52 protein-coding genes and 2 pseudogenes (2 of these 54 only partly in view) are annotated in these 56,257 nt (G+C 69.2%); 26 read left to right on the top strand and 28 right to left on the bottom strand.

All coding sequences use genetic code 11. From position 1 onward, the window contains the following. On the bottom strand, positions 1-386 hold the start of the coding sequence (locus tag ACFF45_RS08995) for an MFS transporter (RefSeq protein WP_381344318.1). It extends 931 nt beyond the left edge of the window; the window shows 386 of its 1,317 coding nt (coding positions 1-386); it begins with the start codon at positions 384-386; its stop codon lies beyond the left edge, outside the window. Between the two features lie 157 nt (positions 387-543). Between ACFF45_RS08995 and ACFF45_RS08990 the strand changes: the two genes are divergently transcribed. The 3 genes and pseudogenes from ACFF45_RS08990 to ACFF45_RS35635 form a co-directional block, all read left to right on the top strand. Continuing rightward, on the top strand, positions 544-1,248 hold the full coding sequence (locus tag ACFF45_RS08990) for a TetR/AcrR family transcriptional regulator (RefSeq protein ID WP_381344315.1): 705 nt from the start codon (positions 544-546) through the stop codon (positions 1,246-1,248). Positions 1,249-1,423: 175 nt separating this feature from the next. After that, on the top strand, positions 1,424-2,404 hold the full coding sequence (locus ACFF45_RS08985) for a LysE family translocator (RefSeq protein WP_381344313.1): 981 nt from the start codon (positions 1,424-1,426) through the stop codon (positions 2,402-2,404). Positions 2,405-2,605: 201 nt separating this feature from the next. Next, positions 2,606-2,875: pseudogene (locus tag ACFF45_RS35635) on the top strand (IS701 family transposase); the annotation flags it as partial. On the opposite strand, the gene ACFF45_RS08975 reads toward ACFF45_RS35635, so the two are convergent. Together ACFF45_RS08975 and ACFF45_RS08970 are read right to left on the bottom strand one after the other, a co-directional pair. After that, positions 2,871-3,887, bottom strand: coding sequence for a DMT family transporter (locus tag ACFF45_RS08975; RefSeq protein ID WP_446697130.1), 1,017 nt, complete (start codon positions 3,885-3,887; stop codon positions 2,871-2,873). The pseudogene ACFF45_RS35635 and the gene ACFF45_RS08975 overlap by 5 nt on opposite strands. A 41-nt stretch (positions 3,888-3,928) precedes the next feature. After that, positions 3,929-4,747 carry an SDR family NAD(P)-dependent oxidoreductase gene (locus tag ACFF45_RS08970; RefSeq protein ID WP_381344305.1) on the bottom strand — a complete coding sequence of 273 codons (819 nt, stop codon included), beginning with the start codon at positions 4,745-4,747 and terminating at the stop codon, positions 3,929-3,931. Between the two features lie 142 nt (positions 4,748-4,889). Between ACFF45_RS08970 and ACFF45_RS08965 the strand changes: the two genes are divergently transcribed. Further along, positions 4,890-5,465, top strand: coding sequence for a TetR/AcrR family transcriptional regulator (locus tag ACFF45_RS08965; protein WP_381344303.1), 576 nt, complete (start codon positions 4,890-4,892; stop codon positions 5,463-5,465). Positions 5,466-5,974: 509 nt separating this feature from the next. On the opposite strand, the gene ACFF45_RS08960 is transcribed toward ACFF45_RS08965, so the two are convergent. Continuing rightward, on the bottom strand, positions 5,975-6,736 hold the full coding sequence (locus tag ACFF45_RS08960; protein ID WP_381344300.1) for a 3-hydroxyacyl-CoA dehydrogenase: 762 nt from the start codon (positions 6,734-6,736) through the stop codon (positions 5,975-5,977). Positions 6,737-7,055: 319 nt separating this feature from the next. Between ACFF45_RS08960 and ACFF45_RS08955 the strand changes: the two genes are divergently transcribed. From ACFF45_RS08955 to ACFF45_RS08920, 8 genes are all read left to right on the top strand, one after another. Next, positions 7,056-8,246 carry a lipid-transfer protein gene (locus ACFF45_RS08955; protein WP_381344299.1) on the top strand — a complete coding sequence of 397 codons (1,191 nt, stop codon included), beginning with the start codon at positions 7,056-7,058 and terminating at the stop codon, positions 8,244-8,246. Beyond that, entirely contained in the window at positions 8,243-8,701 is a 459-nt protein-coding gene (locus tag ACFF45_RS08950) for a MaoC family dehydratase N-terminal domain-containing protein (RefSeq protein ID WP_381344296.1), read from the top strand. The genes ACFF45_RS08955 and ACFF45_RS08950 overlap by 4 nt, the downstream gene beginning before the upstream one ends. Further along, complete coding sequence (locus ACFF45_RS08945; RefSeq protein ID WP_381344293.1) at positions 8,698-9,171, top strand: MaoC/PaaZ C-terminal domain-containing protein; 474 nt, start codon at positions 8,698-8,700, stop codon at positions 9,169-9,171. The genes ACFF45_RS08950 and ACFF45_RS08945 overlap by 4 nt, the downstream gene beginning before the upstream one ends. A 1-nt stretch (position 9,172) precedes the next feature. Further along, complete coding sequence (locus tag ACFF45_RS08940) at positions 9,173-10,000, top strand: SDR family NAD(P)-dependent oxidoreductase (protein ID WP_381344291.1); 828 nt, start codon at positions 9,173-9,175, stop codon at positions 9,998-10,000. A gap of 7 nt (positions 10,001-10,007) precedes the next feature. Beyond that, positions 10,008-11,168, top strand: a complete 1,161-nt coding sequence (locus ACFF45_RS08935; protein ID WP_381344288.1) for an acyl-CoA dehydrogenase family protein — start codon at positions 10,008-10,010, stop codon at positions 11,166-11,168. Positions 11,169-11,226: 58 nt separating this feature from the next. Then, positions 11,227-12,771, top strand: coding sequence for a class I adenylate-forming enzyme family protein (locus tag ACFF45_RS08930; protein ID WP_381344286.1), 1,545 nt, complete (start codon positions 11,227-11,229; stop codon positions 12,769-12,771). After that, on the top strand, positions 12,768-13,856 hold the full coding sequence (locus tag ACFF45_RS08925) for a CaiB/BaiF CoA transferase family protein (protein ID WP_381344284.1): 1,089 nt from the start codon (positions 12,768-12,770) through the stop codon (positions 13,854-13,856). The genes ACFF45_RS08930 and ACFF45_RS08925 overlap by 4 nt, the downstream gene beginning before the upstream one ends. Before the next feature lie 299 nt (positions 13,857-14,155). Continuing rightward, positions 14,156-15,349 (top strand): TetR/AcrR family transcriptional regulator, encoded by a 1,194-nt coding sequence (locus ACFF45_RS08920; RefSeq protein WP_381344282.1) that lies wholly within the window; start codon positions 14,156-14,158, stop codon positions 15,347-15,349. A 60-nt stretch (positions 15,350-15,409) separates the two neighbouring features. Here the strand turns inward: ACFF45_RS08920 and ACFF45_RS08915 are convergent, their stop codons facing one another. The 11 genes from ACFF45_RS08915 to ACFF45_RS08865 form a co-directional block, all read right to left on the bottom strand. Then, positions 15,410-16,210 carry an alpha/beta fold hydrolase gene (locus tag ACFF45_RS08915; RefSeq protein WP_381344279.1) on the bottom strand — a complete coding sequence of 267 codons (801 nt, stop codon included), beginning with the start codon at positions 16,208-16,210 and terminating at the stop codon, positions 15,410-15,412. 92 nt (positions 16,211-16,302) lie between these two features. Next, positions 16,303-16,455: a hypothetical protein gene (locus ACFF45_RS08910; RefSeq protein ID WP_381344276.1), complete on the bottom strand. Its 153-nt coding sequence runs from the start codon at positions 16,453-16,455 to the stop codon at positions 16,303-16,305. A gap of 601 nt (positions 16,456-17,056) precedes the next feature. Next, positions 17,057-17,419 carry a helix-turn-helix domain-containing protein gene (locus tag ACFF45_RS08905; RefSeq protein WP_381344273.1) on the bottom strand — a complete coding sequence of 121 codons (363 nt, stop codon included), beginning with the start codon at positions 17,417-17,419 and terminating at the stop codon, positions 17,057-17,059. A gap of 23 nt (positions 17,420-17,442) precedes the next feature. Beyond that, positions 17,443-18,105 carry an enoyl-CoA hydratase/isomerase family protein gene (locus ACFF45_RS08900; protein ID WP_381344270.1) on the bottom strand — a complete coding sequence of 221 codons (663 nt, stop codon included), beginning with the start codon at positions 18,103-18,105 and terminating at the stop codon, positions 17,443-17,445. Positions 18,106-18,248: 143 nt separating this feature from the next. Further along, positions 18,249-19,496, bottom strand: a complete 1,248-nt coding sequence (locus ACFF45_RS08895) for a cytochrome P450 (RefSeq protein WP_381344267.1) — start codon at positions 19,494-19,496, stop codon at positions 18,249-18,251. A gap of 89 nt (positions 19,497-19,585) precedes the next feature. Beyond that, on the bottom strand, positions 19,586-20,962 hold the full coding sequence (locus ACFF45_RS08890; RefSeq protein ID WP_381344264.1) for a cytochrome P450 family protein: 1,377 nt from the start codon (positions 20,960-20,962) through the stop codon (positions 19,586-19,588). Positions 20,963-20,973: 11 nt separating this feature from the next. Beyond that, positions 20,974-21,534 (bottom strand): GTP-binding protein, encoded by a 561-nt coding sequence (locus ACFF45_RS08885; RefSeq protein ID WP_381344261.1) that lies wholly within the window; start codon positions 21,532-21,534, stop codon positions 20,974-20,976. 5 nt (positions 21,535-21,539) lie between these two features. Beyond that, a complete protein-coding gene (locus ACFF45_RS08880) occupies positions 21,540-21,926 on the bottom strand; it encodes a DUF742 domain-containing protein (RefSeq protein WP_381344258.1) in 387 nt (128 codons plus the stop codon). Beyond that, positions 21,919-22,740, bottom strand: coding sequence for a roadblock/LC7 domain-containing protein (locus tag ACFF45_RS08875; RefSeq protein ID WP_381344345.1), 822 nt, complete (start codon positions 22,738-22,740; stop codon positions 21,919-21,921). Before ACFF45_RS08875 ends, ACFF45_RS08880 begins: the two co-directional genes overlap by 8 nt. A gap of 20 nt (positions 22,741-22,760) precedes the next feature. After that, a complete protein-coding gene (locus ACFF45_RS08870; RefSeq protein WP_381344255.1) occupies positions 22,761-23,933 on the bottom strand; it encodes an ATP-binding protein in 1,173 nt (390 codons plus the stop codon). A gap of 651 nt (positions 23,934-24,584) precedes the next feature. Further along, the gene (locus ACFF45_RS08865) at positions 24,585-24,725 is read right to left on the bottom strand and encodes a hypothetical protein (protein WP_381344252.1); all 141 of its coding nucleotides are present in this window, start codon (positions 24,723-24,725) and stop codon (positions 24,585-24,587) included. Between the two features lie 53 nt (positions 24,726-24,778). Between ACFF45_RS08865 and ACFF45_RS08860 the strand changes: the two genes are divergently transcribed. The 3 genes from ACFF45_RS08860 to ACFF45_RS08850 all read left to right on the top strand — a co-directional run bounded on the left by ACFF45_RS08860 (position 24,779) and on the right by ACFF45_RS08850 (position 26,746). Beyond that, positions 24,779-24,973, top strand: a complete 195-nt coding sequence (locus ACFF45_RS08860; RefSeq protein WP_381344249.1) for a hypothetical protein — start codon at positions 24,779-24,781, stop codon at positions 24,971-24,973. 126 nt (positions 24,974-25,099) lie between these two features. Beyond that, positions 25,100-25,801: a 2-phosphosulfolactate phosphatase gene (locus tag ACFF45_RS08855; protein ID WP_381344246.1), complete on the top strand. Its 702-nt coding sequence runs from the start codon at positions 25,100-25,102 to the stop codon at positions 25,799-25,801. Positions 25,802-26,506: 705 nt separating this feature from the next. Beyond that, the gene (locus ACFF45_RS08850) at positions 26,507-26,746 is read left to right on the top strand and encodes a hypothetical protein (RefSeq protein ID WP_381344243.1); all 240 of its coding nucleotides are present in this window, start codon (positions 26,507-26,509) and stop codon (positions 26,744-26,746) included. 181 nt (positions 26,747-26,927) lie between these two features. On the opposite strand, the gene ACFF45_RS08845 is transcribed toward ACFF45_RS08850, so the two are convergent. Next, a complete protein-coding gene (locus ACFF45_RS08845) occupies positions 26,928-27,755 on the bottom strand; it encodes a glycoside hydrolase domain-containing protein (protein WP_381344240.1) in 828 nt (275 codons plus the stop codon). Positions 27,756-28,686: 931 nt separating this feature from the next. On the opposite strand from ACFF45_RS08845, the gene ACFF45_RS08840 reads away from it, so the two are divergent. Both ACFF45_RS08840 and ACFF45_RS08835 read left to right on the top strand, forming a co-directional pair. Further along, a complete protein-coding gene (locus tag ACFF45_RS08840) occupies positions 28,687-34,770 on the top strand; it encodes an RHS repeat-associated core domain-containing protein (RefSeq protein ID WP_381344237.1) in 6,084 nt (2,027 codons plus the stop codon). A 106-nt stretch (positions 34,771-34,876) separates the two neighbouring features. Continuing rightward, complete coding sequence (locus ACFF45_RS08835; RefSeq protein ID WP_381344234.1) at positions 34,877-35,929, top strand: hypothetical protein; 1,053 nt, start codon at positions 34,877-34,879, stop codon at positions 35,927-35,929. 228 nt (positions 35,930-36,157) lie between these two features. On the opposite strand, the gene ACFF45_RS08830 is transcribed toward ACFF45_RS08835, so the two are convergent. Continuing rightward, positions 36,158-36,754, bottom strand: a complete 597-nt coding sequence (locus ACFF45_RS08830) for a putative immunity protein (RefSeq protein ID WP_381344231.1) — start codon at positions 36,752-36,754, stop codon at positions 36,158-36,160. 849 nt (positions 36,755-37,603) lie between these two features. On the opposite strand from ACFF45_RS08830, the gene ACFF45_RS08825 reads away from it, so the two are divergent. Beyond that, complete coding sequence (locus tag ACFF45_RS08825) at positions 37,604-38,014, top strand: hypothetical protein (protein WP_381344344.1); 411 nt, start codon at positions 37,604-37,606, stop codon at positions 38,012-38,014. Positions 38,015-38,381: 367 nt separating this feature from the next. On the opposite strand, the gene ACFF45_RS08820 is transcribed toward ACFF45_RS08825, so the two are convergent. After that, positions 38,382-40,001, bottom strand: coding sequence for an FAD-dependent oxidoreductase (locus ACFF45_RS08820; protein ID WP_381344228.1), 1,620 nt, complete (start codon positions 39,999-40,001; stop codon positions 38,382-38,384). A gap of 60 nt (positions 40,002-40,061) precedes the next feature. Between ACFF45_RS08820 and ACFF45_RS08815 the strand changes: the two genes are divergently transcribed. Next, positions 40,062-40,607, top strand: coding sequence for a MarR family winged helix-turn-helix transcriptional regulator (locus ACFF45_RS08815; RefSeq protein ID WP_381344225.1), 546 nt, complete (start codon positions 40,062-40,064; stop codon positions 40,605-40,607). A gap of 175 nt (positions 40,608-40,782) precedes the next feature. Here ACFF45_RS08815 and ACFF45_RS08810 read toward each other — a convergent pair whose 3' ends face one another. Beyond that, positions 40,783-41,130, bottom strand: a complete 348-nt coding sequence (locus tag ACFF45_RS08810; RefSeq protein WP_381344350.1) for a hypothetical protein — start codon at positions 41,128-41,130, stop codon at positions 40,783-40,785. Here ACFF45_RS08810 and ACFF45_RS35630 point away from each other — a divergent pair. The 5 genes and pseudogenes from ACFF45_RS35630 to efeU form a co-directional block, all read left to right on the top strand. Then, positions 41,122-41,250 (top strand): annotated as a pseudogene (locus tag ACFF45_RS35630) (IS630 family transposase); the annotation flags it as partial. The gene ACFF45_RS08810 and the pseudogene ACFF45_RS35630 overlap by 9 nt on opposite strands. A gap of 125 nt (positions 41,251-41,375) precedes the next feature. Then, positions 41,376-41,825: a DNA-binding protein gene (locus tag ACFF45_RS08800; RefSeq protein WP_381344222.1), complete on the top strand. Its 450-nt coding sequence runs from the start codon at positions 41,376-41,378 to the stop codon at positions 41,823-41,825. Between the two features lie 1,408 nt (positions 41,826-43,233). Then, positions 43,234-44,379: an iron uptake system protein EfeO gene (gene efeO, locus ACFF45_RS08795; RefSeq protein WP_381344219.1), complete on the top strand. Its 1,146-nt coding sequence runs from the start codon at positions 43,234-43,236 to the stop codon at positions 44,377-44,379. 12 nt (positions 44,380-44,391) lie between these two features. Further along, complete coding sequence (gene efeB, locus ACFF45_RS08790) at positions 44,392-45,714, top strand: iron uptake transporter deferrochelatase/peroxidase subunit (RefSeq protein ID WP_381344216.1); 1,323 nt, start codon at positions 44,392-44,394, stop codon at positions 45,712-45,714. A gap of 18 nt (positions 45,715-45,732) precedes the next feature. Continuing rightward, positions 45,733-46,569, top strand: coding sequence for an iron uptake transporter permease EfeU (gene efeU, locus ACFF45_RS08785; RefSeq protein ID WP_381344213.1), 837 nt, complete (start codon positions 45,733-45,735; stop codon positions 46,567-46,569). 420 nt (positions 46,570-46,989) lie between these two features. On the opposite strand, the gene ACFF45_RS08780 is transcribed toward efeU, so the two are convergent. The 9 genes from ACFF45_RS08780 to ACFF45_RS08740 form a co-directional block, all read right to left on the bottom strand. Next, positions 46,990-47,622, bottom strand: coding sequence for a TetR/AcrR family transcriptional regulator (locus tag ACFF45_RS08780; protein WP_381344212.1), 633 nt, complete (start codon positions 47,620-47,622; stop codon positions 46,990-46,992). A gap of 27 nt (positions 47,623-47,649) precedes the next feature. Beyond that, positions 47,650-48,408, bottom strand: coding sequence for an SDR family NAD(P)-dependent oxidoreductase (locus ACFF45_RS08775; protein ID WP_381344209.1), 759 nt, complete (start codon positions 48,406-48,408; stop codon positions 47,650-47,652). A 26-nt stretch (positions 48,409-48,434) separates the two neighbouring features. Beyond that, on the bottom strand, positions 48,435-49,172 hold the full coding sequence (locus ACFF45_RS08770) for an SDR family oxidoreductase (protein ID WP_381344207.1): 738 nt from the start codon (positions 49,170-49,172) through the stop codon (positions 48,435-48,437). Positions 49,173-49,197: 25 nt separating this feature from the next. Next, the gene (locus ACFF45_RS08765; protein ID WP_381344205.1) at positions 49,198-50,343 is read right to left on the bottom strand and encodes an acyl-CoA dehydrogenase family protein; all 1,146 of its coding nucleotides are present in this window, start codon (positions 50,341-50,343) and stop codon (positions 49,198-49,200) included. A 303-nt stretch (positions 50,344-50,646) separates the two neighbouring features. Then, positions 50,647-50,955, bottom strand: a complete 309-nt coding sequence (locus tag ACFF45_RS08760) for a YciI family protein (protein WP_381344203.1) — start codon at positions 50,953-50,955, stop codon at positions 50,647-50,649. 30 nt (positions 50,956-50,985) lie between these two features. Beyond that, positions 50,986-52,197: a YhgE/Pip domain-containing protein gene (locus ACFF45_RS08755; protein WP_381344201.1), complete on the bottom strand. Its 1,212-nt coding sequence runs from the start codon at positions 52,195-52,197 to the stop codon at positions 50,986-50,988. A gap of 253 nt (positions 52,198-52,450) precedes the next feature. Continuing rightward, positions 52,451-52,945, bottom strand: a complete 495-nt coding sequence (locus ACFF45_RS08750) for a MarR family winged helix-turn-helix transcriptional regulator (protein ID WP_381344198.1) — start codon at positions 52,943-52,945, stop codon at positions 52,451-52,453. Positions 52,946-52,955: 10 nt separating this feature from the next. Then, positions 52,956-53,900: a TIGR03620 family F420-dependent LLM class oxidoreductase gene (locus tag ACFF45_RS08745; protein WP_381344196.1), complete on the bottom strand. Its 945-nt coding sequence runs from the start codon at positions 53,898-53,900 to the stop codon at positions 52,956-52,958. After that, positions 53,897-54,901 carry an Ldh family oxidoreductase gene (locus ACFF45_RS08740; RefSeq protein WP_381344194.1) on the bottom strand — a complete coding sequence of 335 codons (1,005 nt, stop codon included), beginning with the start codon at positions 54,899-54,901 and terminating at the stop codon, positions 53,897-53,899. The genes ACFF45_RS08745 and ACFF45_RS08740 overlap by 4 nt, the downstream gene beginning before the upstream one ends. 189 nt (positions 54,902-55,090) lie before the next feature. On the opposite strand from ACFF45_RS08740, the gene ACFF45_RS08735 reads away from it, so the two are divergent. Next, positions 55,091-55,600: a flavin reductase family protein gene (locus ACFF45_RS08735; RefSeq protein ID WP_381344190.1), complete on the top strand. Its 510-nt coding sequence runs from the start codon at positions 55,091-55,093 to the stop codon at positions 55,598-55,600. Between the two features lie 27 nt (positions 55,601-55,627). Continuing rightward, positions 55,628-56,257, top strand: partial view of an LLM class flavin-dependent oxidoreductase gene (locus ACFF45_RS08730; RefSeq protein ID WP_381344187.1) — the 5' portion only. The gene runs 396 nt beyond the window's last position; the window shows 630 of its 1,026 coding nt (coding positions 1-630); its start codon is at positions 55,628-55,630; its stop codon lies beyond the right edge, outside the window.

Genomic DNA, 56,257 nt, shown 5'->3' with positions numbered 1-56,257 from the left:
GCGAGACCGGTGATCAGCAGGCCGCCGAGACCGGCCGCCATGCCGCCGATCACCCAGGGCCGCCGACGGCCGAAACGGGACGTGGTGCGGTCGGACAGCGCTCCGAAGAGCGGGCCGCCGATCAGCGCGAGGAAACCGCCGACGGCCAGGACCGTGCTGAGCGAGGAGGACTTGCCGTCCGGATCGAGCTGTCCGACCCGAAGGGACAGCGAGACCGTGACCGGGGTGAACAGCGCGAGCGAGATGAGGAACTGCGCGGCGACGAGACGGACCGCGAAGCCCGTGCTGTAGCCGGGCAGCTCGGCAGTACCGGGCGCCGGGGGCTCGGTCGTGACCGCGCCCTCGGTCACGACCGGTGCCCGCCTGCCGGTGAGAAAGGTCTTCATCGTGTTCCTCCTGCCGCGACGGCGTCGTCGCTCGTCGTTCGGAGCACGTTAAAACTGAATGCATCACATAATTTAAAAAAGTGACGCAGATCTCATCGGCGAGCGGTCCGTCCGGGCGGGCCGGGAGGACGGGGCAACCCTCGGTAGGCTGAGGCGCATGACCCGAACGGCTGGATCCTCACCGTCGCGCCGCACGTCGGCGGGCAGACGGCGGGCCACCGGCACCTACGCCGCGGCCGACGCACGCCGCGAGGCGATCCTCGCCGCCGCGACCGCGGCCTTCGCGCAGGCGGGATACGGCAGCTCCTCACTGGCCCGCATCGCCGCCGACGCCGGAACCTCCGCGACGGTGGTCGTGCATCACTTCGGCTCCAAGGAACGGCTGCTGGTGGCCGTCCTCGAACGGCACGAAGCCCGCACCCGCGATCGCGTGCTCGCACTGGAGGCGGCCGGCCTGCTGAACGGCCTGGCGCCCCTGCGTGACGCCATGGTGGAGGCCACCGCCTACAACCTCGCCCACCCCGGCAGGCTCCAGCTCTTCGTCCAGCTCTCCGCCGAGGCGAGCGACCCGACCCACCCGGCGCACGAGCGCTTCCGGCAGCGCTACGCCGAGAGCCGGGCCCTGCACGAACGCTGCCTGCGCGCGGCGATCGCCACCGGCGAGCTACGCCCGGACGCCAACGTCCGCGCGGTGGCCCACGAGATCCCGGCCATCAGCGACGGCCTCCAGGTGCAGTGGGCGCTGGACCCCGAGTCGACCGACCTGCGGGCCGGGCTGATCAGCTACTTCGACCGCCTCGCCCAGGCCCTCACGACCGACGGCCGGACCCTGCCGCCGCCGGTCACGCTGCCGCCGGTCTGAGGGCGCCCGTCCCCAACAGCCCTCGTTCGCCGAGTCGTCGCTCCGCCGGCTGTCACCAGACGGCGACAGCCGCTCGCCGCCCACCCGGCCACGGTGTCGGTGACCCCGTCGACTCCACCGAATCCTCGCCGAACGAACCGGATGCGCCGCACGCCCCGCGCGCGACGGTCCGCCGGTGCGGGGTGCCGCACTCCTGCGGGCATTCCGCCTCGCCACCCTGGAGGAATTCGCGCAGACCAGTTCCGAGGAACCCGGCTTCGAGGAGATCGCGGCCCGCGCGGGCACCGAGAGAACGACCCTGCACAGGCGTCAGCTCGTGCGTCATCCCTCCACCTGGCTCATGAGCCCGTCGTCGTTCCCGCGGCCGAGGCGACCTCGGCCGGCTGGAACAGTTCGCGCGGTCGAATACGGCGAACAGGAACAGACTGTCAAGGGCCGGATAGTCCTGCACGATTCACTGTTTTCGACGGACGGCGGGGCACTGGTGCCGGGCGCGTATCCTGTGGCGGTGATCGGATTAGAGCGTCTGGCAGTCTTCCTGACCGTGGTGACCGTGCTGATCGCCGTGCCCAGGCCGAGCGTCCTGTTCGTGGTGAGCCGGGGGGTGACGCTGGGCCGGCGGGCTGCTGTTTCCACTGCGGTGGGCAACGAGGCGGGGCTGCTCGTCCAGGTCGTGCTGGTGGCCTTCGGGCTGGGGGAGTTGCTTGCCCGATCCCTCCTTGTGTTCTCGATTCTGACGTTCGCCGGCGCTCTCTACCTCGTCTACCTCGGTGTTCAGGCCTGGCGGCACCGTCATCTGCTGACCGTGCAGGAAGGGACCGCGTCATCGGCGGGACGTCCGGGGCGGGTCGTCCGGGAGGGCTTCGTTGTCGGGGTAAGCAATCCAAAGGGCCTGCTGATCTTTGGTGCGGTACTGCCGCAATTCGTGGACGCCTCAGCGGGAAATGCCCAGGTGCAGCTGTTGCTGCTGGGCTTGATCTGCGTCCTTGTTGCCTTGGTTTCCGACGCGACGTGGGGCCTTGTGGCCGGAACGGCCCGCAATTGGCTTGCCAGGTCACCGCGTCGGCTGTCCTGGATCGGTGGGGCGTCGGGTGTCGTGATGGTCGGCCTGGGAATTAGCTGGCGTTCAGCGGACGGGATTAGCCGACCGCTCTGACCTCTCGGTGAGGCATCAAGCGTCCAAGCTGGTGACGGGCGCGAGCCGCCTCGCCCGACACGTTGGACTGCATCACTCCCGCTGGTTCGCCGCGGGTGATGCCCAACTCGTAGGCGAACGCGACCGCGCCGGCCCGATTCCGCGAGCCGAGCTTGATCAGCGGAGTCTGTACATGTCTTGGGCCGCACGGGCCCGCACACCGTCCGCCGCTGCGTCGCCGCGGGCTCGCCGGCCGCCTGGGTCACCGCGGACGGGGCCCGCGGACAGGGCTGGAACGTCCGCCGCCTGCTCGAGCAGCTCGGATTCGGCTACGTCGTCACGGGACCCAAGTCGCGATCTCTTGCCGGCTTCTGACGCACCGACCAGCTCGTCGAAGAAGCTCCCGCCGACCCTTGGCAGCGACTGGCTTGGGGAGACGGCGCCGAAGGCCCGCGCGTCTACGACAGGGCAGCGGTGAAACTGCCCGTCAGTCAAGCGGAACGGCTGTGGCGGCGGCGGGCGTGGGCAGTTCGGATGACGGACGTCGCGGCGGCCCGGCAGGACCGGGACCTGTCGTTGTTCGTGAGGAGACTCGGGGCGGGACCGGGTCGGGGCGTCGCCGGAGAGCTGATCGGACCGGCTCGTGGAGACTCGCCCGAGGACGGCGTGCTCCCCGGCTGACGCGGCTGGGCCGACCGAAGCCCAGGTAGACGCCCGAGGCGACGAGCAGGGCGCCGGTGACGTCGGCGGGGCCCGCCTGGCCGAGGCCGAGTGCGACCGTGGTGACCAGGGCGCCCACGGGTACGAGACCGGCGAAGAGGCCCGCTCGGTCGGCACCGAGACGTCGCAGCGCGTCGTACCAGAGGAAGAATGCGGCCGCGGTGACGATCGCTCCGAGGTAGCCGAAAGCAGCTGCTTCGCCGGGTGTGGGCAGCCGCAGGACGGTCGTGCCCTCCAGAGCGAGGCTCGCCGCCAGCAGCATCGGTACGGACAGGGCGGCGGGGTACGCGGCGACCCTCAGGGGGCCGATCCTGGGCAGGAGCGGGAGGGCGAGCAAGGAGAAGGCCACCTCACAGGCGAGCGCGCCCAGGGACAGCAGAAGGCCCGGCAGGCTGCCCGAGCCGAGGCCGGCGGCGACGGCCGCGCCGAGTGCGACGACGAGCGCGGCGCCGACGGTGCGGGGAGTGGGGCGCCGGTGTTCCATCAGCGGCCCCGCGAGGGCGAGGACGAGGGGCACGGCTCCGATCACGGTGCCGATCATGGCGGGGCCGGCGTGCCGGGTGGCTTCGACGAGGAAGAGGTTGAAACCGGCCAGGCCGGTGGCGGCCAGCGCGAGCAGGAGGAGGTGGTCGCGTGGCGTGAGGCGGACGCGGGGCGGGCGCTGGTGGCGTACGACGGCCATCAGGATGGTTGCGGCGAGCCCGTAGCGCAGGGCCTGTCCGGCGAGGACCGGGTAGTCGGCGATGGTGGCGGAGACGGCCGCCGAGGTGCCGACGAGCAGCATCGCCGAGGCGGCGCCGGCAAAGGCAGAGGCGGTGGAGGGTTTCATGCGGCGTTCTCCCGGAGCGTCGAGGCGTCGGCGGACGGGGTCAGCACCTTGCGGGTGATGCGTTCGGCGATGGCGGCGACCATCGTCCGGGGGCGGCGGGGTGTCAGGTGTGCGCTCAAGGCGTTGCCGAGTCCGGGGGCGACGTAGCCGCGGTCGCGGTCCAGTGCGCGCAGCGCGGCACGCACGACGGGCTGCGGGGTGGTCATGGAGCCGGTGACGGCCGCCTTGCGGGTGCCGATGGTGTCGAAGAAGGCGGTCTCGACCGGGCCGGGGCACAAGGTGAGGACGCGGATGCCGCGTCGCCGGTACTCCTGGCGCAGGGCGAGGCCGAAGTTCAGCACGAAGGCCTTGGCGGCGCCGTAGACGGCGAAGTAGGGGGACGGCTGGAAGCCGGCGTTGGAGGCGACGTTGACCACCGCGCCGCGGCCGCGCTCCAGCATGCCGGGCAGCAGCTCGTGGGTGAGGCCGACCAGTGCGACGACGTTGACCATCAGCTGGTCGTGGTCGCGGGCCGCGGAGATCTCCTCGAAACGGCCGCAGGTGCCGAAGCCGGCGTTGTTCACCAGTAGATCGACGTTCAGGCCGAGGGTGGCCAGCCGGTGGGCGACACGGTGGGCCGCGTCCGGCTCGGCGAGATCCTGGACCAGTGCGTGGGCGCGGACGCCGTGCTCGACGGTCAGGCGCTCGGCAAGCGCGGCGAGACGGTCGCCGGAGCGCGCCACCAGGACCACGTCGTGCCCGCGGGCGGCGAGCTGCTCGGCGAACTCCGCGCCGAGGCCGGACGACGCTCCGGTGACGAGGGCGGTGCTGTGCATGGGAGTTCCTCCGTGATCGACGGCATCTGAGATGAGAGAGTACCGATTTACCGAGGAACTGCAACAGATATGTCGCAGCTATCTGTCCTGGCGCATCCGTGATGTATCGTGTGCCGAGGTAAGTGGCCTAATGGGAGGCGTGATGGGCGAGAAGGCGGCACAACCGTTGAGGGCGGACGCGGAGCGCAGTGTCCGCGCGATCCTGGAGGCGGCGGAGCGCGTGCTCGCCGACGAGCCCGGCGCGTCCATGGAACAGATCGCCGCGGCCGCGGGAGTGGCCCGGACGACGATCCACCGGCGCTTCGCCAGTCGGCAGGCGTTGATCGAGGCGCTGGCGACGTCCGCGGCCCGTCAGCTCGCCCAGGCGGTGGACGACGGCAGGCCGGACACCGCACCGCCGCTGGTGGCGATGCACCGGATCACCGCCAACGTGCTCCAGGTCAAGGGTGCCTGGGCGTTCGCCCTGGGGCTGCCGGAAGACCCGGACAGCGAGGCCGCCGTCCTCCAGCAGGACATCGGCCGCCGCTGCATCGCCGTGCTCAAGCGCGCCCAGGACGACAAACTCATCGACGAAGCGGCCGACCTCGACTGGGTGCGCCGTACCTACTACGCGCTCATCGGAGAGTCCTTGCACGGCAGCACCGAGGGCGCCGACCCCGACACCCTCGCCGCCCGCATCATCGACACCCTGCTGCACGGTGCCGGCCCGCGCGGCTGACCCGCCCTACGAAGCGGCGGTCACCTCGGTCGTCGGGGCCGGCAACGCCGTCGTGGCGGGGAGGACGACGCCTGCCGTGACCCGTCCGGCCGACGCCGCGACGCCCAGGCGGACGGACTTCTTTCGGATCTCGCGAGCCATGTTTCTCTCCCGCTGGTAGTGAGGGGCACCCTTGGGGCGCCCTTCGTCTCGGTTCCAGTAGGCCGGAGCCACTCGCGGAGTCATGAACCGGAAGGTCGGGACTTGACATCGCCGGGGACGGCCAAGCCCCGTTTCCCTCACGGTTGACCAGCATGTTCCCCGGGGCTGGAGAGAGGCCGTGCCACGGGCCGTGCCCGACGCGACCGCCCACCGGTCGGCCGCCAGTGAAGGCCGAGGGGGCGCACATCCTCGGAGAGTGCGCGCCCCCCTTGGCGGTGCGGGTGCTCGGGGACGCGGACGCGTGCGCCGCCCGCGCGGCGCAGTGCGGTGGGCCGTTCTGCCGCTCCCTGCGAGCGTCAAGGCGGACGCTACCGCGGGGCCATGCGGATGGCGCCATCGAGGCGGACGGTCTCTCCGTTGAGCATCGGGTTGGTGATGATCTGTGCGACCAGGGAGGCGTACTCGGCCGGTCGTCCCAGGCGCGAGGGGTGGGGCACCTGGTGACCCAAGGACTGCCGCGCCTTGTCGGGCAGGGAAGCCAGCAGCGGGGTCTCGAACAGTCCGGGCGCGATCGTCATCACCCGGACCGCCTTGTCGGCGAGGTCACGGGCGACGGGGAGGGTCATGCCGACGATGCCGCTCTTCGAGGCCGAGTAGGCGGCCTGTCCGACCTGGCCGTCGAACGCGGCCACGGAAGCGGTGTTCACGATGACGCCTCGCTCCTCGTCGACGGGATCGTTGGCAGCCATGCGCGTGGCGGCGAGCCGGACGACGTTGAAGGTGCCGACGAGGTTCACGTTCACCACACGGGTGAACTCTGCCAGCGGGAAGGGCCCGTGCTTCCCGACGGTCTTCACGGCGTTGCCGATGCCGGCGCAGTTCACGGCGATGGCCAAACGTCCCAGCCGCTGGGCTTCATCGAGTGCGGTGGTGACGTCCTCCTGGCTGGTGACGTCGCCGGGGACGAAGGCTGCGCCTTCTCCCAGGCGCGTGGCCGCTTCCTTGCCGGCCGAGCCAGGAAGGTCGAACAGCACTACTGCCGCGCCTTGAGCGTGCAGCAGGCCGGCCGTGGCCAGGCCGAGGCCGGAGGCTCCCCCGGTGATCAGGGCTACGTTTCCTTCGATCTGCATGAGTGATGACCTTTCGTTGTCTCTGGATGAAGGGGAACCGGCCGTAGCGCTTCATGGCGGCCGTCTTGGTCGCCAGGTTCACCGGGCCTCCAAGGGCTCTTGCCCGCACCTGGCCGCCTGTCCGGCTCCGGCCGTGGGACACGGCCCCGCTGAGCCGGTCGGCGGCTCCCTCCTTGGCCGTCCGAATCCCGCACCGAGGCCCCGGCATCCGGCTCCTCGGTCCTGCGGCCTTCCACGCTACCAACGCTATGTGAATCAACACTAGGAATTTGATCGGAGTGAGGGTAGCGTTTTCAGTGTCGCCGACTGAGGAGCGAGCATGGCTGGTAAGGCACGGGTGGCAGGGGTCGGCATGGTCCCGTTCGCTACACCGAGCAGGGCAAAACCCTACGTGGAGATAGGGGAGGGCGCGGTCCGTGCGGCGCTCGCGGATGCGGGTGTCGAGTACGGGGACGTGCAGTACGCGGTCGTGGGTTATGTGTATGGAGACTCGACATCTGGTCAGTCTGTTCTGTACCGGATCGGCGAGAGTGGCATCCCGATCGTCAACGTGAACAACAACTGTTCGACCGGCTCGTCGGCGTTGTGGTTGGCCCGGCAGGCGGTGGAGAGCGGAGCCGCCGACTGCGTCCTGGCGCTGGGGTTCGAGCAGATGCGGCGCGGAGCGCTGGACATGCTCTGGGATGACCGGCCCTCACCGTTCGCCCGGTTCGACGAGGTCGCGCGGGCCGCGGTCGGGGAGAGCGACGCGCCGTTCGCGGCGCGGTACTTCGGGGGTGCCGGAGAGGCGTACGCGCGGAAGTACGGTCTGGCGCCCGACACGTTCGCCCGGATCGCGGTGAAGGCCCGCAGGCACGCGGCGAACAATCCGTACGCGGTCTTCAGGGAGCCGGTCACCGTCGAGGAGGTGCTCGACTCCCCGCAGATCTACGGGCCGCTGACCCGTTTGCAGTGCTGCCCGCCCACCTGTGGCGCGGCCGCCGCGCTGATCGTCAGCGAGGAGTTCGCGAGGTCCCGCGGTCTCGACGCCCCGGTGGCCGTCGCCGCCCAGGCCATGACCACCGACACCCCGTCGACCTTCGACGAGCAGGACATGATGAAGCTGGTGGGCTACGACCTGTCCCGGGCGGCGGCCCGGCAGGTGTACGAGCGGTCCGGCACCGACCCACGGGACATCGCGGTCGTGGAGCTGCACGACTGCTTCACCACGAACGAGCTGCTCAGCTACGAGGCACTGGAGCTGACGCCGGAAGGCACCGCGGAGAAGTTCGTCGTCGAAGGAGACAACACCTACGGCGGCCGGGTCGTGACCAACCCGTCCGGCGGGCTGCTGTCCAAGGGCCATCCGCTGGGCGCCACGGGCCTGGCGCAGTGCGCGGAACTGGTGTGGCAGTTGCGCGGCGAGGCAGGCGCCCGGCAGGTCGAGGACGTCGACCTCGCGCTCCAGCACAACATCGGCCTCGGTGGCGCGGCGGTCGTCACCCTCTATCAGAAGGTGGACCGGGTATGACCATTCCCTCCTCGGCGGTAGGGACCGGCCTGCCGCCGGTGCGCATGGACGTCGAGCGCGGCCGGCTGCGGTTCTTCGCCCAGGCCATCGGTGAGAACGACCCCGTCTACACCGATGTCGGGGCGGCCCGCGCCCAGGGACACCGGGATCTGCCCGTGCCGCCGACGTTCCTGTTCGCGATCGAGCTGGAGCAGCGCGACCCGTTCGGCTACCTCACGGACCTGGGCGTGGATCTCCGCCGGGTGCTGCACGGCGAGCAGTCGTTCACCTACCACACGCTCGGCTACGCGGGCGACACGCTGGTCGCCCGGTCGACGATCAGCGACACCTACCAGAAGAAGGGCGGCGCGTTGGAGTTCATCGTCAAGGACACGGCCGTGACACGCGGCGACGGCGAGCGGATCGCCGATCTGCGCAGTGTCCTGGTCGTCCAGAACCCGGAGGTCAGGCGGTGAGCACGTCCGTGGACACTTCGACGCTGCCGGCCGTTGTCGGCACCGAACTGCCACCGCTCGAGGCACCCGCGATCTCACGGACCACGCTGGCCCTGTTCGCCGGCGCCTCCGGTGATCACAACCCGATCCACATCGACGCGGACGTCGCGCGGTCGGCCGGTCTCGACGACGTGTTCGCCCACGGGATGCTTTCGATGGCCTACCTCGGGCGGCTGCTGACGGGATGGGTGCCGCAGGAGTGCGTCCGCTCGCTGCGGGTGCGGTTCCTGGCCGTCACCCCGGTCCATGCGCGGCCCGTCTGCCGCGCGCAGGTCACCGCCGTCGAGCACGTCGCGGACGAACGACACCTGACGCTGGCGGTCACCGTCGCGCTGTCCGACGGCACCACGACCCTGGCCGGCGAAGCCGTCGTGGCCCTCGCGGCCGGCGACCCATCGAAGACCGCACACGAAGGAAGGGAGAACCACTGACATGGGACCACTCGACGGGAAGGTCGCCGTCGTCTCCGGCTCGGGCCGGGGCATCGGCCGCGAGATCGCACTCAAGCTCGCCGCGCAGGGCGCCCGGGTCGTGGTGAACGATCTCGACGCCGTACCGGCCACGGAGACCGTCTCCGCCATCGAGACCGCCGGCGGCACCGCCGTCGCCTGCGTCGGGAGCGTCACCGACGCCGACTTCGGCGAGCGCTTCGTGCAGACGGCCGTGGACAGCTTCGGCGGACTCGACATCATCGTGAACAACGCCGGCTACACCTGGGACTCGGTCATCCAGAAGATGACCGACGACCAGTGGGACGCGATCCTCGACGTCCATCTCAAGGCGCCGTTCCGCATCCTGCGGGCCGCGCAACCGGTGATCAGCGCGCAGGCGAAGCGGGAGGCCACGCATGGTGGGGCGTCCTGCCGCAAGGTGGTGAACATCTCCTCCCTGGCCGGGCTCGGCGGGAACGCCGGGCAGGCCAACTACGCCGCCGCGAAGGCGGGGGTCACCGGACTGACCCGGACCCTGGCCAAGGAGTGGGGCCGTTACAACGTCACGGTCAACACCGTCGCGTTCGGCCTCATCAGGACGCGGCTCACCGAGGCACCGGCCGGTGCCGACGCGTCGATCGACATCCAGGGCAACAGGATCAAGGTCGGTGTCAACGCGGACCTGCTGTCCGCGATGGAGCGGATGATCCCGCTGGGCCGCGCCGGCACGCCGGCCGAAGCGGCCGGAGCGGTCTACCTGTTCTGCGCACCCGAGTCGGACTACGTCAGCGGCCAGACCCTGGTGTGCGGCGGCGGATTCATCATGTGAGGTCGCGATGAAGCGAATACTTTTTGACCCCGAGCACGACCTCTACCGGGAGAGCGTGCGCGCCTTCCTCGCCAAGGAGGCCGTCCCGCACTACCCCGCCTGGGAGGCCGCCGGGATCGTGCCCCGCGAGCTGTTCACCAAGCTCGGCGCACTCGGCGCACTCGGCTTCGCCGTCCCCGAGGCGTACGGCGGCTCGGGCACACGGGACTTCCGGTACAACGTCGTCCTGCAGGAGGAGGCCGCCAGGGCGGGCATCGCACCCGCGATCCTCGGCCCGTCCCTCCAGGCGGACATCTGCCTGCCGTATTTCCTCGAACTCGCCGACGACGAGCAGAAGCGGCGCTGGCTGCCGGGCATCGCCTCCGGTGAACTGATCACCGCGATCGCGATGACCGAACCGGGCACCGGATCGGACCTGTCCGGCATCCGCACCAAGGCGGTGCGCCACGGTGACGGCGACGCCGCACACTACGTCGTCGACGGCGCGAAGACGTTCATCACCAACGGGATCAACGCCGACCTGGTGATCACCGCGGTCCGAACCGGCGGCCACCCCCACCGGGGCCTGAGCCTGATCGTCGTCGAACGCGGGACCCCCGGCTTCGCACGCGGCCGGAACCTGGACAAGGTTGGCATGCACGCCCAGGACACGGCGGAACTATCCTTCACCGACGCCCCGGTACCGGTGGCCAACCTCCTGGGCGTCGAAGGCGAAGGGTTCGCCGGCCTCACCCGCAACCTTGCCCAGGAGCGGATCTCCATCGCGGTGGCCGGCCTCGCCCAGGCCACGACCGCGCTGGAGACGACCCTCACCCACGTGCGCGAACGGCATGCGTTCGGCAAGCCCCTCGGCGCCCAGCAGACCATCCGGCACAGGCTCGCCGAACTGGTCACCGAGGTCGACATCGCCCAGCAGTACCTGGATCGGTGTGTAGTCGAACTGAACGCCGGGCAGCTGCTGCCGCAGGACGCGGCCAAGGCCAAGTGGTGGTGCACCGAACTGCAAGGACGCGTCGTCGACGCCTGCGTCCAACTGCACGGCGGATACGGCTACATGCTCGAGTACCCGATCGCCCATATCTGGGCCGACAGCCGCGTCTCGCGCATCTACGGCGGCGCCAACGAAATCATGAAAGAGATCATCGGCAAATCCCTCGACCTCGGCTGAATCCCGGCCCCCACCACTTCTCGGGCGTCCTCCCACCCGCACACCAAGGAGAGCACCGATGCCCACCATCGGCAGCACGCTGAGAGCCAGCGCCCGTCGGACCCCCGACGCCCCGGCACTCGCCTTCGACGACCGCACCTACACCTACGCCGAACTCGACGCCGCCGTCGACAAGGCCGCAGCAGCACTGGCCGGCCTCGGCCTGGCCAAGGGCGACCGCCTCGCACTGATGGCACCCAACTCCGACCACTTCGTCATCACCTTCTACGCGGCGGTCAGACTCGGCCTCGTCTTCGTCCCCGTCGTCCCCTCGGCCGCGCCCCCCGAGCTGGAGTACCTGCTCACCGACTCCGCGGCCGCCGCGCTCGTGTTCGACCCCACGACCGCCCCCACCGTGAACAAGGCCCGGACGGCCGGCCTCCCGCCCACCCTGACGCACGTGCTGTCGCTGGGCGAGAGCGACGGCCACCACGACCTGCTGGCGCTCGCCGCCGACAGCGCCGCGCACCCCGCCGAAGACCACGTGACCGAGGCGGACGACGCACTGATCCTCTACACCTCCGGCACCACCGGCAGGCCCAAGGGCGCCCTGTTCGACCACCACCGGGTGATGTGGACCGCGGTGAACATCATCGCCACCTGCAACATGAGAATCGGCGACCGGCTCCTGCACAGCGCCCCGCTGTGCCACGGTGCACAGCTGTGCATCATGCTCATCCCCGGGACACTGATCGGCGCCAAGCACATCGTCCTGCCCGGCTTCGACGCCGCGACCGTCCTGGCCGAACTGGAGGCCGAACGCGTCACGATGTTCTTCGGCGTCCCCACCATGTTCCAGTTCCTGCTGCGCCGGCCCGACTTCCCCGACCGCGACCTGTCCGCCTGGCGCACCGGCCTGTTCGGCGCCGCCCCCATGCCCGCGAGCACGGTGGAGCAACTCACCGAACTGCTGCCGCACGTGGAGTTCATGCAACTGTGCGGCCAGACCGAAGGCGGCCCCGGCGGCATCTACCTGACCGGTGAACAAGTCCGCGCACGCCCCGACGCCAGCGGACGCCAGCCGCTGCCGCTCACCGAGTCGCGAGTGGTCTCCCTGCACGGACAGGACACCCTGCCGGGCGAGGTCGGCGAGCTGATCCTGCGCGGCGAAACCGTCATGAAGGGCTACTGGAACAAGCCCGCCGAGACCGCGGAAGCGCTGCGCGACGGGTGGCTGCACACCGGGGACCTCGCCCGGGTCGACGCCGACGGCTTCGTCACCCTGGTCGACCGGCTGAAGGACCTCATCATCACCGGCGGCCGCAACGTCTACTCGGTGGAGGTGGAGAACGCCCTCGCCGCCCACCCCGACATCACCGACTGCGCCGTCATCGGCCGCCCCCACCCGGACTACGGCGAGAGCATCGTGGCCGTGGTCACTCCCCGGGAAGGGGCGGATGTCACCCTGGACAGCGTCCGCGACTTCTGCCGGGAGCGACTCGCCTCGTACAAGGTGCCGCACGTACTGATCCTCGGCTCCGTCCCTCGCAACCCCTCCGGCAAGCTCCTGAAGTACAGACTGCGCTCCGACATCTCCGACGACGCCCAGGGCGGCACACGATGAGCGGCGGGCCGCTGGCCGGCCTCCGCATCGTCGAGATCGCCGGGATCGGCCCGGCACCGTACGGCTGCATGATGCTGGCCGACCTCGGCGCCGACGTGATCCTCGTCGAACGCCCGGCTGCCGCCGACCAACTGCACGCCGCCGCCCACACCGTGCTCTTCCGCAACCGCAGACGAACCGCGGTCGACCTCAAAACTCCGGAAGGCGTGACCGCGGTCCTGGACCTGGTCGCGGACGCCGACGTCCTGGTCGAAGGCTTCCGGCCGGGCGTCACCGAGCGCCTCGGCATCGGTCCCGGACCGTGCCTGCGACGCAACCCGCGCCTGGTCTACGCCCGGATGACCGGGTGGGGGCAGTACGGTCCGCTCGCCCACACCGCCGGACACGACCTCAACTACATCGCCCGGTCCGGCGCACTCGCCGCCTTCGGCCCGCCGGACCGCCCGCCCGTCGCACCCCTCAACCTGCTCGGCGACTTCGGTGCCGGCGGAATGCTGCTGGCCCTGGGCGTCCTCGCCGCTGTCCACGAAGCACGCGCCTCGGGGCACGGCCAGGTCGTGGACGCCGCCATCGTCGACGGAACCGTGAGCATGCTCGCCATGCTCAGCGGCCTGAGAGCCGCCGGACAGTGGCACGAGCGAGGCCACAACCAGCTCGACGGCAGCGCCGCGAACTACACCGTCTACGAGTGCGCCGACGGCCACCACATAGCCGTCGGCGCACTCGAACCCCAGTTCTTCCAGCAGTTCCTGCGCGGGCTCGGGCTCGATCCCGACGACCTCCCGGCCCCCGCCGAGCAGCACGCCCTCTTCGCGCAGATCATCGGGCGCAGAACCCGCGACGACTGGGAAGACGTCTTCAACGACAGCGACGCGTGCGTCAGCCCGGTCCTGACCGCCGACGAAGCGGCCGCCGACCCCCACAACACCGCCCGCCGGACCTGGCTGGAGATCGACGGCGTGCTCCAGCCCGCACCCGCCCCGCGCTTCAGCAGGACCCCGGCCGACCCGCCCCGCTCCCACCGCGACACCGGGCGTCACCCCGTCACCTGGCACTCGGTCGCACCGAACGCCTCGGACGGCTGAGCGCCGCCGCTTCGCCCGGCACGCCACTCGTGGTGACAGCCGTCGGGGCCGTAGACCGTGCCACCGCCGCTCCGGCCGCACCCGGGCGGCGGGGCGCGTTCTCCCTGCCGTACCGGGGACGGCAAGGTAACCATGGGCGGCACCGTAGGGCGGCGGCACGCTCAAGCTTGTCGGCGCCAGGGATGGCCGTCGCTTGAGCCCAAGGCCCGGCGAAGACGACCGTTTCCCTCCCTACAATTGCACCGCGACGTCGAAGCGTCGTTCACTTCCTCTGTCGACCGATTCCTGAGAGAGCAGATGTGGGTACGCAGGACATAGGCACGGTGCCGCCAGTGGGGACGCGGCCCGCGCACCGGCGGATTCTGATCGTCGAGGCAGGCATCCGGCTGTTCTCGGAGGTCGGCTACACCGGTGTTTCCATGGCCGACATCGCCCGCGCGGTCAACGTGCAGCCGTCGGCGCTGTACCGGCACTTCGGCGGCAAGGACGCGCTGTTCGCCGCTGCGGCGCGGGAGAGCATCGCGCCGGCCCGGGCGGCACTCGAACAGCCCGTCGACTTCGATGCGATGCTGCGCGCCCTGGCTGCTGCTGCCGTGGACAGCAGGGCCGCAGGCGTCCTGTGGCTGCGCGAGGCCCGCCACGCCCCCGCTCAAGTGCGAAGCGAGCTGCGAGAAGAGTACGCCCAGGTGGCCGCGCTGCTGCGCGCTCGGCTGTGCCAGGAGCGCCCTGATCTGCAGGAAGAACAAGCCGATCTGCTGGCGGCCGGCATCCTGGCGGGTTTGGCGAGTATCTCCTTCCACCGCATCCAGGTGTCGCCCCGCCGATTCACGAAACTGCTCTACGAAGCCGTCCGACGGGTGGCGGACGTTTCACTTCCGGGGATGCACGCAGAGCCGCTGCCCCCGCACGACAGCGGCAGCGGGCGTCTGGCGATGCGGTCCCGGCGCGAGGGCATCGTCGGAGCGGCCGCCCGGCTGATCGCCGAGCGAGGCGTCGCCTCGGTCACGATCGAGGAGATCGGGGAAGCGGCAGGCATCGCCGGCCCCAGCGTCTACAGTTACTTCTCCGGTAAGCAGGAACTGCTGGCCGCGGTCCTCAACCGCGGCAACGAATGGCTGTGGGCGGAAGTGACCCGTACTTTCGCGCAGGCGGGCAACGCCGAGCAGGCCGTGGACGGGCTGCTGCGCTCCTACCTGGTCCTGGCCGTCGAACACGGCATGGCATCGGTCCTCATCGGTGACCTCGGCCACCTCGCAGAACAGGACCGCGAGCGTTTCCGCCAGGCCCAGCACGACTACCTGCGCGAATGGTCGGCCCTGCTGAGCCCCGGCGGGTCCCAGCAGGAGGAGACGGCGGCGCGGCTGCGCGTGAACATGGCCATCATGATCATCAACCATGTGGCGCGCACGCCTCACCTGCGCCGGCTGCCTCACGCGGAGCCGGCCCTTCTCCGCATCGCGAAAGCCGCGCTGGGAACGCCCGCCGCGGTGTGAGACGACGATCGCGGGCTCCCCGGCGCGAAACCCGCCGGGGAACCCCTGTGCGGGCAACGGCTACGCAGCGGCCTCCACCTCGGCGAAGAAGTCGAGGAGGGTGTGCGCACCGGTCACGGGCTGGTCGCTGAAGACCTGATGCCCGCACTCTTCGAGCACCGTCAGCCGGGCTCGCGGGATGTACTCGGACAACTGGCGCGCGTTGGCCACGGAGACGAGCTGGTCCTGCGCCCCGTGCAGAACGAGTGCCGGGCAGGTGAGCGTACGCAGGTCCTCAAGGCGCTCCCAGCCCATCGTCGCGGCGAGCTGACTGCTGTAACCCTCCTCGCAGGTGGGGTACTGGGCCCTGACGGCGAGATCGGCCTCGCGCTCCGCCCGGGTGGCACGGGCATAGGTCAGATCGGCGAGGTAGCCGGTGCGGTCCTCGGAGGACATCTGCTGCGCCCGGCTGATGGCTTCGAGACTGCTCTGGTCCTGGGTCATGTGGGGGGACCCGGCATGGGTGGAGACCAGAGTCAGACTGGAGACGAGTTCGGGGCGCGTGAGCGTGAGCTGCTGGGCGATGAGCCCGCCCATGGACATGCCCAGGACATGAGCCTTGGCCCCTCCGGCGGCGTGGAGGACATCGGCGGCCGCCTCGGCCAGCATCTCCATCGAGAAGGAGTCCCCCTCGAAACGGGTGCGGCCGGTGCCCGGATTGTCGAATGTGAGGACTTGGTGCCGGCCGGCGAGCATGGGCACCAGGCGGAACCAGACGGCCGAAGGTGAACTGAGGCCGTTGATGAGAATGACGGGGGTTCCCTCGCCGGCGGTCTCCCACCAGACGCGGGCCTGACCTGCTGAGGACGACGTGAACGACATGGTTGTCTCTCCTTGCGGGACGGCTGTCACAGACGCGATACGGCAGGCCCGTGCGGAGGGCCCACGGCAGGTGCGGATGCGAAGCGGGTTGATCAGGCGTGGACGAGACCTCCGTCGTCGTCGATGACGACGCCGCTGATGTAGGCGGAATCCGGGCCTGCCAGGAAGCAGACCGGCGGCGATGTCCCCGCCGCGGCCGATCCGGCCGAGTGGGTGATGAGGCTCAGGATGTGCGAGCGGGGCATCTGCCGCAGGGCCACGTCAACGGACGCCGGAGCACTCTCAGGGTCGATGCTCGCTGCACGCGCCATGGCGGAAGAAGGCTCTCTCGTCGTTGGAGGGCTGCCCGGGGGCGGGGCGCCTGCGGCAATGCGCGGAGCCGCCCCACCTCCCTGCCGTCCCGGTACTCAAGGCCTTATGTGAATACACATTTGGTTTTACGTCAAGTCTTGCCATCAAAGAGGCGCACTGATGGCGCTACGCTGGCTTGGTGAGTCGCGCCGAAGTGTGGGTGCGTGTGCTCATGGTGCAAGGGGTTGGTGCTCCCACTGCGCGCGGTAAGTGTATGATCATTCAAGTGTGGCTGAGTCCAGGCGCCGTAGGGTCGCGACTCGCCTGTCAGGCACACTGTCGACCGACAGGTCAGGCGTCGCGGCCTGCTCCAGGTGATCCGACAAGTGAAGAGTGAACCTGTCCCGGACGCTCCGGGACCGCCCCGCCCCTGGCGCTCAGCCGGCCGCGACTACCTGCGTGGGGGCTGGCCGAGCGCCGCAGCTGTCCGGCGGGAGCACTGCCGGAACGAGCGGATCATGCGAGGCCCATCTCCTGGGCCATCGCCCGCGTCGATCAGTGAGGGGCTTTCTTCGGCGTCGGCTCCGGCGTCTGTTTCACCACCGCGGCGACCTGCTCGTCGGAGACAGTCCGGGGGCCGCCCGGCCTGGGCATGTCACCCAGGCCGGCGATCCGGCGCTCGACGGAGCGTGCCCGCCACCGGCCCACCGCGAGCGGTGTCGGACCCAGGTGCGCCGCAACGTCCTTGTCCGACGCCCCGGCGGCACACGCCAGGACGATCCGGCAGCGCAGGGCCCATGCCCGCGGCGTGGAACGGCACCGCGCCCATCCCTCCGGCGCGGTGCCGTTCCTCGTCCGACAGGTTCGACTCGGCCTGCGGTCGCCCAGTACGCGCCACCCCGCAATCCGGAACGTCAAAACCGCATTCCTGACTCAGAACACTAGCGGGGCCTGGTGAGCTGGGCGGCGAGGAGGTGGGAGTCCAGCAGGGTGGGGTCGGTCATGCGGGCGGCCTTGGCGTAGCCGGTGAGCATGCGTTTGGTCAAGAGCACGGCCTGTGGGGAGCGTCGGGCGAGGGGTTTGGACCAAGCGGTGACGGCCTCGTCCAGAGCGTCGAGCGGGGCGACCTTGTGCAGGAGGCCGAGGCGGTGGGCGGTGGGGGCGTCGAAGGTCTCGCAGGTGAGCATGAGTTCGCGGATCCGGGCGGCACCCGCTTCCGTGATCAGCCGGCCCATGGCGCCGCCCCAGGCGGGCGCGAGCCCGATGCCGACCTCGGGCATGCGGAACCGGCAGGTGTCCGCGCCGGCGCGCAGGTCGCAGTAGGCGGCGAGGGCCAGACCGGCTCCTACGACCTTGCCGTGCAGCCGGGCGATGGTGACGGCATGGGTGCTCTCCAGTGCCTGGCACAGGCGGTGGGCCTTGTCCGCGAGGCGCAGCAGCGTGCTTCCGCCGGGGTCGGCGTCCAGGGCGTCCTGGTACTCCCGGCGGTCGGCCCCCAGGGAGAAGTCGTCGCCCAGGGAGGAGAGCACCAGGACGCGGACGTCGGGCTGGTCATGGAGGTCGTCGAGGACGTTGATGAGCGCGTCCAGGACCGCCGTGCTCAAGACGTCGTCCTGTGCCGCGGGATTGAGCTGGACGTGGAGGACGGGGCCGCTTCTGCCGAGAGCCAGGGGGGCGGCTGAGAGCGCGGGCGCGAAGGGAAGCGCGGCCTCGGTGGCGGACACGGCGGCGGGAGTGAGGGGCGAGATCATGCGAGTGCTACATCCAGGTTCAGCAGGCGCCGGAACGCCACCCGGGGCGCCAGCGCGGGGCGGCGGACCAGGGTCAGTTGCGGCAGGCGGGCGATCAGATGGCGAAGCAGGGTCTGTGCTTCCAGCCGGGCCAGGGGTGCTCCGAGGCAGTAGTGGATGCCCCAGCTGAAGGCCAGGTGGGAGGGGTTGCGGAGCGGGTCGAAGGTGTCGGGGTCGGGGAACCGGGCGGGGTCGCGGTGGGCGGCGCCCACCATGAGATGGACCATCTCACCGGCGGCGACCTCGGTGTCCGCCAGGAGCGTGTCCTGCGCGGCGACCCGGCTGATGACGTGCGTGGGAGGGTCATAGCGCAAGGTCTCCTCCACGAACGCGGGCACGAGGTCCGGGCGCAGGGCGAGTCGGCTCCAGCGGCCGGGGTCTTCGACGAGCCGGAGCGTCATGGTGGACAGCAGTGTCGCGGTGGTCTCCAGCGCCGCCAGCAGGACGAACAGGGCGAGGAAGTAGACGGCTTCGTCTGCCTTGTCCTGGTCCGGTTCGAGCTCGTCCCAGGTGCTGATCCACCGGGAGACCGGATCGTCGCCGGGGCGTCTGCGCCGGGCACGCACCAGGTCGAGGAAGTAGGAGCGCAGTTCGGCCATGGCGGCGTCGGAACGGGCGAGCTGGCTGGCGTGGGGGAGCAGCTCCTGGGTGAAGACCTGCTCGTGGGTGAGTTCGCGCAGCCGGGGCCAGTCGGCGCTGGGCAGTCCGAGCCAGTCGCCGACGGTCGCGACGGGCAGCTCCTCGCTCACCAGCTCCGCGAAGTCGGCCTCGCCTGCGCGCAGCCGCTCGTGCAGGGTGTCCAGTAGCCGGTCGACAACGTCGGAGACCCGCAGGCCGATCCGGTCGATGGTGGTGCGGTCGAAGCTGCCGGCCGAACGGCGCACTCGGGTGTGCTCCGGTGGGTTGAGGGCCGGCAGGGTACGGCTGATCTCCCGGGACGAGGGGGCACTCCAGCGGGTACGCGCGCCCTGCTGCTCTCGCCATCGGGTGTCCGGTTCGAGCCAGACGCCGTTGCGCAGCACCTGCTCGCAGGCGCTGTAACCGGTAACGAGAAAACCACCCCAGGGCGCGCGGCTGACAGCGCCGCGCGCCCTGAGCTCTGCGTAGAGGGGGAAGGGGTCGGCCTGTCCGTCAGCCGTCCTGAGGCGGGAGAACAGGGAGATGGTGGCCCGACGGTCCGCGGACGGAGTCGTAACACTTCCCACGGTAGCGGCTCCTTTCTGCCAGCCGCTATCCGTACCCGAGTGGTCATCGAGTCACACAGTAACTCTGTAGTTTCATATGGTTACTTGCGTCACTCGCCGTTCACCCAGGCGCGGAAGCGGCTGAAGAGCCCGCCCTTCGGGCGCGGTGCGGCGTGGGCCGGCCGGTGCGCCGCGGGTGGCTGGGGAACGCCGGCGGGCGAGGGTGCCGTCTGAACGGAAGACGGCGGCGCCTGACGTGTGGTGACCGGTTGCGCCACGGTACGGGGGGTGAACCGGATGGGCACGGTGACCAGCGAGCGGCTCCACGGCGCCGCCACCCACGCCAGTTCGCCGAAGGGGACGCGCATCTCCACATCGGGAAGCCGGTTGAGCAGGGACTCCACGGCCGTGGCGGCGATCATGAACGCGGGGTCCTTGGCCGGGCACGCGTGCGGGCCGGCGCCGAACGCGAGGTGGGCCTTGGGGCTGAGCTGTTCACGGTGCGCGGTGAGCTTGGGGTCGGTGTTGGCCGCCGCGAAGGAGATCAGGACCGGGTCGCCCGCCCGCAGGGTGCGGTCTCCCAGCTCGACGTCCTGGGTGGGGAAGTGCCCCGCGTAGTTGGCGATCGGGGCGTAGTTCCACAACGTCTTCACGACCGCGTCCTCGACCGGCAGACCGGTCGGCCAGTCGTCGCTGAGGTACAGCGCGGCGCTGGTGCCGATCGTGGCCGACAGGGGCGCGGTGCCGCCGGAGAGCATGGTCACCAGCTGGTGCAGCACCTCCTCGTCGCTCAGCCGGGCCGAATGCACCATCAACCGGGTGGTCAGGTCCTCGCCGGGCTGCCGGCGCTTGAGGGCGATCAGTTCGCCGAGCGCGGCGCCCAGGATCTCGTCGGCGCCCGGGGTGCCCTGGAAGATGCCGGTGATCCCGGCGATGACGCGGTCGCCGATCTCGGGCGGGCAGCCGAACAGGTCACCGAAGACGAGCAGGGGCAGCGGCTGGGCGTACGCGGCCATCAGCTCGGCCTGGCCGAGGGGCTCGGAGCTGAAACGGCTGATCAGGTAGTCGGCCGACTGCTGGGTCAGCCGGATGAGCCGGCTCTGGTCGACGGTGGCGAGGCTCTCCGTGACCGCCTGCCGCAGCCGGGCGTGCGCGGCGCCATCGCTGAACAGGGCGTTGGGACGGTATCCCATCATGGGCAGGGCCGGACTGTCCTCCGGGACCCGCCCCTCGTTCAGGGCCTTCCAGCGACGGGAGTCGCGTACGAACAGCGTCGGATTCTGCAGGATGTACAGGCTCGCGTCATAGCTGGTCACCAGCTCGACCTGGACGCCCGGCGCGATGTCGACGGGGGCGCTGTGTCCCATCGAGCGCAGCTTGTCATAGGTGCGCTCGGGGTCGGAGCCGAAGTCGGAGCCGTACAGCGGGACGTTGCCGTGGGCTGGGCATTCGGCAGGTACCCCGGTCGTCTCGAGGGGCTGTTGCATGGTGGTGGCTCCTAGCCGAGTGAGGACAAGAGGTGCTTCACGAGCGTGATGAGGGCCTGCATCGATGAATCCTGGTCGCGGACGTCGCAGTCGATGACCGGTGTCTCGTCGGAGAGGTTGAGTGCCTCGCACACTTCGGACAGGGGGAAGTGGGTCCTGCCGTCGAAGGTGTTCACGCCGACGACGTAGGGCAGGCCGAAGGCTTCGACCAGGTCCAGGATGGGGAAGGTCTCTTCCAGCCGCTCGGGGTCGACCAGGACGAGCGCGCCCAGCGCTCCCCTCGACAGGCCCTCCCACATCTGCTTGAACCGTTCCTGCCCGGGAGTTCCGAAGATGTAGAGGACCAGGTCGTCACTCAGGGTCAGACGCCCGAAGTCCATCGCCACGGTGGTGGTGGTCTTGTCGGGCGTCTCGGAGAGGTCGTCGAGGCCCACGCTGGCCTCGGTGATCTCCTCCTCGGTCTGAAGCGGCTCGATCTCGGAGACACTTCCGATGTAGGTGGTCTTCCCCACCGCGAAGTGGCCCACGACCAGGACCTTCACGGAGCGGGAGACCTTGGGATCCAGATACACGGGAGTTACGCTCCGGTTCGTATTCGCTCCAGGCCATGGAGCACGGCGGTGAGCAGGGCTGGGTCATGGCGTTCCGCATGCGGCACCGGATTGCGCACATGGATCAGGTCGTCCTCGGCCATCTGCGCGAGCAGGATGCGCACGATGCCCAAGGGCAACTGGGTATGGGCCGCGACCTCGGCGACCGAGAGGAATCCGTCCGCGAGCAGGTCGATGACCGCGCGAGCCTCCGGAGCCAGGGTGCGTACCGTGGCCAGGGCCGAGTCCTGGGCCGTAATCATGGTGGTGTGCTCGTACTCGCTGTCCCGCGGAAGTACGCGCCCCTTCGCCATGACGAAGAACGGGACTAACGGAGCCGTCAGTTCGAGCTCGTCGGACGGGTCGTCATGCATCGCTGGCCCCTTCTCCCGGCACGCCCGGCAGCGACGCGGGCATCGCATCACCCAGACGTGCGGCGAACTCCTCGATGTCGCAGTCGTGCTCGGCGGCCGCGGCGAGGAAGGCACCTTCGCCGGCGGCGATCAGGAAGACCCAGCCGTGCTGGAACTCGATGACCGTCTGGCTCCACTCGTCGTCCAGTTCACCGCCCGCGAAGGGCGCGGTCGCCCGGCTGTAGGCGTGGATGCCGGTCATGGCCGCCGAGATCGTGTCCGCGAGGTCCCTGTCGACCCGCGCACTGGCGCCGCGCGGCAGACCGTCCGCGCCGAGCAGCAGGGCGTGCAGGGCACCCGGCACCGAGGCCACCGCCCGGTCCAGCTGGTCGAGAACGGCGACGGACCTGCCCGTCCCGGCCGCGTGTGCCTGAGGCCCGTCTCCTGCCTGAGCCGCGTCGGCGGGGAGCATCCGCGGCGGGGCGGTGAGGTTGTTGCCCAGCCGGGCGACCAGCCGGTTCATGCGGAACGAGAGCTGCTCCATGTCCACGTCGGGCTCCGCGGCGGCAGCCAGGTAGGCCCCCTGCCCGGCCCCGATCAGGAAGACCCAGCCGTGCTGGAACTCGATGACGGTCTGGATCCACGCCCGGTCCGGCGAAGGGCCGGCGAAGTGGGCGGTGGCCCGGCTGAGGGACTGCATCCCGGCCATGGCCGCGGAGACGGTTCCCACGTCCTTGCGGGTCAGGCCGTCCGTGGAACCGCGCGGTATGCCGTCCGCCGACAGCACCACGGCGTGCCGTGCCTTGGGCACGTTGGTCACGATGTCCTGGACCATCCACGACAGGTCAGTCGTACTCATGCGTTGTCGGATCCTTCGGACATAGGGGTGTCGAGGGAGGCCACATCACGCCCGGTCTGGGTGCCGCGCTGCAGGGCACCGAGGCTGCCGGCGCCGCGGCGCCGCACGGCACGTTTGGCCGGCTGGTCCGTCGCGGTGGAGTCACCGACGGACGTGATCCGGGTCCCGCGCTTCGGCAGACCGTTGGCCGTGCGCTCCGGAGTACGGGCCTGCACCGGCCGGATGCTGCTCACGGGCGCCGTCTCCGGGGCCGCGGGGGTCTCCTCCATGGTCCACAGCTCCTCGGGCAGCAGGACGACGGCTCGTACGCCGCCGTACCGGGAGACACCGGTGACATCCACCTTGAAGCCGTACTGCCGGGCGATCAGGCCGATCACCGGGAAGCCGAACTTCGGCTGGGTGCCCAGCTGGGACAGGCGGGCGGCGTCGTCGCCGGACAGCAGCGCACTCGCCCGCTGCCGGTCCTCGTCGCTCATGCCGACGCCGGCGTCGTCGATGATGATGCAGAGGTTCTGCTGAACCTGGCGGAACGTGACCTCGATCGGCGCGTCCGCCTGCGAGAAGCTGGCAGCGTTGTCGAGCAGTTCGGCGACGGCGAGGGCGACCGGCGCGACGGCGGAGGCCTTCAGCGCGATGCCGCTCGGCTGCATGATCTCCACGCGCTGGAAGTTGCGGATCTGGCTCTGGGCGCTGCGGACGACGTCGTAGACACTGGCCGGCTGGTTGCGGCGGCCCAGCGGCGCACCGCACATGACGGCGATGCCCTGTGCCTTGCGGGCCATCTGGGCGTTGGCGTGCGTGATGTCCATCAGGTCGGCCAGGACCGGGTGGCCGCCGTATTCGCGCTGGACCCCGTCCAGCAGCGTCGTCTGCTCGGCCGCGAGGCTCTGCAGGAAGCGCGCGGCACCCTTGAGGACCGCCTTGATGTTCTCCTCGGCGGCCTGCTCCGCTTCGCGGATGACCCCGTCCTGCTCGTTTCTGGTCCTGGCCAGTTCCGCCTGTACGCGTCCCAGTTCGTTCTGGCTGTACTGCAGCCGCGCCTGAAGCTCGGCCTCGGACTCCTTCTTCCTCCTCGTCACGCCTCTGCTGCGGAGCACGAGTGCCACGACGGCGGCGACGGCTGTCACCGCTATCGCAAACAGGCACCAAAGAAGCACATCTTGAGTCATGGAAACCTTTCCCGGCGCGTTACGTGCGGACGTCGGGGGTACGCCTCGCAAGATTCCGCAACCCGTCCAGCGCACTGCACACGGGGGAGTTCAGCGCGTTCGGGGTTCAGGGCCCTGAGTAGAAGTGGATCAAGGTCGCAGACGGCGAAATGCTATCACCGTCAAACCACTGGATCGGAGGTCACTCCTCCGGGTTTCACACCCTCAACAAGGCTTGCAGCTCAGGTGCGTTGACGACCGCCTGTCGTCCGGTCCGTGGATCGTTCGGAGCCGTGCCGGAGAGGCTGTCGGACGAGACCCGGCCCCGGGGGCGGTGGCAGTTCGGTCCGGCAGCCTCAGCGAGGATCGCCGCCCCGCGGCGGGGGCGCGGCGTCGCGGACACCGCATGCTGCGCCGCGCCCTTGCCGCGGCCACCGTCTCGTCCCTCGCCGCCCCGGCCGTACCTCCCGCTCACGCGGCACCCGCAGGTGCGGAACCCCAGGCCTCGAACGGCGTCGCGGCCTGCGCCGAGTTCCGTGTGAACGGCGCCGTCCCGCATCCGCATCGGCCCAGGCATCAATGACACCGTCGCAGGCCTCGGCCACCGCGATCACGGCGGCACCGTCCACGGCTCCAGCGCCGGGCAGACGCAGGAGGTCCGGAGCGTCCGGCCTAAGGCAGGAAGGTCAGGGTGGAGTCGATGCCTTCGACCTCGCCGAGCCAGTGCTCTTCCTGGGCTCGCTTGCGGCGTAGGAGAAAGTCCTTCTCGATCTCTGCGAGGCGGGGCAGCAGCTTGGGGTTGACCTGGAGCATCGGGGAGCGGATGCAGGCGTGTATTCGATCTCTGGTCGGAGCGAGCGGCGGTCGTGCAGGAACCGCTGGCAGTTGACGACGATATCCTCGGCGAAGACCGCGACGTAGCCGTGGAGGGTCTGGAGGTTCTGGGGGCCGAGCAGGGCGGCGCCGATGTGGACGGGCGGGCCGCCGTTGACGATCTCGGTTACGAAGATCCTTCTTGTGTCCGCAGAGACCGTGTGCGGGTGACCCCGTGTGGCGATTGAGCAGGCGGGTCGTTGCGGACCACTTTCGCGACGGAGGCAGTCGGAGGTGTTGCATTCCGAGACCATAGATGTGATGCGTATCACTTTCTGAGTGCTTTGGGTCGGGCATGCGCGATCGTGATCGGAATGGACTCTCGTTTCCTTGGCATCCCCGAGCTGGTCGAAGCCCCTTCGGTGGCGGTCGTAGTCGACGTCATGCGTGCTTTCACCGTGGCTGCCTATGCCTTTGCCCAGGGGGCGGAGAAGATCGTCCTCGCTGAGTCGCTGGACGAAGCCCTCGCACTCAAGGCCCGCCACCAGGATTGGGTGGCGGTCAAAGACGGTCCGCCCGCGCCCGGGTTCGACACCGTCAACTCGCCGGGACTGCTGCGGTCTATTGACCTTGGCGGACGGACCGTTGTGCAGAAAACCACGGCAGGGACGGTCGGCGCCCTCGCGGTCAAGGAGGCGTCGCTGGTGCTGTGCGCCAGCTTCGTGGTGGCGGAGGCAACGGCTCGGCTCTTGCGAACACGCAAGTGTGACAGTGTCACGTTCGTGGTCACCGGCGAGGATGGGCAGGCCGACGAAGATCTGGCGTGCGCTCAATACATCGCTCGGAGGGCCACCGAGGCCGGGACGGATGCTGTTGAGTTCGTCCGCCGCGCTGCCGAGTCGCGCGCCGCCGCCGAGCTGGCGGAGGGGGTCCGTCAAGGAGTCCATCCTGATGACGTCGCACTCTGTCTTGAGCTCGACCGGTTCCCCTTTGCCATGGTGGCGACCTCGGAAGACTCGCTCATGGTCCTCCGTCCGTGCGCCGTACCTCTGCTGACCGACGAGGCGTCGATCTGATCGCTGGTGAGGTACACCTCTCGCCATGTGAGAGCCGGCATCCGGTCGGGTGTGAGGTATCAACGGCACGTTCTATGACGGTGGTCAACGGATGCCGGAGGACTCTCAGGGTCGATGCACGCTCTGCGCGTTGAGCGGGGGAGAGCGTAAACGGCGAGATCGCCCTGGCCGATTCCCGCACACACGCTCTGACCTCCGTCTCCGCCGTTTCCTGATGCCGCATGCCACATGCCGCATGCCGGTGTCGGGCTTGTCCTGGCAGGACGAGGTGGAATCGACACACCGCAGCCTCCACCCGCTCCACAAGGAGGCGCACCAGTGAGACATCGTCAAGGTGTCTGGAGAACCAACTGGATCAAGGGTGTGTTCAGCCTCGCCGGGGTCGCCGCAGTCAATCGTCCTGCTGGACGTCGTCGGCGACATCGTCAACACGGAGCGCACCGCCTGTCCGTCACCCGCACGGTGATCGAGCCGTCCGGAGCCGACAGCACCAGCGGCCTGGGGGCGTGATCGACACCCCGATCCGCCCCTGCGTCGGGCAGCACAGCGTCGGCCTCCCCTCCCCGGCTCCGCCGTCCACGCCTTCGGGCAGTTTCACCGGGTTCATCGGCCTGATCGGTGGATTCCTCGGCCTGATCGGTGGATCCGCGGGCAGCAACCGGCGCGCAAATCCTCTGGGCAGGGTGGGGCATCTCCGGCATCGCCATGGTGTGGTCCGCCACGCCCGACGGCAGCCGCACCGTGGCCACCGGCATCGCCGCCCTCATCTGTGCCGCCAGCATCGTCGCCCTGCGCGGCCGGGGCCTGCGCCCGGTCATCAGCAACCCGGCCCCCGCCACGCCGCAGGTCAACGTCTACCCCGCGTTCCCCTTCGCGCCGCAGCCCACGCCCGACCACGACGACCTGGACGACGAACCTGGCAACGTTCATCCGCCCCAGCGCTGACCCGTCTTCCGCCGCGTCCAGCTCCACTACCGAACAGCGAGCACGAAGGAAACCTGATGAAGCCACCAGGTTCGGCCCGGCGCGAGTCGGCACTCCTTGAGCGCCGCCAGTCAGGCGGCGGCCGAGGGGGTGTGCGACAGAGGGCCCGCCGCCGCGCGCACCTGGTGCGGTGCCCGGTCTCTCAGCCGATGATGGCGACCGGGGCGTCCCAGGCATTGCGGTCGACCGTGATGGTGTGGCCACCGCGGGTCTCCTTGCTGTTGACCATGTACTGGTGGCCGCGGCTGTGGTTGGTGTACAGCTCGGGGTCCCAGGGCCAGTCGGCGGTGGTGGTGTTCTTGTTGTTCCACAGTGCGTACCAGAGGTTCCCCGGCAGGTCGGTACGGTTGGCGGCGGTGGCGATGGCCTTGGCGCTGGAGCTGGAAAAGCCGTAGTACCCGGCGCGGTACGTCTTGGCTCGCAGTGTCCTGGTGAAGGAGCGTACGTACGTCAGGGTGGCATCGTTGCACGCTTTGTTCGTGATGTCGTACGACTCCATGTTGAGGTAAATGGGGCTGCCCGGCTTAATGCCGAGTGCGGATGCCTTGGCGACGGCGTCGTTGGCATTGCTCGCCCCGAGGGAGGCTGCCGTGGAGGCGGTGAACCTTTCCGGATTCCTGCTGGTCTGGCAGGGCGGCTGGGCGCCGACGTAGAGGGGAATCAGCTTCCAGCCGGCGGCGTTGACCGACTTCACCCAGGACGCGGTGAGATTGGGCTGGGCGCAGCCGCGGTTCTTGCCGCCGACGTAGACGGCGACGGCGCCGTAAAAGCCGGTGTTCCAGGCTTTCATCGCGGCGAGTGAGGGCGCCGTGCAGGTGTCGAACGCCCGTCCCGTGTATGTCTTCTGCGCCGGCCAGCTCGGGGCGGCCATGGAGGTCTGCGCCGCGATCCCGGCGCCTGCGACCACGATGACACCCGTCGTGGCCCACGCGATGTAGCGGCCTTTCTTGGACAGCCGGTGACTGGACAATTTCCCACCCCATTCGGATCGCGGCTCGCGTCCGCATCTGTGCACCGGCGGAAGCCTGGCGAGGGCGATGCCACACGTGGGATGTGGCTGCGGCACCCGATGCTCTCCACAGCGGCGCGGTTGAGCTCCGACAGTCAGAGCGCACCGCAGCCTATCCAAGATCTCGTGTCATGACGTTCGCCGGCTCTGCCGGCGTTGATCACATGGCACGGCTCGCATGGCCGGACAGTCCGCGCGGCAGCAGGGCCTGACGTGCCATCACGTGGTCGACCCGCCTTCTCTCCCGCTTCTGAGGGGTGTCGAGGACGTTCTTCATCGATCACGGCTCGTCGTGGCTCTCTTCTCTCGCCACGACAGCCGTCAGCCGGACGAGCCGAGAGGTGAGGGCCTGGTCATCTCGCGGCGTCCTTCGTCCTCGTCGCCCTCGGACGGCCAGTCGCCCCAGCCCGAGTCGGCTGCGGCGGTCCTGACCTGGTCAGTGCTCGGTGACCTGACGCCCGGAGGCACCTCAATGTCACGCCTGCGCATGGCCACCAGGCAGGACCTCGCTCGAAGCCTGAGCCATCTCATTTCGGTGACACTGAGATGGATGTGCGAGTTCGGGGTTTTGCTTTGCCTGCCTCGATATAACGCATTATGCGGTATCGACCCCACCATGGAATGTGGCATTCCGTATTCGTCACATGACGTGGTGTGTTGCATATCACTCAGATGAACACGCCTCGCGACTGTCCGTGTTGGGCGTTAGGTGATCTTGATGATCTTGTGTCCTCGGCTACTTTGCGATTCGTTCACTGTTCTTTCACGAACGGCAGACAGGGATGAACTCGTGAGTTCTGAGGACCAGTTGCCCTCTCCGGAAGAGAGAGGGTGGGTCTGGCACGAGAGAAGCCGGAGCCTCCGGTGGATCTCGGCCAGTCTGGCTGTGCTCATGTCGGTGTCACTGATGGAGGGGGCGGCTGCGGCTGCCGCTCCGGAAGCGGTCCAGGACAAGAGCAAGCCGAAGGGGGTAGCGGCTGCGGCGGACATCGCGTCGGCCAAGGTCGCGGCCCGATTGTCGGGTCGGCGGGTGGAGGCGCTCAGTGAGCGCACCGAAGCGGCGACGACATGGGTGAACAAGGACGGCAGTCTCACGACCGAGCTGTCCGCAGGGCCGGTGCGGTTCCAGCGTGACGGCGCGTGGGTGGATGTTGATGTCGATCTGCAGGAGACGGCGGACGGCGGTGTCGAGCCGGTCGCGCATCCGGAGGGGCTGAGGCTGGCGGGCCGGACGGGTACGCCGGCGAAGTCGCTCGCGGCGGCGCGGCAGTCGAAGCCGGTCGACCTGGTCACGCTGGGCGAGGGTGACCAGCAGATCCGGCTGCAGTGGAAGGGCGGTCTGCCCGAGCCGAAGCTGCACGGCACGCGTGCGGAGTACGTCAACGCGGTACCGGGTGCCGACCTGGTGGTCGAGGCGACTCGCACGGGCTTCGAGCAGTTCGTCGAGATCGAAGAGCGTCCCTCCACGGCCAACTACTCCTACACGCTGCCGCTTCAGGCGAAAGGCCTGAAGGTCAGGCAACTGGCTGACGGTAACGTGCTGTTCACCGACCGCAAGAACCGCAAGCGGGCCGTCATGCCCGCACCGGTGATGTGGGACGCGACCGTTGACAAGACGTCGGGTGAGCACACCCGCCGGGTGCCGGTCGCCATGAAGGTCGTCAAGAACAGTTCCGGGGTCGATCTGGTGATCACGCCGGACGCGAAGTTCCTCGCGGACCCGAAGACCAAGTTCCCGGTCACGGTGGACCCTTCGACGTCGGCGCTGAGCAACGTATTCGACACCTACGTCCAGCAGGGCGAGACGACCGACCTGTCCACGGACACCGAACTAAACTGGGGTAACCCGGGCACCACCAACAGCGACGGCACCCCACGCACGGCGCGCTCCTTCATCTCCTGGAACACCACGACGATCCAGGAGGCACTGGTCTCCAGCGCGAAGCTGAGCCTGTGGAACTTCCACTCCTCCAACTACACCGGTTCCTCGTGCCCCACCCAGCCATGGGAAGTGTGGTCCACCGGGGCGGCGTCGACGTCGTCCCGCTGGACCGCGCAGCCGACGAAGTTGACGAAGAAGGCCACGTCCTCGGAGACGAGGGGCAACCCGTCCTGCACCACCCAGCCGGACGGCTGGATCAACGCCGATGTGACCGCACTGGTCCAGGAGTGGGCGTCGGCCAAGGTGACTCGTGGGCACATGGGCCTCTATGCGCCGAGTGAGACGATCGTCGAGCAGTGGAAGCGGGTCAACTCCGCCAACGCGGCATCCAACCCGCCGAAGCTGGTCGTCAACTACAACTTCCGCCCGAAGACGGGAACGAAGCAGGAGGCCGGCCCGCCCTACTTCTCCTACAGTGGCTCCTACCTGGTGAACACCACCACGCCGACGCTGCGTGACACGTTCGTTGACGCTGACGGCGACCTGGTCAACGGCACCTTCCAGATCTTCGACAACGCCACCAATACGCAGGTCGGTGACGTCATCGTCTCCAAGTACGTGGCCAGCGGCTCCGCGGCGTCGGTAACCGTTCCGGCAGGTGTGCTGACGAACGGCAAGACCTACAAGTTCCGCACCAGCCCTTACGACGGTACGCACTACAACACCGGCTGGTCGGCGTGGAAGACGTTCACGGTCGACACCGCCGCCCCCTCCGCCCCGTCCGCAATCACCTCGACGGACTACCCGAGCGGGCAGTGGGTCAAGGGTGCCGGGCAGGCAGGCACGTTCACCGTCACACCGCCGGCGTCCGACCACAACTGGCTGGAGTGGTCGCTGGATGGTGTGACCTGGACCAAGGTCGCCACTGGTGGCTCTACCGCTGCGAAGAACATCAGCGTCACCCCGCCGAAGAACGGAACGCACACCCTGCAGGTCCGCTCGGTGGACAAGGCCGACAACAAGTCCGAAGCCCGGGAGTACGTCTTTCACGCCGGACCGGGTGGGTTCCTCCAACCGTCCGAGGGCGAGCGTACTGCCCGACGGCTGCCGCTGGTGGCCGAGGCCGAGGCCGGGAAGTACGACAAAGTGTCGTTCTCCTGGCGCAGGTCGGAAGCGGACGTCTGGGTGGCCATCCCGGCGGGTGACGTCATCTCGGGCGGGAGCGCTCTGACCGCCTGGCCGGTTGCGCTGACCGGGGGCAAGAACGCGCCGCTGGTCTGGAACACCACCAGTACCGTCTCCCCCGACGGAACCATCCAGATCAAGGCCGACTTCACCGGCCCGAACTCGGCGGCCTCGAGCACGGCTCCGCTGACCGTGGTCGTGGACCGCAATGCCGACGGAGCCGCAGCCACCGAGACCGGCCCCGGCTCACTCAACCTGCTCACCGGCGACTACACCCTCTCGGAGACCGATGCGTCGTCCTTCGACATGTCGGTGACCCGAACGGCCTCCTCCCGCACCCCTGACCAGGGCGCACAGCAGGAGGGTCAGGCGGCCATCTTCGGCAAGGAGTGGGTGGCGGGCACTGTCGCTGAGGTGACCGAGTCCGACTACGCCCACCTGCGCAAGGTGTCCGACACCGCAGTGGCTGTGGTGACCGCCGAAGGGGACGCCCTCCACTTCACCGCCAACGCGGCCAAGACCGGATGGATACCCGAGCCCGGAGCCGAAAACCTCCTTCTGAAGGGCAGTGTCAGCTCGACCTTCACCCTGTCCGACACCGATGGCACGGTGACCTCGTTCACCAAGCCGGCGAATGCCACGACCTGGCAGGTCACCAGCACCCTGATGGACGGTTTGTCCAACTCCACCACCAAGGTCGTCTCCGAGACCGTGACCGTGGACGGCAAGACGCTGGCCCGCCCCAAGCGGATCATCGCCCCTACGTCCGCCGCCGCAGCGGCGACCTGCGAGATCACCCCGGCCACCAAGGGCTGCCGGGTGATGGAGTTCGTCTACGCGACGTCCACCACGGCCACAGGCACGGACACCGACGCCCAGTTCGGCGACTTCACCGGCCAGGTCAGGCAGATCAGGCTGTGGGCCACCCAGCCGGGCGCGACCGCGGCCACCGCGACCGCTGTTGCCTCCTACCGTTACGACTCCCTCGGCCGGCTCCGTCAGTCCTGGGACCCGCGGATCGGGCAGCAGGCGGAAACCCAGTACGCCTACTACGAAGGTCGCGTCACCTGGCTGTCACCGCCCGGTGAGCTGCCCTACACCTTCACCTACGGCAACGCCGCCAGCGGTACCGCGCCGGGTGACGGCATGCTCCTGGCGGTTTCCCGTCCCGCGCTGCAGCAGGGCACCGCTGACACGGTGGAGGGAGAAGCGGTCACCAGCATCGTCTACGGCGTTCCGCTGACCGGTGCCAGGGCCCCCCATCCGATGGGTATCTCGGACACGGCCGCCTGGGGACAGCTCGACAGCCCCACCGACGCCACCGCCATCTTCCCGGCCGACCTGGTTCCCGCCTCCCACGACGGAGCGAACCTGACGTCCGGCACCTACAGCCGGGCGACCGTCCACTACCTCAACGCCTCCGGTCGCCAGGTCAACACCGCAGCTCCGGGGCAGTCCATCACCACCACCGAGTACGACCGGTTCGGGAACGCGGTCCGTGAACTGTCCGCAGCCAACCGCGAACTCGCACTCGGCGCCACAGACGCGCAGAAGGACACCCTGACCGACCTGGGCATCATCTCCCGGTCATCTTCCGAGCGGGCACACCTGCTCTCCACCACCTCGCTCTACAACGACAATGGAACCCGCGAGCTCGAAGAGTTCGGGCCGCTGCACCGCGTCGACCTCAATGAGGACCTCAAGGACGGCACCAGCGTGCTGGTCCAGGCCGACACCTCCGTGCCTGCCCGCACCTGGACGGTCAAGGAGTACGACAGCGGCCGTCCCACCGACGGCACCGCCACCGTCAAGGACCAGGTGACCCTGGAAGTCACCGGCGCCCGGGTACGCGACTACTACTCGGTCATGGGTGAGCAGCGGGTCACCGAAACCCAGTACGACTGGGTCAAGGGCATGCCCACCCTCACCATACAGGACGCCGGCGGTCTGAACCTGACCACCTCGACGAGTTACGACGCCCAGGGACGCGTCACCTCACAGTCGCTGCCCGGCTCCACGGGCGACGACGCCGCGACGCGCATCACCGAGTACTGGACGGCCGACGGGACCGGTTTCTGCAACGGCCGCCCCGAGTGGGCTGACCAGATCTGCTGGACCGGACCGGCCGGCGCCATCACCGGCGGCGGCACCAACCCCGCGAACCTGCCCGACAGCACCACCGAATACGACTACTACGGTCAGCCCACCGAGGTCACCGACACCGCCAACGGCCAGACCCGCACCACCACTACCACCTATGACGCCGCCGGCCGCCCCGAGACCACCACGGTCAGCGGGACCCTCGGCCAGGCCGTTCCCCAGGTGACGACCGAATACGACCCCGTCTCCGGCAAGGTCACCAAGACCGTCTCTCCCACCGGTGGAACGATCACCAGGACCTACGACCAGCTCGGCCGGACCACCTCCTACACGGACGCCGACGGAGGAAGGACCACCACCGAATACGACAAGCTCGACCGGCCGGTCAGAATCAGCGACACCGCTCCCTCGACGGTCACCTACACCTACGACCACACGGTCGAGCCCCGCGGGCTGGTGACCAGGACCAGCGACTCCGTCGCCGGTGACTTCGCTGCCACCTACGATGCCAACGGAACCCTCGCCACGGAGAAGCTCCCTGGCGGTTACACCCTGAAGGTCACCGAGGACCCCACGAGCGCGACCACCACTCGCGCGTACACCCGCGACAGTGACGGCACGACCGTCTACACGGACACCGTCACCGAGAATGTGCACGGCCAGGCAACCAGCCACCAAGGCTGGTCCGCACAGAAGTACACCTACGACAGGGCTGGACGGCTCACCGGCGTCGACGACACCGTCGGCGAAGTCTGCACCCGCCGCGCCTATACCTTCGACCAGCGCAGCAACCGCAAGACACTGGCCACCGCCACCGCCGCACCAGGCAGCGCCTGCACCTCCTCAGGAGCGACAACCACCAGCTTCACCTACGACAGCGCCGACCGCCTCGTGAACTCCGGCTACACCTACGACGCGTTCGGCCGCACCACCGCCCTGCCGGGCAGCACCATCAGCTACTACACCAACGACCTTGCCCACCAGCAGACTTCGGGCGGCAAGCGACAGACGTGGCAGCTCGATGCCGCCCTGCGCTTCCGCTCCTGGAAGGTGGAAAGCGGCAGCGGCGCGACCTGGACACAGACCGCATCCAAGACCAACCACTACGACAGCGACAGTGACAATCCCCGCTGGATCATCGAAGACACAACCTCCGGAGACCTCACCCGCAACGTAGACAGCGCCTCCGGCGATCTCGCCGCCACCACCACCAGGACCGGCGGCACCGTCCTGCAACTCACCAACATCCACGGTGATGTCGCGCTGCAGCTTCCGCTGGACACCAGCAAGGCCCCCGTCGCCCTGGACAGCGACGAATACGGCAACCCTCGCCCGGAGCAGGCAACCACCCGCTACAACTGGCTCGGCGCCACACAGCGCTCAACCGAGACCCTCACCGGACTCACCCTCATGGGCGCCCGCCTCTACAATGCTGCCACTGGCCGATTCCTCACCATCGACCCGGTCTATGGCGGCAGCGCCAACGCCTACGAGTACGCCCTTGCAGACCCGCGCAACAATTATGACCTCGATGGTCGCTGGGTATGGGCTGTCCGAGGCGGGTGGGTCGCGATCCGGTATGTCACCAGCCGGCCAAAGGTGCGTTTCACCTACCGGAACAAGAGAGGGAACGGCAAGAAGAAAGACAAGAACTGGGGTCAGAAGAACCGGAAACCTCACCGGGGCGGAAAGAGCGGGTCAACCAAGGACAAGCACGAAGGTGCCGGACGGCATGGCGGTCACAAGAAGCGAGGCCACCCGAAGTGGAAGCCGTGGAACAGCTTCTGGGGGGGCCGCTGGGCATGGTGACAGGCGAACAGAGGACTAGAGTCTGATCTCGGCGCCGCCCGTCCGCACGTGAAGCGCGTGCGGACGGGCGGCAATCTCGGTGCAATTCTGTTTATGGGGAGTCTGGATGGAAATCAAGACAAAATGGGCGGAACTTCTGGTCAAGGGCGGTGCAGCGGAAAAAGGTAAGGGGATCCTGAGAAAGGCTGCGCTCGGTGGGAATTCGGATGCCGCCCTTGCTCTGAAGGAGATACTTGAGGAAGAAGATGCGCAAGAGGAGGTCGTGGAACTCCTCCGCGGGTGTGCGCAAAGCGGCGGCGCAGGAGTCATCCTCTCCCTCGCCGACCTTTTGAGCGAAATGCCCGGAAGTGAAGCCGAAGCGGAGAAGTGGTACAAAAAAGCCGTAGCCGAAGGGCTGTCCGGCTCCTTGAACAACTATGGCTGCTTCTTGTTGGATCAGCATCGTCCGGAAGAAGCGGAAGTAGTTCTGAGATCGGCGATTGACGAAGGCGACGAGCTTGCCAGGGGAAATCTCGGCAAACACTACTTCGACCTGGAAGAATATCGAGAATCTCTGACGTACCTGGCACAATCAGTAGAGAATGGGAACTCTCGAGTCACGTCCTACCTGGCTCGCACCCACATTGAGCTCGGAAATCTGGAAGAGGCAGATCGCTGGACCAGTGCTGCGCTTGAGCAGGAAAACGCTGGAGCGTATCTCGCGCGCGCACTCTTTCTCGCTCGATTCGCTGGCGAAGCAGAGAAACGGGATTCAATCGAACGCGCATTCAAGGCGGCCATTGAAGAATCTCCGGAAGCCCACTTCTACTATGCAAACTGGCTGAGCAGCGTGGGGAGGAGGGTTGAAGCCGTCGAAGAATACGACAAATCTATTGATGCGGGCGAAACCAATTCTCACCTCAATGTCGCGATTGTCCTGGACGACCTCGGGATGAAGGAAAAGGCGGAACAGCACCTCCGGGCCGGAATCAGTGCCGGAGATCCCGAATCTGCTGCCAGCCTTGCCCGCTTTCTTGCTGACGAGAATCGCCTGAATGAAGTCCCCCCCGTCATCCGGGAAGCGGAACGCCTGGGATGCTCGTCGGCGGAAGTCGCTGAACTGTGGGTGATGTATCAGGACAATATGCAAAGTGGCGACGATGTCGATGGAGCCGTATAGGCAGGCTGCGCCCGTACCCATGCCATGGCCCCGCCAGCCCTGACGGCGCGCAACTGCCAGAGAGTCATGCGCCGCCCGGGGTGCTGCAACCTGACACTGCCCTGGCAAATACCCCGGCGTGTGGGTCTTTCCTCTGGCCCGGCGCAGACTGGACGTTCGCCACAGGAGGCTTGGTCGGCGAGCGATTGCCCTTTCTGGTGGTGAGCCACGTCGTCCGGACGCTGGAAGTCACTCGGAAAGGCTGAGCGCACGTAGGCCGGCGTCCAGCACGCGCATCAACTCACCAACCCGTCCGCCCCCGCTTGGCGCCGCCGGAAAGCGTTTGAGCACGTCAACGACGACCGAAGTCGCGTGTTGGACCGCTCGCTCAAGGTGTTCGGCACCAAGGGCCCGATCGTCGCCAGCGACGAGTTCGGCCGCTCTGGCGGCGTAGGCGGCGGCTCCGAGGATGTGCTTGACCTGGGTGGCCTTGGCCAGCGGATGCAGATAGGCGGCGCCTGCCGCAGACATCGCTGCCCACGCTGCTTCGCGCGCAGCCGCAGTGTCCGCACTCTTGGCTGCCTTCAGGGCCGCCGACGCTGTGTCGCGCAAGGACTTGCCGCGCTCGCCACCCCGAGCGAACTCCCACGCGGCATCGACAGCGTCTCGGGGTCGCGAGTCATCTGGCTGATCGGCCTCTAATATCTCAAGCGCCCCCTCCGCGCACGCCGCTGCGAACGCGGTGACCTCACGAAGGTCTTGCTTGCTCAGAACGATCTCGCTCGCTTCACCTGTCATGAAGTCATCTTCGACCATTGCCTTGAGCTGGAAGGCGGCATGGCCCACAAGCCCGACTGTCGAGAGGCCGAGTTGACTTCTCAGCCCTTTGAGATGTCTTGGCGCAGCCCGTCCCGGCCGCCGGTCAGGCCGTGGTCAAGGGTGTGACAGAGGGCCCGCCGCCGCGCGCACCTGGTGCGGTGCGGTGGACCTGTCCGGCGGTCGTGCCCACCCGATGCGCGCGGTGCGTACCACCACCGTCCTGGGTGCGCCTTACGCAGTGGCCGGGCGCACCGGGTGCGCCCGGCCGGTGCTGGATGTGCATCGAGAGCCTGGCCCACGACGAAGGCCTCCAACTGGCGCGGGGTGTCGGCGAGGTCCTTGTGGTCCTCGGTGAGGAACTGCCGGGCGAAGCGCCGACGACCTGGCCGACGCGGTACGCCCGCTCGTCAGCGACCTGCGCATCGAGCCCCTCAGCGCCGACGCCGCCCTGTGGGGCGCAGCGGTGACCGACGAGCGCTACGCCCTGATCGCGCGGACCTGACCGCTCGAACCGGACACTACGAAGGCTCCGGTCCTGGGCACACGGCGGCCCAGGCTCCTCCTGGCGTCGGGGCCGCCACGGCGCGGCGGCCGGTCGGCGGCCCGCTCGTCCTTCTTCCCGCCCTGAACGATCCCGCGTGAGCGGGGGTCGTCCCACCACCCGTCGGTGAACGACCTCCAGGCCCCCAGGCCGAAGTCGGTGCAGGGCAGCGTGTTGTAGGCGTGGACGGCCTGGAACGCCTCCTCCTGGCCGGGGGCGGGTCCGCCCACCACAAGGCCGGATGTGGGGTCGGTGACATAGCCGCGGAGTGCGTCCAGATCGCCGGCGACGAGCTGGGGCCGGTACTGGACGATGACGTAGCCGTCGGCGATGACATGGCCGAACCCGGACTCGGGGGCCGTCTCATCCTTTCCGCGGCCATCGGGGCTGGTTTCGGCCGCACAGGGGCGGTGTTCGGAGCCTGGTTCACTGCGCGTCGGCAGGACCGCATGTGGTTGCGCGAACAGAAGCTGAAAGCCGGGGTCGGCTTCAACACCGCCGTGGTCCAGCTCATCGACAACCTCCGGGAAACACGGCTGAGTGACGACGGTGCCGGGGCCAACGAACTGGTGAGCCGGATGCAGGAAGCCCGGTCAGCCCTCTACCTACTGTGCGCCGACGACACCGTCGATCTCGCCGACGCTCTCGCGCGTCGGGTCTGGAGCTCCCGGCCCAGCGACGGCAGGGACGATCGCAGGGCCGAGCACAGGGAAACGGAGGATCTGCTACGCCGCTTCACCCATTAGCTCCGGCAAGAGATCGCCAGGACGTAGTCTCAGCTGGTTCTTCAAGGGGACGATCGGTGCAGACAGTGCGGTGTGCGCCGGTGCTGGCCGAGGAGATGGCGCTGTCCGTGAGGACGATCAGTCCCGCGCGGCTTCTCGGGAGCCGGGCTTGCCGCTCCGGCGGCCCGGCGAGTGATGCGCCTGGTCATGATGGTGATGGCGGCCCGGGTGATCAGTGAGTGGGTGCTCTTGAACCAGTAGCTCTGTCTGACTCCAGTCGACACAATCAACCGATGAGTCAGCACTCGGTGTCCTTGCACAAGATCGCGTTTGCTGACGGGCAGGCCATGCACTCGTAGGCCCGTCGAGTTCGGCTGGGATGCGGCGTTCAGCCGGCGATCCGGGCGAGTGCCCGGTCGAGTTCGGCGGGGCCACGACCACGGGCAGCGACGTATCCGTCGGGACGCACCAGCAGCCATCCGGTCCTCTCGGGGCCGCGGCCGGGCGCGTCGGCCGCGGGCTGCGCGCCGCGCAGCCCGAGTTGTTCGGCGGCCGGCCCGCCGACCGTGTGGACCGTCGGGGCCGGCCAGGCACTGCGTTGCCAGGCGTCCAGCGTTCGGTCGGCCGCTTCGGGCGCGGCGACCAGCAGGGTCCAGTCGGGTTCGCGCAGTGCTGCCAGCACGGACTGCCAGCTGGGATCGCGGGCATCGGCGTGCCGCACCTGTGCGAGGCGCTGCCCGGGTAGGGGCCCGGTGCGTGTGGTGTCGCTGTCGTGTACGGTCAGCGGGCTGGTCGGGTAGGCGATCGCGAGCCCGGACATGCCGCCCACGAAACCCTGGTTGAGTGCGTGGAACAGCGGCGGCAGCGCCCGCAGGGTCGTGAAGACCGCCGGCAGGTGCTCGTCCACGGTGGCGTTGCGGAGGTTGACGAGCATGGTGGCCATCTGTGTGGTGGACAGCAGCGCCTGTCCGACCGGGACCCGCTCGGCGCTGTAGCTGTCCAGGAGTGCTGCCGCCTGTGGGGTGGGCAGCTCGCCGCGGACGGCGGTGGCGAGTTTCCAGGCGAGGTTGACCGCGTCCTGCAGACCGGTGTTCATGCCCTGCCCGGAGGCCGGTGAGTGCACGTGGGCGGCATCCCCGGCCAGGAAGCATCGACAGGGCCGTCCGGTGCCGGTGCGGGACTGCATGATGGGTACTGCGCGCTGCTGGATGGTGAACACCGACACCCACGACGGGGCGGCGACGGTGACGTCGCGGCCCAGTCCGCGGCTGAGCTTCCCGGCGAACCGTCTGGCGACAGCGCCAGGATCGCCGTCGTAGGCGACATCAACCGTGTCGAGCAGCCGCCACCGTTTCTCCCTGACCAGGGGGAAGATCATGACGGTTCCGCCGTCGGCGCGGACCCACCGGATCCGGTCGTGCTCGAGCGGCTCGGCGAAATCGAGTTCGGCATCCGCGATCAGCCAGGTCTCGCTCGATTGGCCTGCCAGGCGTACGCCGAGCTGGTCGCGTACCGCACTGTGCCCGCCGTCCGCGCCGACCAGCCACGCCACCTGGCCTTCTTCCAGCCTGCCGTCGGCGTGTCGCAGTCTGACCGTGACCGCTTCCGGGTGCTCGGTGAGTTCGGTCAGCCGTACCCCCCACTCGATGCCCACCCCGTGTGCGGCAAGCGCCTCGCGGAGCAGCTCTTCGGTGATGACCTGGTCGAGGAACCACACCTGATCGAAACGGGTGACCTGGGTCGTGAACGTCGCGTCCATCACGGCCAGCTCGGCACCGTCGGCGTAGAAGGCGATTCCCCGGCCCAGCACCGCGCGCGCTTCGAAAGCCTCATAGAGCCCGACCTGATCCAGCACCTCGATGGTGCGCGCGTGGATCGCCGCCGCCCTGCTGGTCGTCGCCGGGCCGTCAGCGCCGTCGATCAGCCGCACCGGAACCCCCCGGCGGGCCAGCTCCAGGGCGGTCATCATCCCCACCGGACCGGCTCCCGCCACTAAGACGTCATCCATCACCGCAGCCTCCGAATTGTCAACTCAATTGACAGTTACAGTAGGGGTGAAGGAGGCGCCATGCAACCCGAACCCCGCCCTCACCCGGACGGCCACCTCTCGGCAGAGACACCGGCCGACACCGCATCCGACGACGACATCTGGCCGGCGACGGCGGCGCGGCCGCCGCTGGCGGTGCTGCTGCGTGACGGATTCCGGTGGTTCACCGACCGGCTCAACGCCACGGTCGCCGAAGGCGGCGAACCCGGCATCAGCGCCGCCGCCGCAATGGTCGTCTCCTACCTGCACCCCGAAGGCAGCCGACCCGCTGAGATCGCCCGCGCCATGGGCGTCAGCCGCCAGCACATCCACACCGTCTCCCGTGAACTCACCGACGCCGGCATCCTGGCCACCCAGCCCGACCCCGCTTCCCGACGCGACCGCCTGCTCGTCCCCACTCCCGCCGGGGAACAGCGCCGCCGCCGCGCGCTGGCTCAGCTGGCAAACCTCGAGGTCGAACTCGCCCAGCGCCTCGACCCCGGCGAAATCGATCAGCTTCGCGAACTCCTGACCCGGCTGTGGAGTCCCTCGACGGGACATCCCCCGTCCCGCGCTCCGCACAAGTAACCGAAACGCCCCGGCCCTGCGGCGCCCGCGCCTCTTTCCGGCCCGTCTCACATCGCTGCGACGGCGGGGGGACGGGTCGGTGGGCGCCTTCCCGTCCGAAGCACTGCGTGAAAGCGGTCAGGCCGCCGCCGTGGAGGGTGTGTCAATCTAACGGGCCATCTTGGTTGTTGCGTGGTCAGTTGTTGCTCGGCGTCAGGCGGCCCTCGAAGGCGGTCTGGAACGCGTTGAGGTGCTCGGCTGCGGCCAGGCCGACTCCAGTGCCTTGCGGACGGCCCGCCGGGTCACGCCGTACGGTTGAGCAGGTGGGACCGCCGTCCGCGCGGGCGGCGGTCGCCCAGCCGAGGGGGACGGCGTAGCCGGCCGTGGCTGCCGCCTCCGCTCGCGCCCGGGTGCTGGCAAGGCGGTAGAGGGGTCGGTGCCGGTGGGGCAGATGGTCGCGCAGCGCCCGCACGCTCCGCGAGCCGGTCGCCCCCGGCGTCGTGCGCGAGCACCACGACGCCGGGGCCCGTTCGGGGCCCTGCACGCCTACCTGTGCTGACGCAACGCCAATGCCCGCCACCGCGACGTACTGGCCGCCGAACGCAAGAAACGCGCCCGTATTCGCAGCGAGAAGGGCATGTGCTGGAGCGGTCGCCCACTCACGCCACAGCTCGATCCCACCTGGCGGACCTATGCGGTCACAGCACCAGGGGGTGTCCCGGGCGCGGGTGAACGTATTGTTTAAAACAATATATTGACAACGATCAGGCGCCGTCTCATCCTCTTCCCATGCCGTCGACTCCTGAACAGCACACCGACCCGTTCGCGCCCCCACAGCCGGAGCAGGCGCGAGCGCACCGCGTCCACGCGTCCCTGTTTCGCATCGCCGAGCGGCACGCGGCTACTGCCGAGCAACGCCACCGACAGGTCCATCCCTCGGTCATCGGGCCGCACGAAGCCGTCAGGCTCGTGTCGTTCCTGCTCAGCGGGGCCGCACAGCTCGACGACGCTGAGCCGGAGGTGGACCACGCCGACATCACCGCTGCGTTGAGCCTCGTCCCGCTGGTTCGCGGGGAGATGGACGAACTGGAAACCGGACTGCTCAAGATGGCACGTGGCCGCGGCATGACGTGGCAAGAGATCGCCTTCGGCCTCGGGCTTGGCACTCCGCAAGCAGCCAGACAGCGATACGAGCGACTGGCAAGCCGCGCCGCACCCGACGCGGAAGGCCGGGAATGAGGGTCCGCCCCGGATTGCTCGCCGCCAGCGACCGGGCACATGGGGCTGCGACGCCCGAGCACATGCCGACGTTCCACACCTTGGAAGGGGTCTCCAGGGCACTCACCAACGACGACGCACACGGCGAACCTGTGCGGTCACAGTGGCTCAGTGGCTCAGTGGTCGTGGGCAAATCAGGGACTTGGTGATGGGTGCGCCGATGGTGCGGTTGTGTCAGAGCGCGCACGTCATCGCCAGGATCCGCTGGGCCACCCGGACGCCGGCGCCTGAGCTTGGCGTTGGCCCTCGCTGGGTTTGATGTTTCGTGATCGATTCGGCGCGTTTGACCGTCTTGCCGACGTCGTGGTGCCTGGCCGGGTGCTTGTTCCTCGATCCGGGAGGGCGTCCCGGTCCCGGCCGGGACGGTTTCGATGCCGTGGTGGGACGGGCCGTGGTCGCCCGGAGCTTGCGCAACCCCCGCCGCACCCGGACGGGGGGTGAGATGGCGGGTTCGGTGCGCCGTTTCCAGGGCCTGCGCAGGTCTTCGGCGAGGGACCGGGCAGGCGGAGTTGGGTGTGGGCGGCGTTGCTCAGCCATGTCCACAGGTCGGCGGTGTCGGCGTTGCGGATCTTCGGGGCGGTCCAGCCGAGGGTCTGTGTCATGAGCCGGAAGGTATGTTCCAGGTCGAATCTGCGGAGGAAGGACTGCCACCGGCGGGGGATGTCCGCGGATGTGGCGCCGGCGGCCGAGGGTCAGAACCAGACGGGTTCGGGGTCGCGGTCGCCCGGCCGGTGTTCGACCTCCAGGCGGATCAACGTGCCGTGGCGGAGGGCAAGTCGTCGTGCCCGTGCTCCAGCCGGGGCCGCGGTGGGTGAGTCTGGGGTGCATGCGGTCCCAGGCCCTCGCCTCGGCGGTGCCGTAGCGGCTGGTGCCCGTTGTGGTGGTGAGGTCGGGGGCGTGCCGGGTGTCGGGCCTGGCGAGGGTGCGGACTCGGCCGTGGCGGGGCCCGCTGCGGGCGGGGCCGGCGTCGCGGAGCACGACGCGGTCCGGGCGCGGGCGTCCGACCAGTACCACCGGGAGGCCGGCCAGGGCGTGCGTGAGGCAGGCGGTGTCGTAGCCAGAGTCCATGCCGATGAGGATCTCGGGGCCGCCCGGCCGCCCCGTTGTCCTCGTCGCCGTGGTGACCCGGGCCGATCTCACTGCTGACGTAGCGCCGCTCCGGCATCTCGCGGACCCTCTCCTCTGCCTCGCTTGACTCTTGCTTGACTTGTCCTTGGAGGGTTCATGGGTCAGTCGTAATGGCGGCGTTTCCCTACGGGCCAGTTGCGAGCTGAATCACAATACTGGCGGGTTGCGGCGAGATAAGGGTCGGCTAAGTTAGCCACGCCTCACTTATCAACTCGGCCATCGCCCCACCCAGGAGCCCTCCATGCATTCCGTCCGCCCCTTCGTCGTGAGCGCAGCCGCAGTGGCCGTACTGGCCGCCGCCGTCACGGGCTGCACGCAGAAAGCCGACTCGGAGGGCAACGAGGACGGCGCGGTCGAGGTGATCGCCAAGGACGACTCCTGTGAGGTGTCCGAAACGGAGATCAAGGCCGGTCATGTCGAACTGGCCATCGAGAACAAGGGCTCGAAGGTCACCGAGGTCTACATCCTCTTCCCGGACGACCGCATCGTCACCGAGCGCGAGAACATCGGCCCCGGCACCAAGCAGAGGCTGACCGCCGAGGTCAAGCCCGGCTCGTACGAGATCGCGTGCAAGCCCGGCATGAAGGGCGACGGCATCCGCCAGAAGGTCACCTTCACCGGCCAGGGGGCGGCCGACAAGCGCAGCCCCGAACTCGACAAGGCGGTCGCCGCCTACCGGGCCTATGTGCAGCAGCAGGCCGACGAAACGCTCCCGAAGGTCAAGGTCTTCACCGACGCCGTCAAGGCCGGCGACATCGAGACCGCGAAGAAGGCGTACGCCGGCTCGCGTATCGGCTGGGAGCGCACGGAGCCGGTCGCCGAGTCCTTCGGTGACATCGACCCGAAGGTCGACATCCGTGAGGACGGCCTGGAGCAGGGCCAGAAGTGGACCGGCTGGCACCGCCTGGAGAAGGCGCTGTGGCAGGACAACAAGATCGGCGACGAGGAGAAGGCCCTCGCCGACCAGCTTGTCGCCGACCTGACCGACTGGCAGAAGCGCGTCGGCACGGCCGAGATCACCCCGACCTCCATGGGCAACGGCGCCAAGGAACTCCTCGACGAGGTCGCCAGTGGCAAGGTGACGGGCGAGGAGGAACGTTACAGCCACACCGACCTGGTCGACTTCAAGGCCAACGTCGAGGGCGCCCAGAAGGCCTACGAGTTGCTCAGGCCCGTCGCGTCGAAGAACGACCCGAAGCTGGCCGAGGAACTGGACAAGCAGTTCGCCGCGATGAGCACGCTGCTCGACAAGTATCGCGAGGACAAGAACTCGTACGCCTTCACCTCCTACGACCAGGTCACCGAGCCGCAGCGCAAGGAGCTCTCGGACGCTGTCAGCGCCCTCGGCGAGCCGCTGTCCAAGCTCGCCGCCGCCGTCGTCAAGTAGGGGAGGCACTCGATGGCCGAAGAGAAGCTCACGCAGGCGGCGGAAGCGACGGAAGCACGGGACGCTGCGCAACCGGCGGTCGTGGCCCAGGCCGGTGCCGCCACGGCCGCGCCCTCCCGCCGTTCCCTGCTGGCCTACGCGGGTGCCGGGCTGGCCCTCGGGGCCGCGGGGGCCGGCGGTGCGGCGGCGATGAGCGGCCAGGGCTCCGGCGCCATGGAGTCCGCCGCCCTGGCCGGTGCGGCCGTGCCGTTCCACGGAGCCCACCAGGCGGGTATCGCCACCCCCGTCCAGGACCGTCTTCACTTCGCCGCGTTCGACGTGAAGACGGAGGACCGCGAGGAGCTCATCCAGCTCCTGAAGGACTGGACCCGTGCCGCCGAGCGCATGACGGCGGGGCTGACGGTCGGCGAGGGAGCGGTCGGCGGCCTGCCGGAAGCCCCGCCGGACGACACGGGTGAGGCGCTCGGCCTGAAGCCGTCCCGGCTGACCCTCACCGTCGGCTTCGGTCCGTCCCTCTTCGCCAAGGGCCGCTTCGGCCTGGAGGACAAGCACCCCGCCGCCCTGGTCGACCTGGAACTGTTCCCCGGCGACAACCTCGACCCGGCGCGCAGCGGCGGCGACCTCTGCGTGCAGGCATGTGCGGACGACCCGCAGGTCGCCGTGCACGCGATCCGCCAGCTGGCCCGTATCGGGTTCGGCAAGACCGTGGTCCGCTGGTCGCAGCTGGGCTTCGGCAAGACCTCCTCCACCACGCCCGAGGAGCAGACGCCGCGGAACATGATGGGCTTCAAGGACGGCACCCGGAACATCTCCGGGACCGACACCGCGGCCCTCGACAAGCACGTCTGGGCGTCCGCGAAGGACGGCTCCGCGTGGATGGCCGGCGGCTCCTACCTGGTTGCCCGCCGGATCCGGATGAACATCGAGACCTGGGACCGTACCCCGCTGCAGGAGCAGGAGGACATCTTCGGCCGGGACAAGGGCGAGGGCGCCCCGGTCGGAAGGGCCAGGGAGCGCGACGAACCCTTCCTGCCGGCCATGAAGCCCGAGGCACACGTCCGTCTCGCACACCCCGACACCACCGGCGGTGCGATGATCCTGCGCCGCGGCTACTCCTTCACCGACGGCACGGACGGCCTCGGCCGGCTGGACGCGGGCCTGTTCTTCCTCGCCTACCAGCGCGACGTGCACAAGGGGTTCATCCCGATCCAGCGCAACCTGGCACGCGCCGACGTGCTGAACGAGTACATCCAGCACGTGGGTTCAGCGATCTTCGCGATCCCCCCGGGCGTCCGTGACGAGGACGACTGGTGGGGCCGGACCCTGTTCGCGTGACCAGAAGGGAATCACCGGTTGTTCGCCAACTATCTGATCGGCCTGCGCGAGGGGCTGGAGGCCAGCCTGGTCGTCTGCATCCTCGTCGCATACCTCGTGAAGACAGGCCGACGTGACGCGCTGCGCCCGATCTGGGCCGGCATCGGGGTCGCAGTGGCCCTTTCGCTGGCCTTCGGCGCGACCCTCGAGTTCGGCTCCCAGGAGCTGACGTTCGAGGCGCAGGAGCTGATCGGCGGCACGCTGTCGATCGTCGCGGTCAGCTTCGTCACCTGGATGGTCTTCTGGATGCGGCGCACCGCGCGCCAGCTGAAGGCGGAGCTGCACGGGAAACTGGACAGCGCACTGCGCATGGGCAAGGGCGCACTGGTCGCCACGGCCTTCCTGGCGGTGGGCCGGGAGGGCCTGGAGACCGCGCTGTTCGTGTGGGCGTCGGTACGGGCCAGCGGTGAGGGATCCTCCGCGCCGCTGACCGGAGTGCTGCTGGGCATCGCGACGGCGGTCGCGCTGGGCTGGCTGTTCTACCGGGGTGCGCTCAGGATCAACCTGGCGAAGTTCTTCACTTGGACCGGCGGCATGCTGGTGGTCGTGGCCGCGGGCGTGCTCGCCTACGGCGTGCACGACCTACAGGAGGCCGCGTTCCTCGGCGGCCTGCAGGACAAGGCGTTCGACGTCAGCGCGGCCATCCCGCCGGACAGCTGGTACGGCACGCTGCTCAAGGGCGTCTTCAACTTCCAGCCCGATCCCACCGTGTACCAGGTCGTGGCGTGGGCGTTGTACCTGATTCCCGCGCTGGCCCTGTTCCTGGCCCCGGCGGGATTCGGACGGTCCAGGCCGGCGGCGGTCCCGGAGCAGTAGGAACCGTGCCTGTTCCCGGCCGGTGATCGGCCGCCGCAGGGCGGGAATCACCCCGACCCGGCGGCCGGCCCGGTCCGCTGCGCGCGCGAGGACCAGGCAGGGCGTCAGGACTTCAGGGGGCGCGGCAGGGCAGCAGTGCCGTGGGTCGGCTCTGGAGGCGGTGGACGTTGTCGTCTTCGTCCACGTCGTCACCCGCCGGGGTCGGGGCGGGGCCTCCTGCCGCTGGTAGAGGAGACCGCCGTCTTCTCTGATGAGGATCTCTGCATTCGGGCGAGGGTACTGGTTGCCCCACTCGGTCCGGCGTTCAAGGGAGTGGGCCGAGTTCTCGTGGCTACGGCAGCCGGACATGCAGCGGGGAGTGAGGTCCCTCTGGGCTTGTCGCGGCCGTGGTACCTCACCTGCGGAGACCGACTCATAAGACTAGGCGCGGGGCGAGGCCGTGTTCTGGCCGGCTCCCAGCATGGTGAGTACCAGGCCAGCGTAGTAGCGCCCGATGCCGACGGGTGTGCGATCCCCGCCGGGCGTGTACCACCGGCTCACGTCGATACCGAGGGACAGGATGGCAAGCGTCAGGTTGTCGACCTCGTCGGCCCGGAACGCCCCTGCGGCCATCCCTGCCTGCACCTCCTGCCGGAACAGCCTCTCCGTGCGCGAGCGCAGCTCGACGATGCGCGATCTGTGCTCCGGTGACAGGGCGCGCAGCTCGTACTGGACGACGCGGGCGAGCAGGTGATGCCGCGCGTGCCAGGCACAGTAGTCGTGCGTCAAGGCCCGCACCCGCGACACCGGAGTCGTCTCGCCCTCCAGCGCCCGCTCACACACAGCCAGGACGTGCTGGTGGCCGGCCCGGCTGATGGCGAAGAGGAGGTCGGCTTTGGTGCGGTGGTGGGCGTAGACGGCGGCTGGGCTCATACCGGCCGTCGCGGCGATGTCCCGGGTCGAGGCGCCATGGTATCCGCGGTCGGCGAAAGCGGTCAGTGCCGCCTCGAGGATGCGGCGCGAGCCCGGGGCGACCTCCGCCCACGGGTCGTGCGGGTCGATGGATGCTGTCACCCAGTCATTCTCCCAGCCCGCGGCCTGTCAGGTGACCGTGAGCCCGCCGTCGACGGTGAGCGTCGAGCCGGTGACGTAGCCGGCCGCGTCGGAGGCGAGGAAGACCACGGCGGCGGCCAGCTCCTGGGGGTCGCCGGTGCGCGCGATGGGGATACGGCTCACGATGTCGTCGATGTGGCCCGCCTGCTGGCGCGCGGTCATCTCGGAGGCGAAGTAGCCCGGAGCGAGGGCGTTGACGCGGATGTTCTTGCGGCCGCTCCACTGCGCCGCCAGATCCCGCGTGAGCCCGAGGAGACCGGCCTTGGACGACGCGTACGCGGCCTGGGGCAGGCCCGTCGAGACGAGCCCGAGCACGCTGGAGACGTTGATGACGGAACCTCCGCCGGTCATCTCCGCGGCAGCGGCCTGGGCCATCCAGTAGGCGCCGCACAGGTTCACGTCCAGCACACCCTGGAACTGCTCCGGGGTCTCACGGCTGGCGGGTACGGCATCGGCGACACCGGCGTTGTTGACCAGAACGCCGACTCGGCCGAAGCCGGCGGCGGCCGCGGCCACGTCCCGGCAGTCCTCCGGGGAGACCACATCAGCGGGTACGCACAGGGCGCGCCGGCCTGCCCGCTCGACCAGTTTCGCGGTGTCGGCCAGCTTCTCCACCCGCCGCGCGGCGAGCACGACATCGGCCCCGGCTTCGGCGAGGGCCTGGGCGAAGGCGACACCCAGGCCGGAGGAGGCACCGGTCACGATGGCGACCCGGCCGTCGAGGCGGAAGCGGTTCAGGATACTCATGCAGAACTCCGTGGATCGCGGGCGGATCAGATGGACAGGCCGCCGTCGACGGGCAGCACGGCACCGGTGATGTAACCGGCTTCGGCGGAGGCGAGGAAGCCGATCGCGGCGCACATCTCCGCGGGGTCGCCGAAGCGGCCCATCGGAATGCCCGTGATCAGCTCGGCGCGCTTGTCAGTGGGGACCGAGGCGACCATCCGGGTCTCCGCGTTGGGGGAGACGGCGTTCACGCTGACCCCGAAGCGGGCCAGTTCCTTGGCGGCTGTCCTGGTGAACCCGATGATCCCAGCCTTCGCGGTGGCGTAGTTCGCCTGGCCGACGTTGCCGTGCAGCCCGGAGTAGGAGGTGACGTTGACGACCCGGCCGTAGTTCTGGGCTCGGAAGTGCGGCACGCAGGCGCGCGTGAACCGGAAGGTGCCGGAGGCGTGGACGTTCAGCACGGCGTCCCAGTCGTCGTCGGTGAGCTTCCAGAGCAGGCCGTCGCGCAGGATGCCGGCGTTGTTGACGAGGATGTCCACCCTGCCGGTCTCCGAGACGGCGGTGGCCACCACCCGTTCCACGTCCTCGGTGCTCGCCACGTCGGCGGCGGCGGCCCGGGCGCCGAGTTCCCGCGCGGCGGCCGTCACCTCCGCTTCGTCCCAGTCGATCAGATAGACGTCAGCCCGGGCCGCCGTGAGGAAGCGCGCCACTTCCCGTCCGATGCCGCGGGCGGCGCCGGTGACGAGGGCGGTGCGGCCGGTGAAGTCGAAGGTCAGGTTGCCCATCGGGCACTCCCATCAGAGCAGTGGGTCACAGGCCGAGATCGCGGCCGATGAGTTCCTTCATGATCTCGTTCGAGCCTGCCCAGATCTTGGTCACCCGGGCGTCCTGCCAGGCACGGGCGACGCGGTACTCGTTCATGTAGCCGTAGCCGCCGTGCAGTTGGACGCACGCGTCGAGAACGTCGTTCTGGACCTGCGCCGACCACCACTTGGCCTTGGCCGCGTCCGCCGCGCTGAGTTCGCCGGCCACGTGCGCGGCAACGCACCGGTCGACGAACGCCTCGGTGACGTCCACGGCGGTGACCAGCTCGGCAAGGCGGAACTTGTTGTACTGGAAGGAACCGATCGGTTGTCCGAAGGCACGGCGTTCCTTCGTGTACTCGATCGTCTCGGCCAGGATCTGCGCGGCGTGCGCGATGTTGGTCACGGCGGCGCCGATCCGTTCCTGAGGCAGGCGCTCCATCATGTGCACGAAGCCCCGGTCCAGCTCACCGATCACATGCGCGGCCGGCACGCGGACACGGTCGAAGAACAACTCGGCCGTGTCCGCCTCGTGCTGGCCGACTTTGTCCAGCTTGCGTCCGCGTTCGAACCCCGGCATCCCTGCCTCCACGGCGAACAGGGTGATGCCCTTCGCGCGCTTCTCCGGGCTGGTGCGTGCGGCGACCACGACCAGATCGGCCCCGTAGCCGTTGGTGATGAAGGTCTTCGACCCGTTCAGGATCCAGTCCGACCCGTCCCGAACCGCCGTGGTGCGCAGTGCCGCCAGATCCGACCCCGCCGACGGCTCGGTCATCGCGACGGCGGCGATCATCTCGCCGGCGCAGAAGCGCGGCAGCCAGCGCCGACGCTGCTCCTCGGTGGTCAGCTCGACCAGATACGGCGCGACCACCTCGCAATGGATGGTGAAGGACGAGGCGAACGCCGCCGACACCTTTGCCAGCTCCTCGCCCAGCACCGCGCTGAACCGGTAGTCACCGGCGCCGCTGCCCCCGTATTCCTCCGGGACCAGCAGACCGAGCAGGCCCTGCCGGCCGGCTTCCCGCCAGGTGTCGCGGCTTATCGACCGCTGCTCGATGAACCGCTCGTGATGCGGGCGCAGCTCCCGGTCGACGAAAGTCCGGACGGACGCGCGGAACGCGTCGTGGTCGGCACGGAACAAGGTGCGTTGCACAGGACTCTCCATAATGACCGGGAACGACTAAGCGAATGCATAGTAACTATGCATTCGCTTAGTTGCCAAGGCTGGGCGGTTCGTTTTCCGGCCGGGCCCCGACCTGGCGGCTGTGTGCATGACGGCAGCGATCGCAGCCCCTCCGGCAGCCGCGGCTGCGCATGCCGAACCGGCGACGGAACCCGCTGCCGGTGCCGACGACGAGCCATGCGCGTGGGTGGCCGGTGAGCGGCTGCGTCGATCCGGTTTCGTCCCGGGCCGGGGCCGTGAGTGGCCGACGGCCGGGGTCGCCGCTCGGCTGTTTCAGCCGGCTGTGGGCATGCTGGAGTCGCTGTTGTAGGTGCCGAAAATCGGGTCCCACTCGGTGACCGTGCAGTCGGTGATCAGTCCCTCGCTCATGAACGGGTCGGTGGCGATGAGGTCGATCGCTGCCTGGCGGCTGTCGGCCGTGAGGATGAGCAGAGCGGACTTCAGGGGTGTTTGCAGGAAGGGTCCGGACGCCTTGAGGCTGCCGTCGTCGAGTCGTTCGGCGAGCCAGTCGACGTGAGCGGCCACGTGCTCGTTCCACCTCTTGGTGTCGGGGTGGGTGTAGGTGACGACGAAGAATGCCATGGTTGTTCCTTTCTTGCCTTTTCGCTGGCGCTAGGGGGTTTCGCTGTGGTCGGGGAGGAGTCGGCGCAGGCCCTTCCGGTCGTAGTAGCTGCTCACGGCAAGGCCGGTGAGCAGGGCCAGGGCTGACCCGACACCGATCATGGTCCAGCCGCGGGTGAGGCCTGCGTCGGCGCGTGCGTCGAAGTAGAGGATGGCGCGGACGGCGTCGTTGAGCTGGCGCATGGGTTCGAAGTGGGCGAGGAACCGGTAGAAGCCGGGGATGGCCTGCAGGGGGACGGTGGCGCCGGAGGAGGGCAGGGCGAGGACGAAGAAGATGAGCATGCCCACCAGCTGGCCGAGGCTGCCGAAGGCGGCGTTGATGGCCTGGACGCCCAGCGCGACAGCGGTGGTGGCGCAGAAGGAGAACATGTACAGCAGGGGCAGGTGGGTGGCGTCCATGCCGAGGACGGCGATGGTGGTGAGCATGAGCAGGGCCGAGGTCAACGCGGCCAGCACGGTGGAGACCGTCGCCTTGACGGCGAAGGTGCGGATGCGGGTGATGGACAGCGGCGGGCGGCGGATGTGCCACGGCCCGATGTCGGTGACGGCGTAGCCGAGGTGGGCGTCGACGCCGTTGCTGACCACGGTGGCGGAGATGAATCCGGTCAGGACCAGCAGCAGGGTGTAGTAGAAGGCGGTCAGTCCCGCGCCGGAGTGGCTGCCGATGGGGTGGCCGACGGTCGTGGTGACAGCGATGGGATCGGCCATCAGCAGCTGTGCGGCCGGGGTCGGCGGTGTGTGGCCAGTGCTGGACGAGGCTGCGGTGGTGAGGGTGTGGCCGAGCCGGCGTGAGGCTTGTGCGGCGGCTTGCTGGGCGGTGGAGCCGGCCAGGGAGGAGGCCATGCTGCCGACGCCCGGGTTGGTCAGCACGGTGAGTGCGGGGCGCTGTGCTGACTTCGCGGTGGGGTGGGTGAGGGAAGCGACGGAGGCGGTGAAGTCGGCGGGGATCTGCAGGACGGCGTAGACCTTGCCGCTGCCCATGAGTTCGCTTGCGTGCTGCGGTGTGAGCTTCTGCCAGGACACCGTGCCGTGGGCGTCGGGGGCGGTGGTGATGGCGTGGGAGATCTGGGATCCCAGGTTGCGGTGGGCTCCGTCGAAGGCGGCGCCCCGGTCGGCGTTGACGATGCCGATGGGCAGGTCGTGCAGGTTGCCGCGGGGGTTGAGGATGCCGCCCATGTACAGCAGGGATACGAGCAGCGTCATCAGGACGCTCAGAACGGCGGGCCCCGTCCAGACGCGAGGACTCAGCACCGCCTGCGCAAAACGGATCTGTCCGTGGTGGTGGGCGGGGGGCGGCGAGGATGATGGCACGGGTGACTCCGGGGCGAAGAGGGCAGGCCACAGGCCCACAGGCAGCGGGGCTCCGCAGGGCAGCCGGCGTCCGCGGCGGATGGGCGAACTCGCCCGGGCTGCCTGGAGGAGAAGTGGTGGGCCGGTGTACTGGTTACCGTGTGCGTCAGGCCAGGTGGCGCAGCTGGGTCTCCAGGACGGCCGCGCACGAGCGCAGCGCGGTGTTGAGGAGTTCGGCCTGGTCGGGTGGGAGGACCTGGGCGAGATCGGTCTGGATTTCGTTGACTGCCCGAGTCATCTCGTCGAGGACCGTGCGGCCCTCGGGGGTGACCATGAGGGAGATGGCGCGCTGGCTCTCGGGGTGAGGGCTGCGGGCCATGAAGCCGCGCTCTTCCAGAGCGGTGACGATACGGGCCATGGTCTGCGGGCGGACGTGGCAGCGGCGTGCGAGCTGGGCCAGGGACAGTTCGGGGCGCTCGGCCAGGACGCGCAGGGCGGCATACCCGGACAGGGTCATGTTCCAGGCGCTCAGGCGCTGGTTCTGCAAGCGGACCACGGCGCGTTCCATGCGGAAGACCGCGTCGACCATCAGGCTGGTGGCATCCAGGCGGCCGGGCGTGCCGGCCGTCGACTGCGTCGAGTGGTGGTCGCTGTCAGGCATGGGGCCAACCCTAGGAGATGGACGCGGGCTTCGGATCGCCGAGGCCCAGGACGGGCGCGAGGGCGCGCAGCTGCTCCAGGCCGGCGCGGTCGGCGCGGTGGCCGAGCGGGTGAACGGCGACATGGTCGGCTCCTGCGTCCAGATGGGCCCGGACGCGGCGGGTGACCGTTTCCTCGTCTCCGGTGGCGACGAGGGCGTCGACGAGGTGGTCGCTGCCGCCATCGGCGAGGTCGTCATCAGTGAATCCCATGGCTTTGAGGTGGCGGACGTAGTGGGTCAGTCCCAGTCGGGAGGCGACGTGGCGGCGGGCTGTGCGCCGGGCCCGCTCCCTGTCGCTGCCGACGACGACCGCCTGCTCGGGAACGAGCAGTGGGCCGGGCCCCAAGGTGGCCCGGGCGGCAGCGGTGTGCTCGGGGGTGACGAAGCAGGAGTGCATGCCGTCCGCGGCGTCGCGGGCGAGTTCCTGCATGCGGGTGCGCAGCGCGGCCAGGACCACGGGGACGGGCTGGTCAGGCTCGGGGCCCGCGTACCAGCTGTCGGCCATGGCCTTGAGGTAGGCGCGCATCGCGGTGAGCGGCTTGCCGTAGGGGCGGCCGATCAGTTCCAGGGCGGCGGCGTGGCTGGCGCCGAGTCCCAGGATGAAGCGCTGCGGGTGAGCGTCGGTGAGGGCGGCGGCCGCCGACCGGGCGGCGGTGGGATCGCGCAGCCAGATGTTGGCGATGGCGGGGGCCACGGTGATATGGCGGGTGGCATCGAGCAGCAGGGCGGCGTGTGTGAACACTTCGCGTCCGCCGGGCGCCTCGCCGATCCACAGTGCGCCGTATCCCAGCCGCTCGGCCTCGGCGGCGGCGGCGCGGACCTGATCGGCGGGGACGCGGTCGTGGGAGCCCCACCACACGCCGACCGGCCCGATCCGCGCGGCGGCACCGGCCACCGCGGGCGTGCGGGCGTTCACCGCGCCCCCAGTGTCGGGGAGGCCGCGTTCGACAGCGCAGTGCAGACGTCGTCCGAAACCTCGATGGTGCCCCGCGCGCGGCGCCGTTCGCGTTCGGCGGCCGAGCGCTCGAAAGGCACGCGCACGGGCCGCTCGGCGTCCGTGGGGCGGGTGGCGCGCAGCAGTTCGGCGTAGTCGGCCGCACGGCGGCGGAAGTCGTCGGCGTCGGTGAACAGGCCTGGGTCGACCACCATCAGCAGGAACCCGCAGTCGGATACGCCGTGGGGCGCGGTCGCCGCTCCACAGGCCATGCCCAGCAATTGCACGACCAGGGCGAGCCCGGATCCCTTGTGGCCGCCCCACACGGTGAAAGCGCCTCCGAAGAGGGCGGCCACCGGGTCCTGGGTGGGACAGCCGTCGGCATCGAAGGCGTGCCCGGCATCCAGGGGCCGGCCCTCACGGTGGCGCTGCAGCACTTCCCCGAGCATGACGCTGGAAGTGCCGATGTCCCAGATGACGGGGGATCCGCTGGTGGGGAACCCGAAGGCGATCGGGTTCGTGCCGAATCGGGCCTGACTGCCACCGTGCGGGGCGACGATGTGCGCGCCGCTGCCGGCCGCCATCCCGAGGAACCCGGCGGCCGTCACCTGCTCCAGGTAATAGGAGAACATCCCCGTGTACCAGGTGTTGCGGGCGCCGATGACGGCGACGCCGCTGGTGCGGGCCTTGGCGATGGCCAGCTCGGTCGCCTGCTGGGCGACGAGGTAGCCCACCTGGTCCCCGCCGTCGATGGCCGCGGAGACGGGCGTTTCCCGCTCCACCCCGATCGGCTGCCGGGCGGCGGCAGTGGCCTGGATGCGTTCGACGACGGAGACCGCGCGGGAGAGGCCGCCGAAGGCCAGGCCGCGCAGTTCGCAGTCGATCAGGTGATCGGCGATGACCTCCGCCTCACGCTCGCTGTGGCCGACGCCGGTCATCGCGGCATGCGCCAGCGCTCGGGCCTGCCCCAGGGAAAGGATCACGATCGCCCTCCAAATATCAGCTTGCTGTTATTAGAACAGCAAGCTGATGAATCGGCAACAGGCTCCCGCCGGCGCGGCCGGCGTGGACGGGCCCGACCCCCGGCCGTCCGCCGACCCGTCCCCGTCGCGACAGCGGAAGGGAGGGCCGGACGCTTGACACAATTAACAGCATGCTGCTTCATTGCCAGCATGCTGATAAATCAAGCCGAGGGTTCTTCAGAGGTCCTGCCGGAGGTTTTCCGGGACTTCTTCCAAGGGCTCCCTGCCGCAGCGACGGTGGTCACGGCCACCTGGGACGGGCGTCCTCACGCCACCACCGTCAGCTCCTTCTCCAGCCTGTCGCTGGATCCGCCGCTCGTGCTGATCGCGCTCGGCGTGGACTCGCGCCTGCTGGGCGTGGTGCGGCGCAGCAACCGCTTCGCGGTCCATCTGCTGACCGCCGACCAGCAACACATCGCCGCTGCCTGCGCCGCCAGGACCGAGGACAAGCTGGCCGGCATCGCCTGGCAGGAGACCGACGGACTGCCGCAGATCGACGGTGCGGCGGGCTGGATGGCCTGTGACGTGGACCGGGTGGTGGCCGCCGGTGACCACGACCTCGTGGTCGGCCGGCCGCGCACGGTGCAGACCTCGGCCGGCACCGACCCGCTGCTGTACTACCGGCGCCGCTTCCACCGGCTCGCCCGCCCAGCCGCTTAGCCCCTACCACCCCGAGGAGCGCCCCCCATGGTGCAGATTTTCACCACCGACAATCCGCTTCACCCCGGCGAGTCACAGCTGTCCGACCTCGTCACCCGCGCTCAGGCCCTGGAGGCCTCCGAGGCCGTGGACGCCGTCCTGGTCGGCTACTCCTCGACCTGGCCGCACAATCAGGTCACCGCCCCGTACCTGTTCGCGGCGACCGAGCGCCTGTCGCTCATCGTCGCCCACCGGCCCGGGGTGATGGCACCTACCGCCGCCGCCCGCTACTTCGCCACTCTCGATGCCCTCTCCGGAGGCCGGCTGGCGCTCAACGTCGTCGTCGGCGGCGCCGACAAGGACCTGCGCCGCGAAGGCGACGCCCTGCCGAAGACGGACCGCTACCAGCGGGCGACGGAGTACCTGGACGTCATGAAGCGCGCCTGGAGCGAGCAGGCGTCCTTTGACCACCACGGCACCTACTACCAGGCCGAACGCGTCCGCCACGACCTGCGGCCGGCCAACGGGCACATCCCCGTCTTCATGGGCGGGGAGAGCGAGGACGCCGTACAGTTCGGCGCCACCCACGCCGACCGGTACATGCTGTGGGGAGAGCCGCTGGCGGGCACCGCCGAACGCATCGCACGCGTCACCGAGGCCGCCGCCGCCCACGGCCGC

The organism is Streptomyces cinereospinus (genome assembly GCF_042430725.1).
Classification (GTDB): domain Bacteria; phylum Actinomycetota; class Actinomycetes; order Streptomycetales; family Streptomycetaceae; genus Streptomyces; species Streptomyces cinereospinus.
The sequence above is the reverse complement of the archived record's forward strand: the minus strand, read 5'-3'. Positions and strand labels throughout refer to the sequence as shown.

What these genes read in the sequence shown, in the direction of transcription:
- ACFF45_RS08840 (WP_381344237.1), top strand. Translation starts at nt 28,687, where the DNA reads ATGTCGGTGTCACTGATGGAGGGGGCGGCTGCGGCTGCCGCTCCGGAA.
- ACFF45_RS08925 (WP_381344284.1), top strand. Translation starts at nt 12,768, where the DNA reads ATGAGCGGCGGGCCGCTGGCCGGCCTCCGCATCGTCGAGATCGCCGGG.
- ACFF45_RS08750 (WP_381344198.1), bottom strand. Translation starts at nt 52,945, where the DNA reads ATGCCTGACAGCGACCACCACTCGACGCAGTCGACGGCCGGCACGCCC.
- ACFF45_RS08870 (WP_381344255.1), bottom strand. Translation starts at nt 23,933, where the DNA reads ATGACTCAAGATGTGCTTCTTTGGTGCCTGTTTGCGATAGCGGTGACA.
- efeB (WP_381344216.1), top strand. Translation starts at nt 44,392, where the DNA reads ATGGCCGAAGAGAAGCTCACGCAGGCGGCGGAAGCGACGGAAGCACGG.
- ACFF45_RS08975 (WP_446697130.1), bottom strand. Translation starts at nt 3,887, where the DNA reads ATGCTGCTCGTCGGCACCTCGGCGGCCGTCTCCGCCACCATCGCCGAC.
- ACFF45_RS08935 (WP_381344288.1), top strand. Translation starts at nt 10,008, where the DNA reads ATGAAGCGAATACTTTTTGACCCCGAGCACGACCTCTACCGGGAGAGC.
- ACFF45_RS08960 (WP_381344300.1), bottom strand. Translation starts at nt 6,736, where the DNA reads ATGCAGATCGAAGGAAACGTAGCCCTGATCACCGGGGGAGCCTCCGGC.
- ACFF45_RS08775 (WP_381344209.1), bottom strand. Translation starts at nt 48,408, where the DNA reads ATGAGTATCCTGAACCGCTTCCGCCTCGACGGCCGGGTCGCCATCGTG.
- ACFF45_RS08770 (WP_381344207.1), bottom strand. Translation starts at nt 49,172, where the DNA reads ATGGGCAACCTGACCTTCGACTTCACCGGCCGCACCGCCCTCGTCACC.
- ACFF45_RS08800 (WP_381344222.1), top strand. Translation starts at nt 41,376, where the DNA reads ATGCCGTCGACTCCTGAACAGCACACCGACCCGTTCGCGCCCCCACAG.
- ACFF45_RS08760 (WP_381344203.1), bottom strand. Translation starts at nt 50,955, where the DNA reads ATGGCATTCTTCGTCGTCACCTACACCCACCCCGACACCAAGAGGTGG.
- ACFF45_RS08850 (WP_381344243.1), top strand. Translation starts at nt 26,507, where the DNA reads ATGGTGTGGTCCGCCACGCCCGACGGCAGCCGCACCGTGGCCACCGGC.
- ACFF45_RS08930 (WP_381344286.1), top strand. Translation starts at nt 11,227, where the DNA reads ATGCCCACCATCGGCAGCACGCTGAGAGCCAGCGCCCGTCGGACCCCC.
- ACFF45_RS08950 (WP_381344296.1), top strand. Translation starts at nt 8,243, where the DNA reads ATGACCATTCCCTCCTCGGCGGTAGGGACCGGCCTGCCGCCGGTGCGC.
- efeO (WP_381344219.1), top strand. Translation starts at nt 43,234, where the DNA reads ATGCATTCCGTCCGCCCCTTCGTCGTGAGCGCAGCCGCAGTGGCCGTA.
- ACFF45_RS08855 (WP_381344246.1), top strand. Translation starts at nt 25,100, where the DNA reads ATGGACTCTCGTTTCCTTGGCATCCCCGAGCTGGTCGAAGCCCCTTCG.
- ACFF45_RS08820 (WP_381344228.1), bottom strand. Translation starts at nt 40,001, where the DNA reads ATGGATGACGTCTTAGTGGCGGGAGCCGGTCCGGTGGGGATGATGACC.
- ACFF45_RS08890 (WP_381344264.1), bottom strand. Translation starts at nt 20,962, where the DNA reads ATGCAACAGCCCCTCGAGACGACCGGGGTACCTGCCGAATGCCCAGCC.
- ACFF45_RS08825 (WP_381344344.1), top strand. Translation starts at nt 37,604, where the DNA reads ATGGCCGAACCCGGACTCGGGGGCCGTCTCATCCTTTCCGCGGCCATC.
- ACFF45_RS08965 (WP_381344303.1), top strand. Translation starts at nt 4,890, where the DNA reads ATGGGCGAGAAGGCGGCACAACCGTTGAGGGCGGACGCGGAGCGCAGT.
- ACFF45_RS08910 (WP_381344276.1), bottom strand. Translation starts at nt 16,455, where the DNA reads ATGCCCCGCTCGCACATCCTGAGCCTCATCACCCACTCGGCCGGATCG.
- ACFF45_RS08940 (WP_381344291.1), top strand. Translation starts at nt 9,173, where the DNA reads ATGGGACCACTCGACGGGAAGGTCGCCGTCGTCTCCGGCTCGGGCCGG.
- ACFF45_RS08875 (WP_381344345.1), bottom strand. Translation starts at nt 22,740, where the DNA reads ATGGTCCAGGACATCGTGACCAACGTGCCCAAGGCACGGCACGCCGTG.
- ACFF45_RS08735 (WP_381344190.1), top strand. Translation starts at nt 55,091, where the DNA reads ATGCTGATAAATCAAGCCGAGGGTTCTTCAGAGGTCCTGCCGGAGGTT.
- ACFF45_RS08755 (WP_381344201.1), bottom strand. Translation starts at nt 52,197, where the DNA reads ATGACGCTGCTCGTATCCCTGCTGTACATGGGCGGCATCCTCAACCCC.
- ACFF45_RS08835 (WP_381344234.1), top strand. Translation starts at nt 34,877, where the DNA reads ATGGAAATCAAGACAAAATGGGCGGAACTTCTGGTCAAGGGCGGTGCA.
- ACFF45_RS08955 (WP_381344299.1), top strand. Translation starts at nt 7,056, where the DNA reads ATGGCTGGTAAGGCACGGGTGGCAGGGGTCGGCATGGTCCCGTTCGCT.
- ACFF45_RS08990 (WP_381344315.1), top strand. Translation starts at nt 544, where the DNA reads ATGACCCGAACGGCTGGATCCTCACCGTCGCGCCGCACGTCGGCGGGC.
- ACFF45_RS08865 (WP_381344252.1), bottom strand. Translation starts at nt 24,725, where the DNA reads ATGCTCCAGGTCAACCCCAAGCTGCTGCCCCGCCTCGCAGAGATCGAG.
- ACFF45_RS08970 (WP_381344305.1), bottom strand. Translation starts at nt 4,747, where the DNA reads ATGCACAGCACCGCCCTCGTCACCGGAGCGTCGTCCGGCCTCGGCGCG.
- ACFF45_RS08880 (WP_381344258.1), bottom strand. Translation starts at nt 21,926, where the DNA reads ATGCATGACGACCCGTCCGACGAGCTCGAACTGACGGCTCCGTTAGTC.
- ACFF45_RS08915 (WP_381344279.1), bottom strand. Translation starts at nt 16,210, where the DNA reads ATGTCGTTCACGTCGTCCTCAGCAGGTCAGGCCCGCGTCTGGTGGGAG.
- ACFF45_RS08815 (WP_381344225.1), top strand. Translation starts at nt 40,062, where the DNA reads ATGCAACCCGAACCCCGCCCTCACCCGGACGGCCACCTCTCGGCAGAG.